The organism is Streptomyces sp. NBC_01508, assembly GCF_045040315.1.
Classification (GTDB): Bacteria; Actinomycetota; Actinomycetes; order Streptomycetales; family Streptomycetaceae; genus Streptomyces.
This window is the reverse complement of sequence record NZ_CP109419.1, coordinates 4,290,030-4,347,457: the sequence shown is the minus strand read 5'-3', so window position 1 is coordinate 4,347,457 and position 57,428 is coordinate 4,290,030. Positions and strand designations below refer to the sequence as shown.

At 70.9% G+C, this 57,428-nt stretch carries 51 protein-coding genes, 4 pseudogenes and 1 riboswitch (1 of these 56 only partly in view); of the genes and pseudogenes, 28 read left to right on the top strand and 27 right to left on the bottom strand.

The annotated features are described in order from the left end of the window. The 5 genes from OG700_RS20105 to OG700_RS20085 all read left to right on the top strand — a co-directional run. Positions 1-1,951 carry the 3' portion of a copper resistance CopC/CopD family protein gene (locus tag OG700_RS20105; RefSeq protein ID WP_405615493.1) on the top strand. 32 nt of this gene lie to the left of the window's left edge, so the window shows 1,951 of its 1,983 coding nt (coding positions 33-1,983); the start codon falls outside the window, past its left edge; its stop codon occupies positions 1,949-1,951. Between the two features lie 4 nt (positions 1,952-1,955). After that, on the top strand, positions 1,956-3,266 hold the full coding sequence (gene efeB / locus OG700_RS20100) for an iron uptake transporter deferrochelatase/peroxidase subunit (RefSeq protein ID WP_405615490.1): 1,311 nt from the start codon (positions 1,956-1,958) through the stop codon (positions 3,264-3,266). A gap of 170 nt (positions 3,267-3,436) precedes the next feature. After that, complete coding sequence (gene pheA, locus OG700_RS20095; RefSeq protein ID WP_405615488.1) at positions 3,437-4,372, top strand: prephenate dehydratase; 936 nt, start codon at positions 3,437-3,439, stop codon at positions 4,370-4,372. A 565-nt stretch (positions 4,373-4,937) separates the two neighbouring features. Next, on the top strand, positions 4,938-6,227 hold the full coding sequence (serS, locus tag OG700_RS20090) for a serine--tRNA ligase (RefSeq protein WP_405615485.1): 1,290 nt from the start codon (positions 4,938-4,940) through the stop codon (positions 6,225-6,227). Beyond that, entirely contained in the window at positions 6,224-7,057 is an 834-nt protein-coding gene (locus OG700_RS20085; RefSeq protein WP_405615483.1) for an HAD family hydrolase, read from the top strand. The genes serS and OG700_RS20085 overlap by 4 nt, the downstream gene beginning before the upstream one ends. Positions 7,058-7,364: 307 nt before the next feature. Here OG700_RS20085 and OG700_RS20080 read toward each other — a convergent pair whose 3' ends face one another. From OG700_RS20080 to OG700_RS20060, 5 genes are all read right to left on the bottom strand, one after another. Beyond that, complete coding sequence (locus tag OG700_RS20080) at positions 7,365-8,060, bottom strand: hypothetical protein (protein ID WP_405615481.1); 696 nt, start codon at positions 8,058-8,060, stop codon at positions 7,365-7,367. Positions 8,061-8,354: 294 nt separating this feature from the next. Next, positions 8,355-9,074 (bottom strand): ABC transporter permease, encoded by a 720-nt coding sequence (locus OG700_RS20075; protein WP_405615479.1) that lies wholly within the window; start codon positions 9,072-9,074, stop codon positions 8,355-8,357. 25 nt (positions 9,075-9,099) lie between these two features. Beyond that, positions 9,100-10,011: an ABC transporter ATP-binding protein gene (locus OG700_RS20070; RefSeq protein ID WP_405615477.1), complete on the bottom strand. Its 912-nt coding sequence runs from the start codon at positions 10,009-10,011 to the stop codon at positions 9,100-9,102. Beyond that, on the bottom strand, positions 10,008-10,889 hold the full coding sequence (locus tag OG700_RS20065) for an ABC transporter permease (protein ID WP_405615475.1): 882 nt from the start codon (positions 10,887-10,889) through the stop codon (positions 10,008-10,010). The genes OG700_RS20070 and OG700_RS20065 overlap by 4 nt, the downstream gene beginning before the upstream one ends. After that, a complete protein-coding gene (locus OG700_RS20060; protein ID WP_405615473.1) occupies positions 10,879-11,946 on the bottom strand; it encodes an ABC transporter ATP-binding protein in 1,068 nt (355 codons plus the stop codon). Before OG700_RS20060 ends, OG700_RS20065 begins: the two co-directional genes overlap by 11 nt. 297 nt (positions 11,947-12,243) lie before the next feature. Between OG700_RS20060 and OG700_RS20055 the strand changes: the two genes are divergently transcribed. The 5 genes from OG700_RS20055 (at position 12,244) to OG700_RS20035 (ending at position 17,644) form a co-directional block, all read left to right on the top strand. Further along, positions 12,244-13,092, top strand: coding sequence for a M24 family metallopeptidase (locus tag OG700_RS20055; protein WP_405615471.1), 849 nt, complete (start codon positions 12,244-12,246; stop codon positions 13,090-13,092). Next, positions 13,092-14,954 carry an SDR family oxidoreductase gene (locus OG700_RS20050; RefSeq protein ID WP_405615469.1) on the top strand — a complete coding sequence of 621 codons (1,863 nt, stop codon included), beginning with the start codon at positions 13,092-13,094 and terminating at the stop codon, positions 14,952-14,954. Before OG700_RS20055 ends, OG700_RS20050 begins: the two co-directional genes overlap by 1 nt. A gap of 68 nt (positions 14,955-15,022) precedes the next feature. Continuing rightward, positions 15,023-15,910: a metal-dependent hydrolase gene (locus OG700_RS20045; protein WP_405621827.1), complete on the top strand. Its 888-nt coding sequence runs from the start codon at positions 15,023-15,025 to the stop codon at positions 15,908-15,910. A 25-nt stretch (positions 15,911-15,935) separates the two neighbouring features. Beyond that, positions 15,936-16,880, top strand: coding sequence for a MerR family transcriptional regulator (locus OG700_RS20040; protein ID WP_405615467.1), 945 nt, complete (start codon positions 15,936-15,938; stop codon positions 16,878-16,880). A 143-nt stretch (positions 16,881-17,023) separates the two neighbouring features. Then, positions 17,024-17,644 (top strand): RNA 2'-phosphotransferase, encoded by a 621-nt coding sequence (locus OG700_RS20035; protein ID WP_405615465.1) that lies wholly within the window; start codon positions 17,024-17,026, stop codon positions 17,642-17,644. Here OG700_RS20035 and OG700_RS20030 read toward each other — a convergent pair. Continuing rightward, a complete protein-coding gene (locus OG700_RS20030; protein ID WP_405615463.1) occupies positions 17,634-18,527 on the bottom strand; it encodes an LLM class flavin-dependent oxidoreductase in 894 nt (297 codons plus the stop codon). The two genes, OG700_RS20035 and OG700_RS20030, sit on opposite strands and share 11 nt — an antisense overlap. Before the next feature lie 146 nt (positions 18,528-18,673). On the opposite strand from OG700_RS20030, the gene OG700_RS20025 reads away from it, so the two are divergent. After that, positions 18,674-19,537, top strand: a complete 864-nt coding sequence (locus tag OG700_RS20025) for an HAD family hydrolase (protein WP_405615462.1) — start codon at positions 18,674-18,676, stop codon at positions 19,535-19,537. On the opposite strand, the gene OG700_RS20020 is transcribed toward OG700_RS20025, so the two are convergent. The 5 genes from OG700_RS20020 to hisC form a co-directional block, all read right to left on the bottom strand. Next, positions 19,534-21,309 (bottom strand): GAF domain-containing sensor histidine kinase, encoded by a 1,776-nt coding sequence (locus tag OG700_RS20020; protein WP_405615460.1) that lies wholly within the window; start codon positions 21,307-21,309, stop codon positions 19,534-19,536. The two genes, OG700_RS20025 and OG700_RS20020, sit on opposite strands and share 4 nt — an antisense overlap. Before the next feature lie 59 nt (positions 21,310-21,368). Further along, a complete protein-coding gene (gene cydD / locus OG700_RS20015) occupies positions 21,369-25,184 on the bottom strand; it encodes a thiol reductant ABC exporter subunit CydD (RefSeq protein WP_405615457.1) in 3,816 nt (1,271 codons plus the stop codon). Between the two features lie 206 nt (positions 25,185-25,390). Then, the gene (cydB, locus tag OG700_RS20010) at positions 25,391-26,392 is read right to left on the bottom strand and encodes a cytochrome d ubiquinol oxidase subunit II (RefSeq protein WP_405615454.1); all 1,002 of its coding nucleotides are present in this window, start codon (positions 26,390-26,392) and stop codon (positions 25,391-25,393) included. A gap of 50 nt (positions 26,393-26,442) precedes the next feature. Then, entirely contained in the window at positions 26,443-27,972 is a 1,530-nt protein-coding gene (locus tag OG700_RS20005) for a cytochrome ubiquinol oxidase subunit I (protein WP_405615452.1), read from the bottom strand. Between the two features lie 272 nt (positions 27,973-28,244). Next, positions 28,245-29,351 (bottom strand): histidinol-phosphate transaminase, encoded by a 1,107-nt coding sequence (gene hisC, locus OG700_RS20000; RefSeq protein ID WP_405615450.1) that lies wholly within the window; start codon positions 29,349-29,351, stop codon positions 28,245-28,247. A 531-nt stretch (positions 29,352-29,882) separates the two neighbouring features. Here hisC and OG700_RS19995 point away from each other — a divergent pair. The 3 genes from OG700_RS19995 (at position 29,883) to OG700_RS19985 (ending at position 33,637) form a co-directional block, all read left to right on the top strand. Then, positions 29,883-30,995, top strand: coding sequence for a LacI family DNA-binding transcriptional regulator (locus tag OG700_RS19995; protein ID WP_363240062.1), 1,113 nt, complete (start codon positions 29,883-29,885; stop codon positions 30,993-30,995). 294 nt (positions 30,996-31,289) lie between these two features. Beyond that, positions 31,290-32,672, top strand: coding sequence for a metallophosphoesterase (locus OG700_RS19990; protein WP_405615446.1), 1,383 nt, complete (start codon positions 31,290-31,292; stop codon positions 32,670-32,672). A gap of 146 nt (positions 32,673-32,818) precedes the next feature. Continuing rightward, complete coding sequence (locus tag OG700_RS19985) at positions 32,819-33,637, top strand: hypothetical protein (protein WP_405615444.1); 819 nt, start codon at positions 32,819-32,821, stop codon at positions 33,635-33,637. A 224-nt stretch (positions 33,638-33,861) separates the two neighbouring features. On the opposite strand, the gene OG700_RS19980 is transcribed toward OG700_RS19985, so the two are convergent. Continuing rightward, a complete protein-coding gene (locus OG700_RS19980) occupies positions 33,862-35,271 on the bottom strand; it encodes a tetratricopeptide repeat protein (protein WP_405615442.1) in 1,410 nt (469 codons plus the stop codon). Between OG700_RS19980 and OG700_RS19975 the strand changes: the two genes are divergently transcribed. After that, positions 35,215-37,074, top strand: a complete 1,860-nt coding sequence (locus OG700_RS19975) for a hypothetical protein (RefSeq protein ID WP_405615440.1) — start codon at positions 35,215-35,217, stop codon at positions 37,072-37,074. The two genes, OG700_RS19980 and OG700_RS19975, sit on opposite strands and share 57 nt — an antisense overlap. Here the strand turns inward: OG700_RS19975 and OG700_RS19970 are convergent. Continuing rightward, positions 36,999-37,166 (bottom strand): annotated as a pseudogene (locus OG700_RS19970) (hypothetical protein); the annotation flags it as partial. The gene OG700_RS19975 and the pseudogene OG700_RS19970 sit on opposite strands and share 76 nt — an antisense overlap. Before the next feature lie 226 nt (positions 37,167-37,392). Between OG700_RS19970 and OG700_RS19965 the strand changes: the two are divergent. Both OG700_RS19965 and OG700_RS19960 read left to right on the top strand, forming a co-directional pair. Beyond that, on the top strand, positions 37,393-37,578 hold the full coding sequence (locus OG700_RS19965; RefSeq protein WP_405615438.1) for a hypothetical protein: 186 nt from the start codon (positions 37,393-37,395) through the stop codon (positions 37,576-37,578). A gap of 404 nt (positions 37,579-37,982) precedes the next feature. Next, positions 37,983-38,369, top strand: a complete 387-nt coding sequence (locus tag OG700_RS19960) for a VOC family protein (RefSeq protein ID WP_405621825.1) — start codon at positions 37,983-37,985, stop codon at positions 38,367-38,369. Positions 38,370-38,450: 81 nt separating this feature from the next. On the opposite strand, the gene thiC is transcribed toward OG700_RS19960, so the two are convergent. Next, positions 38,451-40,205 (bottom strand): phosphomethylpyrimidine synthase ThiC, encoded by a 1,755-nt coding sequence (thiC, locus tag OG700_RS19955; RefSeq protein WP_405615436.1) that lies wholly within the window; start codon positions 40,203-40,205, stop codon positions 38,451-38,453. Next, positions 40,200-40,341, bottom strand: a riboswitch (TPP riboswitch). (Overlaps the previous gene by 6 nt.) Positions 40,342-40,412: 71 nt before the next feature. Between thiC and OG700_RS19950 the strand changes: the two genes are divergently transcribed. Beyond that, positions 40,413-41,807, top strand: a complete 1,395-nt coding sequence (locus OG700_RS19950) for a YibE/F family protein (RefSeq protein WP_405615434.1) — start codon at positions 40,413-40,415, stop codon at positions 41,805-41,807. A gap of 21 nt (positions 41,808-41,828) precedes the next feature. Here OG700_RS19950 and OG700_RS19945 read toward each other — a convergent pair whose 3' ends face one another. The 4 genes from OG700_RS19945 to OG700_RS19930 all read right to left on the bottom strand — a co-directional run bounded on the left by OG700_RS19945 (position 41,829) and on the right by OG700_RS19930 (position 44,227). Then, positions 41,829-42,263 (bottom strand): SsgA family sporulation/cell division regulator, encoded by a 435-nt coding sequence (locus OG700_RS19945; protein ID WP_405615432.1) that lies wholly within the window; start codon positions 42,261-42,263, stop codon positions 41,829-41,831. 152 nt (positions 42,264-42,415) lie between these two features. Beyond that, a complete protein-coding gene (locus tag OG700_RS19940) occupies positions 42,416-43,195 on the bottom strand; it encodes an IclR family transcriptional regulator (RefSeq protein ID WP_405615430.1) in 780 nt (259 codons plus the stop codon). A gap of 320 nt (positions 43,196-43,515) precedes the next feature. After that, a complete protein-coding gene (locus OG700_RS19935; RefSeq protein WP_405615428.1) occupies positions 43,516-43,731 on the bottom strand; it encodes a DUF5326 family protein in 216 nt (71 codons plus the stop codon). 178 nt (positions 43,732-43,909) lie between these two features. Further along, positions 43,910-44,227: a cupin domain-containing protein gene (locus tag OG700_RS19930; protein WP_078076251.1), complete on the bottom strand. Its 318-nt coding sequence runs from the start codon at positions 44,225-44,227 to the stop codon at positions 43,910-43,912. 14 nt (positions 44,228-44,241) lie between these two features. Here OG700_RS19930 and OG700_RS19925 point away from each other — a divergent pair, with 14 nt between their 5' ends. The 4 genes from OG700_RS19925 (at position 44,242) to OG700_RS19910 (ending at position 47,492) form a co-directional block, all read left to right on the top strand. Then, positions 44,242-44,622: a phage holin family protein gene (locus tag OG700_RS19925; RefSeq protein WP_405615426.1), complete on the top strand. Its 381-nt coding sequence runs from the start codon at positions 44,242-44,244 to the stop codon at positions 44,620-44,622. 63 nt (positions 44,623-44,685) lie between these two features. After that, positions 44,686-45,834 carry a cystathionine gamma-lyase gene (locus OG700_RS19920; RefSeq protein WP_405621823.1) on the top strand — a complete coding sequence of 383 codons (1,149 nt, stop codon included), beginning with the start codon at positions 44,686-44,688 and terminating at the stop codon, positions 45,832-45,834. A gap of 232 nt (positions 45,835-46,066) precedes the next feature. After that, positions 46,067-46,960, top strand: coding sequence for a LysR family transcriptional regulator (locus OG700_RS19915; protein ID WP_405615424.1), 894 nt, complete (start codon positions 46,067-46,069; stop codon positions 46,958-46,960). A gap of 52 nt (positions 46,961-47,012) precedes the next feature. Continuing rightward, a complete protein-coding gene (locus OG700_RS19910) occupies positions 47,013-47,492 on the top strand; it encodes an NUDIX domain-containing protein (RefSeq protein ID WP_405615422.1) in 480 nt (159 codons plus the stop codon). 30 nt (positions 47,493-47,522) lie between these two features. Here OG700_RS19910 and OG700_RS19905 read toward each other — a convergent pair. Then, positions 47,523-48,145, bottom strand: a pseudogene (locus OG700_RS19905) (HAD family hydrolase). Between the two features lie 136 nt (positions 48,146-48,281). On the opposite strand from OG700_RS19905, the pseudogene OG700_RS19900 reads away from it, so the two are divergent. Continuing rightward, positions 48,282-48,801 (top strand): annotated as a pseudogene (locus OG700_RS19900) (DUF2269 domain-containing protein). A gap of 10 nt (positions 48,802-48,811) precedes the next feature. Further along, entirely contained in the window at positions 48,812-49,282 is a 471-nt protein-coding gene (locus OG700_RS19895; RefSeq protein WP_405615420.1) for a GNAT family N-acetyltransferase, read from the top strand. 93 nt (positions 49,283-49,375) lie between these two features. Here OG700_RS19895 and OG700_RS19890 read toward each other — a convergent pair whose 3' ends face one another. From OG700_RS19890 to OG700_RS19880, 3 genes are all read right to left on the bottom strand, one after another. After that, positions 49,376-50,761 carry a serine hydrolase domain-containing protein gene (locus OG700_RS19890; RefSeq protein ID WP_405615418.1) on the bottom strand — a complete coding sequence of 462 codons (1,386 nt, stop codon included), beginning with the start codon at positions 50,759-50,761 and terminating at the stop codon, positions 49,376-49,378. A gap of 74 nt (positions 50,762-50,835) precedes the next feature. Next, positions 50,836-51,702, bottom strand: coding sequence for an alpha/beta hydrolase (locus OG700_RS19885; RefSeq protein WP_405615416.1), 867 nt, complete (start codon positions 51,700-51,702; stop codon positions 50,836-50,838). Positions 51,703-51,717: 15 nt separating this feature from the next. Beyond that, the gene (locus OG700_RS19880; protein WP_405615414.1) at positions 51,718-52,416 is read right to left on the bottom strand and encodes a hypothetical protein; all 699 of its coding nucleotides are present in this window, start codon (positions 52,414-52,416) and stop codon (positions 51,718-51,720) included. A gap of 71 nt (positions 52,417-52,487) precedes the next feature. Between OG700_RS19880 and OG700_RS19875 the strand changes: the two genes are divergently transcribed. Continuing rightward, positions 52,488-53,030, top strand: a complete 543-nt coding sequence (locus tag OG700_RS19875; protein WP_405615412.1) for a hypothetical protein — start codon at positions 52,488-52,490, stop codon at positions 53,028-53,030. 37 nt (positions 53,031-53,067) lie between these two features. Next, complete coding sequence (locus OG700_RS19870; protein ID WP_405615410.1) at positions 53,068-53,706, top strand: TIGR04222 domain-containing membrane protein; 639 nt, start codon at positions 53,068-53,070, stop codon at positions 53,704-53,706. A 66-nt stretch (positions 53,707-53,772) separates the two neighbouring features. On the opposite strand, the gene OG700_RS19865 is transcribed toward OG700_RS19870, so the two are convergent. Then, entirely contained in the window at positions 53,773-54,231 is a 459-nt protein-coding gene (locus OG700_RS19865) for an Lrp/AsnC family transcriptional regulator (protein ID WP_405615408.1), read from the bottom strand. 63 nt (positions 54,232-54,294) lie between these two features. Between OG700_RS19865 and OG700_RS19860 the strand changes: the two genes are divergently transcribed. Then, the gene (locus tag OG700_RS19860) at positions 54,295-55,017 is read left to right on the top strand and encodes an AzlC family ABC transporter permease (protein ID WP_405615406.1); all 723 of its coding nucleotides are present in this window, start codon (positions 54,295-54,297) and stop codon (positions 55,015-55,017) included. Next, the gene (locus OG700_RS19855) at positions 55,010-55,357 is read left to right on the top strand and encodes a branched-chain amino acid transporter permease (RefSeq protein ID WP_405615404.1); all 348 of its coding nucleotides are present in this window, start codon (positions 55,010-55,012) and stop codon (positions 55,355-55,357) included. Before OG700_RS19860 ends, OG700_RS19855 begins: the two co-directional genes overlap by 8 nt. Here OG700_RS19855 and OG700_RS19850 read toward each other — a convergent pair. From OG700_RS19850 to OG700_RS19835, 4 genes and pseudogenes are all read right to left on the bottom strand, one after another. Then, entirely contained in the window at positions 55,260-55,676 is a 417-nt protein-coding gene (locus tag OG700_RS19850) for a sensor histidine kinase (RefSeq protein WP_405621821.1), read from the bottom strand. The genes OG700_RS19855 and OG700_RS19850 overlap by 98 nt on opposite strands. Before the next feature lie 438 nt (positions 55,677-56,114). Next, positions 56,115-56,423 (bottom strand): hypothetical protein, encoded by a 309-nt coding sequence (locus tag OG700_RS19845; RefSeq protein ID WP_405615401.1) that lies wholly within the window; start codon positions 56,421-56,423, stop codon positions 56,115-56,117. Between the two features lie 28 nt (positions 56,424-56,451). After that, positions 56,452-56,853 carry a hypothetical protein gene (locus tag OG700_RS19840; protein ID WP_405621819.1) on the bottom strand — a complete coding sequence of 134 codons (402 nt, stop codon included), beginning with the start codon at positions 56,851-56,853 and terminating at the stop codon, positions 56,452-56,454. A gap of 72 nt (positions 56,854-56,925) precedes the next feature. Next, positions 56,926-57,207 (bottom strand): annotated as a pseudogene (locus OG700_RS19835) (LysR family transcriptional regulator); the annotation flags it as partial. Positions 57,208-57,428 lie beyond the last annotated feature (221 nt).

The following is a 57,428-nucleotide window of genomic DNA, read 5'->3' as shown; positions in this document are numbered from 1 at the left end:
GCGGCTCATACGGCCCGTACGGCTGCTGTTCGTCACCGCCGTGCTCATCGCCGGCCTCTTCGGCGCGCTCTCCGGTACGGCGTCGGCGCACGCCGCGCTGACCGGGAGCGATCCGAAGGACGGGGCGGTGGTCGAGGTCGCTCCCAAGGACATCACGCTCACCTTCTCCGAACAGATCGCCATGGGCGACAACTCCATCCGGGTCCTGGACCCGAGCAGCAAGCGCGTCGACGTCGCGAAGACGCGCGACCTGAGCGACGGCGGCACCGTCCGTTACGCCGTCGACCTGAAGCCCGGACTGCCGGACGGCACGTACACCGTCGCCTGGCAGGCGGTCTCCACCGACAGCCACCCCGTGTCCGGCGCGTTCACCTTCTCCGTCGGGGCGCCGTCGAAGACCACGGCCACCGTGTCCGGCCAGGAGGCCGGCGGCGGACTGGTCGGCACGCTGTACGACACGGTGCGCTACCTCTCGTACGGCGGGTTCGTGCTGCTCGTCGGCGGGGCGGCCTTCGTGCTCGCCTGCTGGCAGCGCGGCGCGGCCGTACGGCCGTTGCAACGGCTCGTCGTCGGCGGCTGGGTCACCCTGACCGCGGCGACGCTCGTCCTTCTACTACTGCGGACTCCTTACACCGGGTCCGGCAAGCTGGGCGACGCGTTCGACCTCGGCGGGCTGACGGACGTACTGGACACCAAGACGGGGGCCGCGCTCGTCTCGCGGCTGCTGCTGCTCGGCGCGGCGGCGCTGTTCATAGCGGTGCTGTTCGGCGCGTACGCGAAGCGCGTGACAGAAGCGGAAGCGGGAACGGAAGCCGGAACAGACGGGGGCGACGCGGGGAAGGCGAAGGCCGACCTCACCTTCGGGCTGAGCCTGGGCGGCGCGGTCGTCGCCGCCGGCATCGCCGGGACGTGGGCGCTGTCCGAGCACGCGTCGACCGGGATCCAGACCGGCCTCGCCATGCCGCTCGACGTCCTGCACCTGCTGGCCGTGGCCACCTGGCTCGGCGGCCTCGTGTCGCTGCTGATCGCCCTCTACCGGACGCCGGGCATCGAACGCGCCGCCGTGCGGCGCTTCTCCCGGATCGCCTTCGCCAGCGTCGTCGTCCTCGCCGCGACCGGGCTCTACCAGTCATGGCGGCAGGTCGGCTCCTGGTCGGCGCTGACCGATACGTCCTACGGACAGCTCCTGCTGGTCAAGGTCGGGCTGATCGCCGTACTGCTCTGCGCCGCCTGGTTCTCGCGGCGCTGGACGGGGCTGCTCGGTGAGCGGGCGACGACCGATACGGAAGCCGAACCCGAAGCCGAATCGGAAGTCGCATCGGAGGCGGAGGCCGGGGATTCCGGGGAGGCCAAGGAGGGGGACGAGCCCGATTCCGAACGCGCCGCTCAACTCGCCCGCCAGCGGACCGCGTTGGCCACGGCCCGCAAGAAGCGGACCCGCGACGCCGACCCCGAGCGGTCCGGGCTCCGCCGCTCCGTACTGACCGAGGCGTGCGTCGCCCTCGTGGTGCTCGCCGTCACGACCGCGCTGACGGGCACCGAGCCGGGACGTACGCAGGAGAAGGAGGCCGGCCCGTCCGGCTCCCAGGCCGCCGCGCCGGCGCCCGCCCGCCCCGTCAGCCTCACCGAGCCCTTCGACACCGGCGGCGCGAACGGCAAGGGCACCCTGCGGCTCACCCTCGACCCGGCCCGCTCCGGCACCAACCTCATGCACATCTGGATCGACAGCCCGGCCGGCAAGCCGATGGACGTGCCCGAGGTGAAGGTCGCGTACACCCTGAAGTCCCAGCAGATCGGCCCGCTCCCCGTCGTGCCCGAGCACCTCGCACCGGGACACTGGAGCGCGAGCGACGTACAGATCCCGATGCCCGGCGACTGGCATCTTCAGGTGACCGTGCGGACCTCGGACATCGACCAGACGACCATCGAGAAGAACGTGAAGATCGGCTGACCCCGTGAGTGACACCCGCACGACCGACGACACCGGCAGCGACACCGGCAGTGACACCAGCGCAGACGCGGAAGCGGCCGCACCCGCGATCTCGCGACGGCGGCTGATCGGTACGGCCGGTGCGGCAGGCGCCGCCGGGCTCGTCGCCGGGGCGGCCGGCGGAAGCGCCACGTACGCCGCCACCCGCCCCGGCGCGGCGACCGCGCTCAGCACGGTCGGCTCGGCCACCGTCGCCTTCCACGGCGCCCACCAGGCCGGCATCACCACCCCGATGCAGGCCCGCGGCCATCTGGTCGCCCTCGACCTCGCGCCTGGCGCCGGGCGCCGCGAGGCCGCCGCGCTGCTGCGCCGCTGGTCACAGACCGCGCGACGGCTCATGGCGGGCGAACCGGCCGGGGAGCGCGACACGGGCGTCGCGCTGGACGCGGGGCCTTCCGCGCTGACGGTCACCTTCGGCTTCGGCCGGTCCTTCTTCGACCGTACGAAGCTGGCCGCCCGGCGCCCGTCGGCGCTCGACCCGCTGCCGGCCTTCTCCTCGGACCAGCTCGACGCCCGCCGCAGCGACGGCGATCTGTGGGTGCAGGTCGGCTCGGACGACGCACTCGTCGCCTTCCACGCGCTGCGCGCCCTCCTTAAGGAGGCGGGCGACGCGGCGCACGTGCGGTGGCAGATGAACGGCTTCAACCGTTCGCCCGGCGCCACCGCCCGCCCGATGACGGCGCGCAATCTGATGGGCCAGGTCGACGGCACCAACAACCCCAAGCCGTCGGAGCCCGACTTCGACCGGCGGATCTTCGTCCCGGCGAAGCCGCCGGCCGGGACGCCGGACTGGATGGCGGGCGGCTCGTACGCCGTCGTACGCCGGATCCGGATGCTGCTCGACGACTGGGACGCCCTGCCTGCCGACCGCCAGGAGCTGGTCATCGGCCGCCGCAAGTCCGACGGCGCCCCGCTCACCGGCGGCACCGAGACCACCGCGCTCGACCTCGACAAGACCGGCCCGGACGGCACGCTCGTCATCCCGGACAACGCGCACGCCCGGATCTCGGCGCCGGAGGCGAACGGCGGGGCCGCGATGCTGCGCCGCCCCTTCTCCTTCCACGACGGAATAGCGGCGGACGGCACCCCCGACGCGGGGCTGCTGTTCATCTGCTGGCAGGCCGATCCGCTGAGGGGCTTCGTGCCGGTGCAGCGCAAGCTCGACCGGGGGGACGCGCTGTCGGCGTTCGTCCGGCACGAGGCGAGCGGCCTGTACGCGGTGCCGGGCGGGGCGCGGGAGGGCGAGTACGTGGGCCAGCGGCTGCTGGAGTCCTGAGCGCGGGTCCTGGGGGGCAGTGCCCGAGGGCCGGGCTTGAGGCCGGGCTTGAGGCCGGGCTTGAGGCCGGGCTTGAGGCCGGGCTTGAGGGCGGGTTTGAGGGCGGGGGCTTGGGGAGGGGGCCGGTGCAGGGGTCCTGAGCCGTCCGCCGATCGGACTAAAGTGACCACATGTCGGCCACGCGCTACACATACCTCGGCCCCGAGGGCACCTTCACCGAAGCCGCCCTCCGTACCCTTCCGGAAGCCGCCACTCGGGAGCTGGTCCCGATGGTCTCGGTGCCCGCGGCCCTCGATGCCGTACGGCACGGGGACGCGGCGGCCGCCCTCGTACCGATCGAGAACTCGGTGGAGGGCGGCGTCACCGCGACCCTCGACGAACTCGCCTCGGGCGAGCCCCTGATGATCTACCGCGAGGTGGTACTGCCGATCGCCTTCGCGCTCCTCGTCAGGCCGGGGACGGCGCTGTCGGACATCAAGACGGTGACCGGTCATCCGGTGGCGCAGCCGCAGGTGCGCAACTGGCTGCGGGCCAATCTCCCGAACGCGCTGTGGGAGTCGGCCGCGTCGAACGCGGACGGCGCGCGGCTGGTCCAGGAGGGCCGGTTCGACGCCGCCTTCGCGGGTGAGTTCGCGGCGGTCACGTACGGGCTCGAAGCCCTGGTCACCGAGATCCACGACGCCGAGAACGCGGAGACCCGCTTCGTCCTGGTGGGCAGGCCCGCGCGCCCGTCGGCGCCGACCGGCGCGGACAAGACGTCGGTCGTGGTCTGGCTCGGGGACGACCGTCCCGGCGCGCTGCTCGAACTGCTCCAGGAGTTCGCCGTACGCGGGGTGAACCTGATGCTCATCCAGTCGCGGCCGACCGGCGCGGGCATCGGTAACTACTGCTTCGCCGTGGACGCCGAGGGCCATATCGCGGACCGGCGCGTGGGCGAGGCTCTGATGGGGCTGAAGCGGATCAGCCCGAAGGTGCGGTTCCTGGGGTCGTACCCGAGGGCCGGGGTGGCTCCGGAGGACGTACGGCGGCTGCGCGCGGGGACGTCGGACGCGGAGTTCATGGACGCCGCCGACTGGCTGGCCCGTAGCCAGGACGGCCGGATCTGAGCCGAGGGGCGGTGGTGGGTGCGGCCGTGGCGGTGGGGCGGCCGTTGTCCCCAGAGTTATCCACAGGGCAGTCGGTCGGCCTGGGGACAAGTCGACAGTGTCGGCCGACATGGTCGACAAATCACCCCAGTCGCCACACTTCCGTCCACAGGGCACCAGGTGGCCCGTGTCATCCCAATTCCATTGATCAACTCGTTAGAGGGACCAAGCCCCACCCATATGAGGGCGAGAAGCGGGTTTATGGGGGAATCCTCCTACCCCCACAGGGGCTTTCACCGTGACGTCGCTCTCGATCCACAGATCCCCCACACAGCCTGTGGATAACTTTCCGAACCAACCCGCCTCTGTGGACAACGCCGGCCCAAGTGCCGCACGCCGCAAGGGAAATGAGTCAACGGAACACCACCGATGCCCCTTTCCGGGGAATTGGCCGCCCATTATTGACGGGGACGCCTCTTCCCTTTCACGCATTCCCCACTCTCCCCAATTGCGGCAATTCAGACAAAGCGCTACACGCTGAAATATGGGGTGGGGTGGCGGAAGCGCGCACCGGTAGCCTGGTGGGGTGATTGACCTTCGCCTGCTCCGAGACGACCCCGACCGTGTCCGCGCCTCGCAGCGCGCCCGTGGAGAGGATGTCGCCGTCGTCGACGCCCTGCTCTCCGCCGACGAGCGGCGCAGGGCGTCCGGCGTCCGCTTCGACGAGCTGCGCTCCGAGCAGAAGACGCTCGGCAAGCTCGTACCCAAGGCCACCGGCGACGAGAAGACCGAACTGCTGACCCGCACCCGGGAGCTGTCCGCGGCCGTGAAGAGCGCCGACGCGGCGCAGCACGAGGCCGACGAGGAGGCCAGGCGGCTGCTCCTCCAGCTGGGCAACATCGTGCACCCGGACGTGCCCGTGGGCGGCGAGGAGGACTTCGTCGTCCTGGAGACGGTCGGCACCCCGCGCGACTTCGCCGCCGAGGGCTTCGAGCCCAAGGACCACCTGGAGCTCGGCGAGGCGCTCGGCGCCATCGACATGGAGCGCGGCGCGAAGGTCTCCGGCTCGCGCTTCTACTACCTGACGGGCGTCGGCGCCCTCCTCGAACTCGCCCTGGTCAACGCGGCGATCGCGCAGGCGACGGACGCCGGCTTCGTCCCGATGCTGACCCCCGCGCTGGTGCGCCCGCGTGCGATGGAGGGCACCGGCTTCCTGGGCCAGGCCGCCGAGAACGTGTACCACCTGGAGAAGGACGACTACTACCTGGTCGGTACGTCGGAGGTGCCGCTCGCCGCATACCACATGGACGAGATCATCGACGCCGACAAGCTGCCCCTGCGGTACGCGGGGTTCTCGCCGTGCTTCCGCCGTGAGGCGGGCACGTACGGCAAGGACACCCGGGGCATCTTCCGAGTGCACCAGTTCGACAAGGTCGAGATGTTCTCGTACGTCGACCCGGCGGACGCCGAGGCCGAGCACACGCGGTTGCTGGAGTGGGAGAAGCAGTGGTTGACCGGCCTCGGGCTGCCCTTCCAGGTCATCGACGTGGCCACGGGCGACCTGGGGGCCTCGGCCTCGCGCAAGTTCGACTGCGAGGCGTGGATCCCGGCGCAGGGCAAGTACCGCGAGCTGACGTCCGCCTCCAACTGCGACGGTTTCCAGGCACGTCGGCTCTCCGTACGGATGCGTGAGACCAAGGACGGCAAGCAGAAGGTGAGGCCGCTCGCGACGCTGAACGGCACGCTCTGCGCCGTACCGCGCACGATCGTGGCACTGCTGGAGAACCACCAGCGGGCCGACGGTTCGGTCTGGGTGCCGGAGGTGCTCCGTCCGTATCTGGGCGGGCGCGAGACGCTGGAGCCGATCGCCAAGTGAGCTCCGCCGCCCCTGTCCCCGCTTCCGCCTTCCCGTACAAGCTCGTCGCGACCGACCTCGACGGCACGCTGCTGCGTGAGGACCACGTGGTCTCCGCGCGTACGCGCGACGCGCTCGCCGCCGTCACCGCGGCGGGCGCCGCGCACATCATCGTCACCGGGCGGGCCGTGCCGTGGACGCGGGCCATCCTCGACGATCTCGGGTACGAGGGGCTGGCGGTATGTGGCCAGGGCGCGCAGGTTTACCACGCCGGTGAGCACAGACTGCTGACGTCGGTGACGCTGGACCGGCAGGTGGCCGTCCTCGCGCTGTCGAAGATCGAGGCGGAGGTCGGCCCGCTGGCACTCGCCGCGAGCCGTGACGGTCTCGACGGCGACGTCCTGATCGGGCCCAACTACCAGGTGCAGGAAGGTCCGTTGCCCGCGCTGTTCCTCGACGATCCCGCCGAGATGTGGACCGCGCCGATCAACAAGGTCTACATACAGCATCCGGAGCTGAGCGACGACGCGCTGGCGCGGGTCGCGCAGGAGACGGTCGGCGGCATGGTCGCCGTGGTGATGGCGGGGCCGGGCGTGGTGGAGATCCTGCCGCTGGGTCTGAGCAAGGCGACGGGGCTCTCGCTGGCCGCGCGGCGGCTCGGTGTGACGGCGGCGGACACGATCGCGTTCGGCGACATGCCCAACGACATCCCGATGTTCGGCTGGGCGCGGCACGGCGTGGCGATGGCCAACGCGCACGAGGGCCTGAAGGCCGTGGCGGACGAGATCACCGCGTCGAACGACGACGACGGGATCGCCGTGGTGCTGGAGAGGCTGCTTCAGCGGCAGTGAGAGTGGGAAGGGGGCGGTCCGCGCGTGAACGCGCGCTCGAAGCGACCGCCCCCTCGGGCGGGTCACCGTCGGCCGCACGGAGTGGAAGTGGTTACTCCGGTGCCGGGTCGGGACTGCCCTGTCGGGAACCCGACGGACTCGGATTACCGGTCATCGCCGCGCTCCTCTCCCGGTCCAGTGGTACCTGACCCCACCACTGTGCCCCCGGCGCACCGCGGCACGCCACCGATTATCCGTACGGGTCCACGTCCGTCCCACCGCGTGACGGCGGGACGGACGCGAACCGGCCTGTCGGCCGGGAGACCGATCAGCGGCGCTTACGGCCGCGCCTCAACTCCCCCACCTGCTGGGCGACATGATCCACCTTGGCGTCCACCCGGTCGATACGGTCGGACATCTCGCACAGCCGGTTGCTGATCGCGGCGACCACCTGGTTGGTGGCGTCGAGCCGCCGGTCGAGACTGTCCAGCCGGTACGACATCCGGTTCAGCACCGGCCCCAGCTCCTGGAGCGCCACCCCGACCCGGCCGAGGCAGGACTCCACGTCGGTGACGCGCCGGTCGAGGGAGGCGTACCCCTCACGCCAGCCCTCCTCGGCGTCGAGAAGGTACGTACGGACACACCGCGCGATGTCGCTGTCGCGGAGGAGTATCGCGATGTTGAGGACGGCGCGGCGGGGATAGAGCGTGAGCTGGGTGACCGCCTGTGGATAACTTTCACCCTTGCCCGCGCCCCATAGTGACACCATGTCACTATGAAATCGCCGCAGGTCAGGGCCTCGCAGCACGTGCATGCCGCTCTCCGCGAGTTCGGCGCGGTGCCGTGCGGTCAACTGCCTGATGACGTCTGTGGATACTTCGAAGTACCGGGCCGTGTCCTCGGTACGCACATGCGTACCGTCCGGGAGCATGACCAGAGCCTTCACCTTGTCGAGCGCGTCGACGCGCCCCAGATGCTCGGCACGCATGGTGCGTGACTCAAGCAAGGCGACTTCCGATGGCATGGGTGTGCCTTCCAATCGTGAACCGATGATGGTCGGCCCTCTCCCCGGGCTTCAGGGGCGGAGGTCGGCTCACGGTGGCTACTCACTCAATGACCGGTGCGGCTTTCGATCCGGCACCGGCAATCCCCAGTTTCACGAACGCTCGACGTCACGGAATCCAGTTGCCTCCACGCACGCGGAACAACGAGCCGATAAACGTACAGTTACGCGGCGACCCCCGCCCACCGGGCGGGGGTCGCGGCGCCGCGCGCACTCATGTCCTCATGTCCTCAGGTACACCATGGAGGGACCTCCTCACTCCTCGCCCGCGAGCGTCAGCGTGCGCAGCTTCTGACCCGCGTACCAGGTCGCGACGATCGTCACGCCGGCCAGCAGCACGACCGCCAGCGGCAGTCCGACGTCCGAGGTGATCATGCCGTCACCGGCGGTCCTCTCGGCGACCGCCAGGGACCACTGCTGGACACTGAGCGTGCGTGCGCCCGCGATCAGGCTGCCGAAGAGCGTCTCCCACACCAGCGCGTAGACGAGGCCGATGACGACCGCGTGCCGGCTGACCGTGCCGAGCAGCAGGAACAGCGCGCTGTAGGCGATGGAGGCGACGAGCGCGGCGATCGTGTAGGACACCGCGATCTGCTGGCCGTTGCCGTTGAGGATGTATCCGGCGATGAAGGTGGGGATCGCGGAGAACGCCATGGTCACGGAGATCGCGACGATCAGCTTGGTGAAGATGATGGTCGAGCGTGGCACCGGCTTCGCGAGCAGGTAGACGATCGATCCGTCGTCGATCTCCGGGCCGATGGCGCCCGTTCCGGCGATCACGCCGATCAGCGGGATCATGGTGGCGAGGGCGAAGCCGCCAAGGATGTCCGAGGCGGTCTGGTCGTCCACGCCTTCGAAGGCCCGCACGGCCACGGCGATGAGGATCAGCAGCGCCGGCAGGATGAAGAGGACGGCGGCCCGGCGCCGGCCGAGCAGGGCCCGGTAGGTGAGCCGGGCGACTGTGGGGTGGTACATGGACGTCACAGCTCCTTCAGGCCGCTCAGGCCGTTACGAGGTACGAGAAGACCGATTCGAGGGATTCGTCGGACGGCGAGACGGAGAGCAGCCGGACGGAGTGCTCACGGGCGACCCTCGGCAGCAGCTCGGTGAAGCGCCCGAAGTCGACGGCCTGGATGCGCAGCGCGCCCTCGGTGACGTCGACCTCGATACCGGCCGTCGACGGGTCGGCGATCAGCGCGGCGGCCAGGACGCGGTCGTCGCTGGACCGTACGAGATAGCGGTGCGGCCGGTCGGTCATCAGCCGGCGGATCTTGCGGAAGTCGCCGGACGCGGCGTGCCGGCCGGCGACGATCACCTCGATGTGCGCGGCGAGTTGCTCGACCTCCTCAAGGATGTGCGAGGAGAACAGGACGGTGCGCCCGGAGTCGCCCATCTGCCGCAGCAGGTCCATCAGTTGCATGCGCTGGCGCGGGTCCATGCCGTTGAAGGGCTCGTCGAGCAGGAGCACGGACGGTTCGTGGACGAGCGCGGACGCCATCTTCACGCGCTGCCGCATGCCCTTGCTGTACGTCGCGATCTTGCGGTCCTGCGCGTACTCCATCTCGACGGTGGCGAGCGCCTTGTGGGCCTCCTTCTTACCGAGGCCGTGCAGTTCGGCGTTGGCGACGACGAAGTCGAGCCCGGTGAGGAAGTCGTACATCCCTTCCCGCTCGGGGACGATGCCGATCTTTCGGTAGACGGACTCGTTGCGCCAGATCTTGTCGCCGTCGAGGGTGACGCTTCCGTTGGAGGGGGCCAGGAACCCGGCCATCATGTTGATGAGGGTGGACTTGCCCGCGCCGTTGGGTCCGAGCAGTCCGGTGACGCCGGGGCCGACGGTCATCGTCACGTCGTTGACGGCGACCACGTTGCCGAACCAGCGCGACGCGTGCTCGATGTTGATGGTGGTCACAGCCCGACCTTCCGGTAACGGCGCATGAGGACGGCGTACGAGCCGAGGACGAGCGCGAGGACGACCAGCAGATAGACGACGCCGACACCGGCCGAGGGGCCCACCTCGCCGGGGAACGACGACTTGGCACCGAGGAACGCGGTCTGTACGCCGTCGATGAGCGTGATGGGCGAGAAGAGACCGAGCCACTGGACGGCGCTGTCCGAACCGGTCCCGTAGGCGATCGCCTGGACGGTGGAGACGGCGCCGTAGGTGATGGTCAGCGTGGCGATCACGGCGGCGACGCCGAACCCGCGGCGCGGGGTGAGGGCGGCCGTCACCAGGCCGAGTCCGCCGAAGAGCAGTGACAGCAGGCCGATGGAGACGAGTCCCTGGCCGAAGCCCTTGGTCTGGTCGACGAAGTCCATCTTGGCGAGCAGCGAGCCGATGTAGAGGACCAGGAGTGGCGCGGCGGTCAGGACGAAGAGGGCGGAGGCCATCGCGCCGTACTTGGCGACGACGTAGTCGACGCGCTCGATGGGGCGTGAGAAGTACAGCGGCACCGTCTTGAACCGCAGGTCGCGGGAGACGGACTGGGGCGCCTGGGCGGCCAGGAAGAGCGCGATGACGGCCTGGGTGAAGATCGCGTACTGGGTGTAGGGCACCGGCAGGGTCTTGAGGTTGGTGGAGACGGCGAAGGCGACCATGATCGCCGCGGGCAGGCACATCGCGGCGAAAAGGATCATCGGCAGGATCTTGGACTTGCCGGAGCGGCCGAGGCCGTAGGAGCCGCGCAGGGACTGGGAGTAGAGGGAGCGGCGGGCGTAGGCGCGGCCGAGCCGCGGGCCGTCGTAGTTGCGGTAGCCGATGTTGTGGATCTGGGTGAGGTCAGTGCTCATCGCTGCCGCCTCCCTTCTGAAGTGCGAGATCCGCGCCGGTCGGCGTGGTGCCGGTCTGGGCGGTGCCGGTCGGCGCCGGTACGGTCGGCGCGCCGGTGGCCGCCGACGCGGCGTCCTTCGCGGCGTCCTTCGCGCGGAAGACCTCCGCGATGTGGTGGCGGCGCTGTTCCATCCGTACGAGGCCGAGGCCGAGTTCGGCGACGGTGTCGCGTACGACGTCGTACGTCTCCTCGCCCGTCGCCTCGATCAGCAGGATGTGGCCGGCGCCCGGCAGCCCGTCCTCCTCGCCCACGTGGAGCGCGAGTCCGGCCGCGGTGAGGGCTTCGCGCAGGGCACGGGTGCCGTCCGGGTGGGTGTCGGTGTCGGTGACCTCGACGGCGAGCGTCGCCGTCGTCTGCGTGAAGTCACTCGTGGAGCTGGAGCGCAGCAGCTTGCCGCCGTCGATGACGACGACGTGGTCACAGGTGCGTTCGAGCTCGCCGAGGAGGTGCGAGGTCACGAGGACGGAGATGCCGAACTCCGTGTACACGCGGCGGATCAGATTGAGCATCTCGTCGCGGCCGACGGGGTCGAGACCGTTCGTCGGCTCGTCGAGGAGGACGAGTTTGGGGTCGTGGACCAGCGCCTGCGCGAGTTTGACGCGCTGCTTCATACCGGTCGAGTAGCCGCCGATGGGGCGGTACCGCTCCTCGTACAGGCCGACGTGGCGCAGCGTGTCGGCGGTGCGTTCACGGGCGGCGGTCGGGGGGAGTCCGGACATGCGCGCCATGTGGACGACGAGTTCGGTCGCCGAGACGTCGGGCGGCAGGCAGTCGTGCTCGGGCATGTATCCGACGCTCTCGCGGATGGCGGCGCCGCTGGTGGCGACGTCGAACCCGAGCACGGCGGCCCGGCCTTCCGTGGCGGGGGACAGACCCAGCAGGATCTTGATCATGGTGGACTTGCCGGCTCCGTTGGCACCCACCAGACCGGTCACACCCGGTCCGATGTCCAAGGAGAGCCGGTCAAGCGCGGTTACCCGGGGGAACCGCTTACTCAGGCCTTCAGTAGCGATCACAGTCACGTGAACGACGGTAGTGGCGCACACCACAGCGGACGTCAGCCCTGGCGGCTGTCTCAGGGTCCGTCTTGAGGCGTACGGACCCGTAAGGGCAGCGTCAAAAGTAGCGTCGGGAGCCGGGCCGAAGGTTCAGGGGCGGGCCGGGGACCGGCGGGAATCGGGCCGGGGAACGACCACCGTCGCTGAGGTTGTCCACAGGCTTGACGGGGCCCTTGACGTAGCCGCCGGACATTGTCACATTCATCAGTGTCAAGTTACGAACACGTACCGCACACGGCACGAGGGGTGGGTGGCATGGCTTCAGCGGTGACGGGTGAACAGGCCGCCGAGCTGCGGGGATTCAGATCCGTGCAGCGGCTGGCGTACGAGTGCGCGGAGGCGGTGGCCGCGCGCCTGCGGCCGGGTGTCACGGAGCGCGAGGCGGCGCGGATGCAGCGCGACTGGCTGCGGGCGCGCGGGGTGCGCGACTGGTTCCATCTGCCCTTCGCCTGGTTCGGGGACCGGACGGCCTTCACGGGGTTCCGGATCCCGCTCCAGTTCTTCCCCACCAACCGCAGGCTGGCGGAGGGCATGCCGTTCATCCTCGACATGGCGCCGGTCCACCGGGGTTTCACCGCCGATGTCGGCTACTCGGGCTGTCTCGGCCCCGGCCCCCACCCGCTGCACGACAAGCTGCTCGCCGATCTTCGGGCCCACCGCGACCTGTTGCTGCGCGAGGTGCGCGAGCGGCGTCCGCTGCGGGAGATCTACGAGGACGTGGACCGGCTGATGGTGCGGCAGGGATACGAGAACAGACACCGGGCGTACCCCTTCGGTGTGATCGCCCACAAGATCGGCCGGGTGAAGGACCGGCGCTGGTCGCCTCATGTCCTCGGGTTCGGCACGCAGGCGCTCAAGGGCCTGGCGAGCGACGCGCTGCACGGGCACCGGGACGGCTGGTCGCCGCTGTGGAGCCCGTACGAATTCTCCGACCACCCGCCGAGACCGGGGCTGTGGGCGGTCGAGCCGCACCTCGGATTCCGGGGCACGGGCGCCAAGTTCGAGGAGATCCTGGTGGTCACCGACTCCAAGGATCCGGCTCAGAGCGCGTTCTGGCTGGATAACGATCTGCCGCATGTGCGGCGTTGGGCGGAGGGAGCGTGATGTCGATTCAGTCAGTTCCGGGGCCGGCCGGGGCGCGTGAGCGCCGGGTGCGCACGGGCGGGATCGAGCTGTGCGTGGCCGAGTTGGGTGACCCGGCGCGGCCGACGGTCCTGCTCGTGCACGGCTATCCGGACAGCAAGGAGGTCTGGTCCCAGGTCGCGGAGCGGCTCGCCGACCAGTTCCATGTGGTGCTGTACGACGTGCGGGGGCACGGCGGGTCGACGGCGCCCGAGCCGCTGCGCGGCGGCTTCACCCTGGAGAAGCTGACGGACGACTTCCTGGCGGTCGCCGACGCGATGAGCCCGCACCGGCCGGTCCATCTGGTGGGGCACGACTGGGGGTCCGTGCAGGGCTGGGAGTTCGTGACCGTACGGCGCACGTCGGGCCGCATCGCCTCCTTCACCTCCATGTCGGGGCCGTCGCTGGACCACTTCGGGCACTGGATCAAACGGCGGATGTCGCGGCCCACCCCGCGGGCGGTGGGCCAACTCCTGGGCCAGGGCGCCAAGTCCTGGTATGTGTACATGCTGCACACACCGGTCCTGCCCGAACTCGCGTGGCGCGGGCCGCTCGGTCGGCGGTGGCCGAAGCTCCTTGAGCGGTTCGAGAAGGTGCCGTCGAGAAGCGCGGAAGCGGCCGACGGCTATCCGACCGCCTCGCTGCCGGACGACGCCGCGCACGGCGCCTGGCTCTACCGGGACAACATCCGCGCCCGGCTGCGCCGCCCGCGCGCCGACGCCCACGCGCACGCTCCCGTCCAGCTGATCACCCCGACCGGGGACGCCTTCCTCTCCGAGCGGCTCTACGACGACCTGGAGCAGTGGGTGCCGCGGCTGGTGCGCCGTACGCTCCCCGCCAAACACTGGGTGCCGCGCACGCGACCGGATCAACTGGCCTCCTGGATCACCGAGTTCGTCATGGCCCACGAACCCGGGCCCGGGCCGGAGAGCGGGGCCGACGGCGCGGCGGTGGCCGGCCCGGCCGGCAAGGCGCGCCGGGAGAGCCGGGCGCGGGAGCTGGTGGCGAGCGGCCCCTACGGGGAGCGGTTCGGCGGGCAGCTCGTGCTGGTGACCGGCGCGGCGAGCGGTATCGGGCGGGCCACCGCGTTCGCGTTCGCCGAGTCGGGCGCCCGCGTCGTCGCGGTCGACCTGGACGCCGAAGGGGCCGCCAGGACCGCCGAGATGGCCCGGCTGATCGGCGCGCCGCAGGCGTGGGCCGAGACCGTCGACGTCAGTGACGAGGAGGCGATGGAGAAGCTGGCCGAGAAGGTCGCCACCGAGTACGGCACGGTCGACGTCCTGGTGAACAACGCGGGAATCGGGCTCTCGGGATCGTTCCTGGACACCACGAGCGAGGACTGGAAGAAGGTCCTGGACGTCAATCTCTGGGGCGTCATCCACGGCTGCCGGATCTTCGGCGGGCAGATGGCGGCGCGCGGCCAGGGCGGGCACATCGTCAACACCGCGTCGGCGGCGGCCTATCAGCCGTCGCGGGCGCTGCCCGCCTACAGCACGTCCAAGGCGGCGGTGCTGATGCTCAGCGAGTGCCTGCGCGCGGAGCTGGCCGGACAGGGCATCGGGGTCAGCGCCATCTGCCCCGGCTTCGTGAACACCAACATCACGGCCACCGCGCGGTTCACGGGAGTCTCGGCGCGGGAGGAGATACGGCGGCGGAAGAGAAGCTCCCGGCTGTACGGGCTGCGCAACTACCCGCCGGAGAAGGTAGCCGACGCGATCCTGCGGGCCGTCGTCCGCGACGAGGCCGTCGTGGCGGTCACTCCGGAGGCCCGGGGAGCCCGGCTGCTGTCCCGTTTCGCGCCCAGGACGCTGCGCGCGATCGCCCGTCTGGAGCCGCCGCTGTGAACGTGAACGCCGGACACGAGGAGAGCGGCGAGGGCCGCCCGGAGAAGGCCGGGGCGGACGACGCGTATGTGATCGCCCCCCGGCGGGTGTCGTTCGACTGGCGCGACACCCCGCTGCACTGGATACCGGGCGAGCCCACCGCCACGCACGTCATCAACGTGCTGCATCTGCTGCTCCCCGCGGGCGAGCGCTGGTTCGTCAAGGTCTTCAAGGAAGCCCTGCCGCTGGTCGACGACCCGCTGCTGTTCAAGGACGTCAAGGGCTTCATGGGCCAGGAGGCGACGCACAGCGTGCAGCACGCGTATGTGCTCAACCACCTCGCGGAGCAGCGGCTGGACACGACGGCGTACACCCGGCACGTCGACTATCTCTTCGAGATCCTTCTCGGCGAGAAGCCGCCGTTCGGGGTGCCGTTGCCCCAGCGGGAGTGGCTGCGCGTCCGGCTGGCGATCGTCGCCGCGATCGAGCAGTTCACCGCGGTTCTGGGGGACTGGGTGCTGAGCGCGGAAGCGCTGGACCGGGCGGGGGCGGACGAGGTGATGCTCGACCTGCTGCGCTGGCACGGCGCCGAGGAGGTCGAACACCGGTCGGTGGCCTTCGACATGTACCAGCACTGCGGTGGCCCCGATCCGGTGCGCTACGCCCGCAGGCTGGAGACGATGGCTGTCACCGCTCCGGTGATGCTCTGGCTCTGGGGGTGGGGAGCGGCGTATCTGATCCGGCACGATCCGCGGCTCGCGGGCCGGCTGCGGTACTCGCTGCGCGAGCACAACCGCGCCGTGGCCAAGGGCCTGTTGCCCACCTGGCGGGAGCTGGGCTCGGCGGTGCCCCGGTACTTCCGGCGGTCGTACCATCCCTCTCAGGAGGGTTCGCTGCGCAGGGCCGTCGACTACCTCGCGACCTCGCCCGCGGCCCGCGCGGCGGCCGGGGCGGTCGGCCGCGCCGCCCTGGGGTAGGCCGGGGGCGGTGGGAGGAGTCAGGGTGTCAAAGACCCCGGAGGGTGGGCGGTACCGGATCGAGGACCTGGCGCACGCGAGCGGCGCCACGGTCCGGACCATCCGCGCCTACCAGGACCGCGGGCTGCTGCCCACCCCGGAGCGGCGGGGCAGGGCCAATGTGTACGGGGACGCGCATCTGGTCCGGCTGCGGCAGATCGCGGACCTCCTCGACCGGGGCTACACCCTGGCCTCCATCAAGGAGTTGCTGGAGGCGTGGGACGCCGGGCGCGGTCTCGGCGGGGTGCTCGGCCTGGTCGCCGAGGTGCACGGGCCGTGGACGGACGAGCGGGCCGCCCGGATCACCCGCGCGGAGCTGGACGAGCGGTTCGGCGGCTCCCCCGACGATGCGGCGCTCGCCGAGGCGGTGGAGCTGGGGGTGCTGGAGCGGGTCCCCGGGCGGGCCGACGAATTCCTCGTACCGAGCCCCCAAGAGCTGGCGGTGGCAGCCGAGTTGTACGCGGCGGGGGTGCCGCTGACGGCGATCTCCGCCCATCTGCGGGAACTTCGCGGTCAGGTCGAGCACATCGCCGCGCGTTTCCTGGAGTTCACGACCGAGCACGTCTTCGCGCGGTATCTCGGTCATCGCCCGCCGACGGACGCGGATGCCGCCGAGGCGGCGTCGCTCGTACGACGGCTGCGGCCCCTCGCGCGGCAGACCGTCGACGCCGAACTGGCCCGTGCCATGCGGCTGTTCGCGACCCGGCATCTCCAGCGGCACCTGATGGCCGGGGAGAGGGAGTCGGCGGGCGCGGAGACCCGTTCCGTACGGCTGCCGGCCGAGACGATCGACGCGGTCCAGGGGCTGGTTGGCGAGGAGAACGTCGCGGCGTTCCTCGCGGCGGCGGCCGAACGGGAGCTGGGCGCACGGACGTTGGACGCACTGGCCGCAACCCACAGACAGAACGCCCAACTTGACCAAATGGGGTAATCCAGACGTCAGTTGTCCACAGATTCGCCAAATGACCTGTGGATAACCCGAGTTGACTGTGGATCAAACATTTCAGCACTGATCGTTTTGGATCGGATCGAAATGGGTGGCGACCACCCGACGCCACCGGGCACGCTGTGCGCATGACCGAAAGACGAACACCGGGCGCGGGAGCGCCCGCGCCGGAAACGCCCGCTCAGGGAGCGCCCGCGCCGGGCAGGCCCCACGAGCGACGCACCGTGAAGGTGTCGAAGTACCTGTCGAGGCACCTGCGCCACCAACCCGAGCGGATCGGCCTCACCCTCGACCCGAACGGCTGGGTGGAGGTCGACGCGCTGCTCCGCGCCACGGCCGACCACCGCTTCCCGATCACCCGCACCGAGCTGGACCACGTCGTGGCCGTCAACGACAAGCGGCGCTTCACCATCGAAGGCGGCCGGATCCGCGCCAACCAGGGCCACACCGTCGAGGTCGACCTGGACCTGCCACCGGCCGAGCCGCCCGCGTACCTCTACCACGGCACCGTCGCCCGCGGCCTCGACGCGATCCGCACCGAGGGCCTGCGGCCCATGAACCGCCACCACGTCCATCTCTCCGCCGACCGCGAGACGGCGACCCGGGTCGGCGCACGCCGCGGCCGGCCCGTCGTCCTGCCCGTGGACGCGGGCGCGATGCACCGCGACGGCCACGTCTTCCGGGTGAGCGTCAACGGCGTCTGGCTCGCCGAGTCCGTACCGCCGCGCTACCTCCGCCTCAGCGGCTGAGCTGCGCGATCCCCTCCGTGGCGATCCGCTCGAACAGGGCCGGATCCATCGCGAAGTCCGAGTCCGGGATCGGCGCGTGGACCACGATCTCCGTGATCCCCAGCTCGAAGTGCCGGCCCGCGAAGTCCACGAACGCGTCGAACGAGTCCAGCGGACGCCCCGGCGTGAAGCCGCTGAGCAGGATCTTCTCCACACCGGCCGGCTCACGGCCGATCTCCTCGCACGCCGCGCCGAGCCGGCCGATCTGCCCGCGGACCGCCTCCAGCGACTCCTCGGCCGTGCCCGACTCGAAGAGCTTCGGGTCCCCCGTCGTCACCCACGCCTGGCCGAGCGCCGCGGCCAGGCGCAGCCCGCGCGGCCCGGTCGCGGCGACGGCGAACGGCAGCCGCGGACGCTGCACACACCCCGGAATGTCGCGGGCCTCGACCGCCGAGTAGTACGTCCCCTCGGCCGTCACCGCGTCCTGCGTCAGCAGCCGGTCGAGCAGCGTCACGAACTCCCCGAACCTGTCGGCCCGTTCACGCGGCGACCAGGGCTCCTGCCCGAGCACCACCGCGTCGAAGCCCGTCCCGCCGGCCCCGATCCCGAGGGTGACCCGGCCGCCGGAGATGTCGTCCAGCGAGATCAGCTCCTTGGCCAGCGTCACCGGATGCCGGAAGTTCGGCGACGTCACCAGCGTGCCCAGCCGCAGCCGGGTGGTGGCGCCGGCGGCGGCCGTCAGGGTCGGGATCGCGCCGAACCAGGGAGCGTCCCGGAAGCTGCGCCACGACAGGTGGTCGTACGTGTACGCCGCGTGGAAGCCCAGCTCCTCGGCGCGCGACCACTCGTCGCGACCGCCCTCGTGCCAGCGACGAACGGGAAGAATCACAGTGCTCAGACGCATGGGCCCGACCCTACGGCCCACCTCTGACACCGTGCACGGCAGGAGGTCCGGCCCCATGGCGGCCCCATGGCGGCTCATGGGCGTGAGGGCGCTCACATGTGCGTTCGTCCGCGCTCACGTGCGCATCCGTGCGGGAGAATGGGCGGGTGACCTCAGCTAGCGAGTCCCCGCTTCCCGCCCGCCCCCGGCTGATCGCCACCGATCTTGACGGAACGTTGCTGCGCGACGACAAGACCGTCTCGGAGCGCACCGTCGCCGCGCTCGCCGCCGCCGAGGAAGCCGGGATCGAGGTCTTCTTCGTCACCGGGCGGCCGGTCAAGTGGATGGGGGTCGTCAGCGACCATGTGCACCGGCACGGCCTCGCGATCTGTGCCAACGGAGCCGTCGTCGTCGATCTGCGCGGCGGCGGGAAGCTGCTCAAGGTCCGCGGCCTGGACCGGGCCGCCGCGCTCGACGTCGTGACGGCCTTGCGGGACGCGGCACCCGGCACGGTCTTCGCCGTCGAGGAGACGCTGAGCTTCGGCTACGAGCCGCGGTACCCGCCCTTCCAGGACGACCCGGGCACACTCGTCGCCGCGGCGGAGAAGCTTCTCGAAGAGGCGGGGGACGGCGACGGCGACGCGGTGGTCAAGCTGCTGGCGCACCACCCGAGCCTGACACCCGACGGTTTCCTCACCCTGGCCCGTACGGCCGCCGGGCATCTCGCGTCCTTCACCCGCTCCAGCCCCACCGCGCTGCTCGAAGTCAGCGGCCTCGGGGTGAGCAAGGCGAGCACGCTCGCGCTCTGCTGCGCCGAACGCGGCATCTCCTCCGACGAGGTCGTCGCCTTCGGCGACATGCCGAACGACGTGGAGATGCTGGGATGGGCCGGTACGTCGTACGCCATGGGCAACGCGCACCCGGACGTGGTCGCGGCGGCGTCGGGGCGCACCGTGGCGAACAACGACGACGGGGTCGCGGTGATCATCGAGCAGTTGGTGGCGCGGGCGCGGGCGCAGGGCACAGCCTAGAGCGGGGCCTGCCAGATCACCGTCGTACCTCCGCCGTCCTCGCCCAGCCCCGGCCCGACCTCGCTCGCCCCGCCCAGCGACTCGGCGCGCCGCCGCAGGTTGCGCAGCCCGCTGCGCCGGCCGCCCGCCGGGATGCCCACGCCGTCGTCGGCGACCGACAGCCGTACGGCGGGCGTGCCGTCGGGCAGTGCGGCGCTCGCGTCCACCGTGACCTCGATACGGGAGGCCCGCGCGTGCCGGAAGGTGTTGGAGAGGGCTTCGCGCAGCGCCGCGATGAGGTTCTTGCCGGTGAGTTCGCCGACGGCCGAGTCGACCGCGCCGACAAAGCGGTGGGTGGGCTTGAAGCCGAGCGGCACGGCCGCCATGTTGATCTCCCGCAGTACCCGGGTGCGCAGCCCGGACGGCGCCTCGGCCGGGCCCTGTTGGAGCGCGAAGATGGCCGTGCGGATCTCCTGGATGGTGATGTCGAGTTCGTCGACCGCCCTCCCGACGCCCGTACGCACCTCGGGCACGTCCGACTGCCGCTGCGCGGTCTCCAGCGTCATCCCGGCGGCGTACAGGCGCTGGATGACCAGGTCATGGAGGTCGCGGGCGATCCGGTCGCGGTCCTCGAACACCGCGAGCCGTTCCCGGTCGCGCTGTGCCTCGGCCATCATCAGCGCGAGGGCCGCCTGTGAGGCGAACTGGGTGGCGAGGGTGCGTTCCGACTCGCTGAAGGGGCGGGCGCCGATGGCACGCGGTGTCACGAGCACGCCGAGCACCCGGCCGTCGCTGTGCAGGGGCAGCAGCATGCTCGGGCCGTAGCGGGCGGACAGGGGGGAGAGCAGGCGCGGGTCGGTGCTGGAGTCCGCCACGTACACGGACTCGCCGGCCAGCAGCTTCGCGACGACGGCGCCCTTTCCCGACAGCTTGGTGCCGATGGACGCGTCCGGGGTGTCGGACGAGACGGCGACGATCTCCAGTCCCCCGTCGGAGGTGGGCAGCAGGACGAAGCCGGCGGCCGAATCGGCGAGTTTACGGGCCTGTTCGGCGACGACGGTGAGGGCGTGGTGGGTGTGCGCGGCGTAGTCGGCGTGCGGGGAGGGCGGGGCGTGCGCGGGGGCGGGGGCGTTGCTGTGGTCGGCGTCCTCGCCGGAGAGCAGGGCGGTCGTGACGGCGACCGAGCCGTCGATCCACCGCTCGCGCTGCCGGGCCGCCTCGTACAGCCGCGCGTTGCCGATGGCCAGACCCGCCTCGGTGGCGAGCACCCGCACCATGTGCTGGTCGTGGTCGGTGAATTCACCGCCGTCGTGCTTCTCGGAGAGATAGAGATTGCCGAAGACCTCGCCCTGGACGCGGATGGGGACACCGAGGAACGTCCGCATCTGCGGGTGGTGCGGTGGAAAACCGGCCGCGCGCCGGTCGGTGGTGAGATCGGCGGTACGCAGGGGTTCGGGGTGGCGGATCAGCTCGCCCAGCAGTCCGCTGTGGCCGTCCGGACGGCGGCCGATCAGACGCGCGTCGTCCTCACCGACGCCGTAGGTGACGAACTCGCAGAGGCCGCCGCCCGCCTCGTCGACGACGCCGAGCGCCGCGTATCGGGCGCCGGTGAGCCGGGCCGCCGTCTCGCAGATCCGGTCGAGGGTGGCGTGCAGTTCGAGGCCGGTGCCGACGGAGCGCATGGCTTCGAGCAGCTGCGGGACCCGGGCGGTCAGCTCGGTGGACAGGCCCTGGAGACGGCGCGCGGCGCCGGGATCGTCCTCGGGGCGGTCCTGGGGTTCGGGCACTGTCATGCCCTGACCCTAATTAGTCCTATTTCATATGGAAAGTCGGCCACTGGGCACGGGTTCGCTCACGCCGGTTGGTCGACCAGCGCGACCGGACCCCGCTCGCGCTCCAGCATCGTCCGCAGTGGCCCCGCCACCGCGGCCAGTTCGGCGTACGGACCGCGCTGCGCCACCCGCCCGTCGTCGAGCACGATCACTTCGTCCACCGCGTCGAGCCCCCGCAGCCGATGGGTGATGAGCAGCGTCGTACGCCCTTGGGTCACCGCCAGCAGGTCCGCCGTCAGCGCGTCGGCCGTGGGGAGGTCGAGGTGTTCGGCGGGCTCGTCCAGCACCAGGACGGGGAAGTCGGCGAGGAGCGCGCGGGCCAGCGCCAGGCGTTGCCGCTGGCCCCCGGAGAGCCGCGCGCCGTGCTCGCCGACGAGGGTGTCGAGGCCGGCGGGGAGCGCGTCGACCCAGTCCAGCAGGCGGGCGCGGCGCAGGGCGTCGCGCAGGTCGTCCTCGGTCGCGTCCCTGCGGGCGAGGGCGAGGTTCTCGCGTACGGAACTGTCGAAGAGGTGCGCGTCCTGCGCGCACAGCCCGACGAAGCGCCGCACCGTGTCGCCGTCCAGCGCCGCCGCGTCCGTCCCGCCGAGCCGGACGTCGCCCTCGCTCGCGTCCAGGAAGCGCAGCAGCACCTGGGCGAGCGTCGTCTTGCCGGCGCCGGACGGCCCCACGACGGCCACCCGCTTCCCGGCGGTCAGCGTCAGGTCGACGCCGCTGAGCGCGTCGCGCTCCTGCCCCGCGTACCGGGCCGAGAGCCCCCGTACCTCCAGCGGGAACGGCGTCGCGGGAGTGGCGGCCGGCCGCTCCGGTTCCCGTACGGGAACGGGCGCGTCCAGCACCTCGCACACCCGCTCGGCGCTGCGCGCGGCCCGCTGCCGGTACTGCACGGCCAGCGGCAGACCGGCGACCGCCTCGAACGCGGCGAGCGGGGTCAGTACGACGACGGCCAGCGCGACGCCCGCCAGCCGCCCGTCGTGCACGGCGCCCACACCGGCGTACGCGGCGGCCGACACCGTCAGCCCGCAGATCAGCGCGGACAGGCCGCCGCCGACGGCGGTGGCGGTCGCGCCGCGGGCGGCGATGGCCGTCAGCGCCGCGTCGGCGTCGCGGGCCGCGCGGATACGGCTCCTGAGGGCGCCGGAGACGGTCAGTTCGGCGCAGCCGGCGAGGAGTTCGGTGACACGGGTCGCCAACAGGCCGCGTGCGGGGGCGAGTCGGCGCTCGGCGCGGCGCGCCCGGGCGCCGCTCAGCAGCGGGACTCCGACACCCGCGGCGAGCAGCCCGGCGGCCAGCACCGCGCCCGCCTCGGGCAGCAGCCAGCCGGTGAATCCGACGGCGCCGACGCCGACGAGCACGGCGGAGCCGACCGGCAGCAGCCAGCGCAGCCAGTAGTCCTGGAGCGCGTCGACGTCGGCGACGAGCCGGGAGAGCAGATCACCGCGCCGGGCCTCGCGCAGCCCGGCGGGGGCGACCCGTTCGAGCCGCCGGTAGACGGCGACCCGGAGGTCGGCCAGCATCCGCAGTACCGCGTCGTGGGACACCAGGCGCTCGGCGTAGCGGAAGACGGCTCGCCCGATCCCGAAGGCGCGCGTCGCGGTGACGGCCACCATCAGATACAGCACGGGCGGCTGCTCGGACGCACGCGAGATGAGCCACCCGGACACGGCCATGAGCCCGACGGCGGAGCCGAGGGCCAGGCTCCCCAGCACCAACGCCAGCACGAACCGCCCGCGCAGGGCGCCCACGGCGGCGCGCATACGGGCGAGGGGTCGGGCACCGGCCCCGGCGCCGATGCCTGGGGCTTCGCCCCCGGGCGGAAGCGCGGCGGAGCTGCCGCCGGGCGCCTCCCAGCCGGTGCCGGTGCCGGTGCCGGTAGGGGTCCGCCCGGAGTTCCCGGCATCCGCCGCCGCAGGCTTCGTACCGAACCGCTCGGCGGACACTCCGCCAGGGCCGACAGCAGGCCCCACCCCCGCACCCGACGGCCAGGCCGCGGCGTCGCCATCAGCGGCCGCGCCCGGCCCCCCGCCAGGACCGGCTTCGGCCGCGCCAGCCGTTCCATCCGTGCCGAACGGCACGGCAAGCACCCCATCCGGACCGACAACGGCAGCGGCCCCCGCCCGCCCCGCACCGGACGGCCAAGCGCCGGCGGGCGCTGTCCCGAACCGCTCGGCCGACTGCCCGCCGATACCGCGAACCGCCCCGCCGCCGCCCAGCTCGATCACCCGGTCCGCCACCGACAGCAGCGCCGGGCGGTGGATCACCAGGACGACCGTGCGGCCCACCGCCAGTCGGCGGACCGCGTCCACGATGCCCGCCTCCGTGTCGCCGTCCAGCGCCGCCGTGGGCTCGTCCAGCAGCAGCAGCGGGCGGTCCGCGAGGAACGCCCGTGCCAGGGCGAGGCGTTGGCGCTGGCCGGACGACAGCCCCGCGCCGTCCTCGCCCAGTGGCGTGTCCACGCCCTGGGGGAGCGCGGTCACGAAGTCGTACGCCCCCGCCTCGCGCAGCGCGTCGTGCACGGCGGCGCCGGACGCGTCCGGGCGGGCCAGGCGTACGTTCTCCGCGATCGTCCCCGCGAAGAGGTACGGGTGCTGCGGCACCCAGGCGATCCGTTCGCGCCAGCGGTCGAGGTCCAGGGCGGACAGGTCGGCCCCGCCCACCCGTACCCGGCCCTCCGTGGGCGCGGTGAATCCGAGCAGCACGTTCAGCAGCGTCGTCTTCCCGGATCCGCTCGGGCCGACCAGGGCGACCGTCTCCCCCGGTTCGACCACCAGCGTGGCGGCGTCCAACGACGGCCCCGTGCGGCCTTCGTGGCGGACCGTCACACCGTCCAGCTCCAGCCGGAGCGAGTCCGGCACATCGGCGGTGCCGCCCGAACCCCCGGCGGCGTCGGTCTCCAGCACCGCGAAGATCTCCTCCGCCGCCGCCAGCCCCTCGGCCGCCGCGTGGTACTGCGCGCCCACCTGCCGCAGCGGCAGATACGCCTCGGGCGCCAGGATCAGCACCACCAGCCCCGTGTAGAGGTCCAGGTCCCCGTGGACCAGCCGCATCCCGATCCCCACGGCCACCAGCGCGACCGACAGGGTCGACAGCAGTTCCAGCGCGAAGGACGACAGGAAGGCGATCCGCAGCGTACGGAGCGTGGCCCGCCGGTACTCCGAGGTGATCTCCCGGACCGACTCCGCCTGCGCCTTCGCCCGCCCGAAGACCTTCAGCGTGGGCAGTCCGGCGACCACGTCCAGGAAGTGCCCCGACAGCCGTGACAGCAGTTGCCACTGACGGTCCATCTGGGACTGCGTGGCCCAGCCGATGAGCACCATGAAGAGCGGGATCAGCGGCAGGGTCAGCACGATGACGCCCGCCGACACCCAGTCGTCGGTGACGATCCGCGCGAGCACCGCCACCGGCACCACCACCGCGAGTCCGAGCTGCGGCAGATAGCGCGCGAAGTAGTCGTCCAGCGCGTCCACACCGCGGGTCGCGAGCGCGACGAGCGAGCCGGTGCGCTGGCCGCTCAGCCAGCCCGGCCCCAGTTCGGCCGCCCGCTCCAGCAGCCGCCCCCGCAGCTCGGACTTGACCGCCGCGCTCGCCCGGTGCGCGGCCAGTTCCGTCAGCCACGCGACCAGTCCGCGCCCGACGGCGACCGCGCCCAGCAGGAGCAGCGGCGTACGGAGTCCGGAAGCCCCGAGTCCGCCCTCGAACGCCCCGACCACCACCTCGGCGATGATCATCGCCTGGGCGACCACCAGCCCCGCACCGGCCAGTCCCAGGACCACCACGGCCACCAGGAAGCGCCGGGTGGCCCGTGCGTACCGCAGCAGACGCGGATCAATCGGTTTCACGTGAAACACCCGTCCAATCAGCCCAGGGTCTAGGGCGTGTTGCGAAAGTAGCGCCGTCCGCCCGAAGGGCGGGGCCGACGGCGTCTGGTGCGTGCGATCGCAAGGCGGAGGATCGTTCTCGTACTGGACGTACTTGGATGATTCCGACAACGCGGCGAGTGTGCGTGCCAGGCGTCGTCGGCCAGGCGGGACTTTCGCAACACGCCCTAGTGCGCGTCCGCGATGTGATGCGTGCCGATGCGCTTGCGGAAGACCCAGTACGTCCAGCCCTGGTAGAGCAGCACCACGGGCGTGGCGATGCCCGCGCACCAGGTCATGATCTTCAGGGTGTACGGCGTCGACGACGCGTTGGTCACCGTCAGATTCCACTGCTCGTTCAGCGAGGACGGCATGACGTTCGGGAAGAGCGTCAGGAAGAGCATCGCGACGGCGGCCACGACCGTCAGCCCGGAGAGCGCGAACGACCACCCCTCACGCCCCGCCCTGATCGCCACGATCGCGCCGACCAGTGCCACCACCGCCACGACCATCGCGCCCAGGCTGGCGCCGTCACCGTTGTCGAGCTGGGTCCAGCTCAGGAACCCGAGCGCCAGCACGGCCGTCAGCAGGCCGAGGCCGAACGCCTGCTTCCGCGCCCGCGCCCGGATGTCCCCCACCGTCTTGAGCGCGGCGAACACCGCCCCGTGGAAGGTGAAGAGGGTCAGCGTCACGAGCCCGCCGAGGATCGCGTACGGGTTGAGCAGGTCGGCCAGGTTGCCCACGTACTCCATCTCCGCGTCGATCTTCACGCCGCGCACGATGTTCCCGAAGGCCACGCCCCACAGCACCGCGGGCAGCAGCGAGGTCCAGAAGATCGCGTGTTCCCAGTTGCGCTGCCACCGCTCCTCGGGCCGCTTGGCGCGGTACTCGAAGGCGACACCGCGCACGATCAGGCAGACCAGGATGAGCAACAGCGGCAGGTAGAAGCCGGAGAAGAGGGTGGCGTACCACTCGGGGAACGCCGCGAAGGTCGCGCCGCCGGCCGACAGCAGCCACACCTCGTTGCCGTCCCAGACGGGCCCGATGGTGTTGATGAGGACCCTGCGTTCCTTGCGGTTCCGGGCGAGCAGTTTCGTCAGGACGCCGATCCCGAAATCGAAGCCCTCAAGGAAGAAGTAGCCGATCCACAGAACGGCGATCAGTACGAACCAGACGTCGTGGAGTTCCATGACTCACATCAGCTCCTCAAGTCCTCAAGTCCTCAGTCGTCAGTCACTCGTCAGTAGGAGAAGGCCATCGGGCGGTCGGCGTCATCGTCGTCGTGGCCGCCGATCTTCGTGGGTGGGTTGAGGTCGTCGTCCGTGAGGTCCGGCGGTCCCGCCTTGACGTACTTCACGAGCAGCTTGACCTCGACGACGGCGAGCGCCGCGTAGAGCAGGGTGAAGACGATCATCGACGCCAGCACCTCACCCTGGGACGTGCCGGGGGAGACGGCGTCGGCGGTGCGCAGCACCCCGTAGACCACCCACGGCTGCCGGCCCGTCTCGGTGAAGATCCAGCCCCAGGAGTTGGCGATCAGCGGGAAGAGCATCGTCCACAGGGCGACGAGCCAGTACAGGCGGGCGAATCGCGGGCCGAGCGCCTTGTTGCGGAAGAGCACGAGATTCGGCACCTCGTCCTCGCCGGTCCGCAGCGCCTTCGGCAGCAGGAACTTCCGGCGGGTCAGCCAGAGTCCGAGGAGGCCGATGCCCAGCGACGCCATGCCGAAGCCGATCATCCAGCGGAAGCCCCAGTAGGCGACGGGGATGTTGGGCCGGTAGTCGCCGGGACCGTACTTCTCCTGCTCGGCCTTCTGCACGTCGTTGATGCCGGGGACGAAGGAGTCGAAGTCGCTGTGGGCGAGGAAGGACAGCAGGCCGGGGATCTCTATGGCGACCTTGTTGTGGCCCTCGTCCACGTCCCCGTACGCGAAGAGCGAGAACGGCGCGGGCGCCTCGCCGTCCCACAGGGCCTCGGCGGCGGCCATCTTCATCGGCTGCTGCTCGTACATGATCTTGCCGAGCGTGTCGCCGCTGACGGCGGTGAGCAGGCCGGCCGTCACCAGGGTGACCAGTCCGAGCCGCAGCGAGGTCCGCATCACCGGGACGTTCTGCCGGTGCTTCGCGCTCTTGCGGCGCGCGAGGTGGAAGGCGGAGATGCCGACCATGAACGCGCCGCCGACCATGAAGGCCGCCGTCATGGTGTGGAAGAACTGGGCGAGCGCGGTGTTCTGGGTCAGTACGGTCCAGAAGTCGGTCAGCTCGGCCCGGCCGCGCTCCTCGTTGATCCGGTAGCCGACCGGGTGCTGCATCCAGGAGTTGGCCGCCAGGATGAAGTAGGCGGACAGGATCGTGCCGATCGAGACCATCCACATGCAGGCCAGGTGGATCTTCTTCGGCAGCTTGTCCCAGCCGAAGATCCACAGGCCGATGAAGGTGGACTCGAAGAAGAAGGCGATCAGCGCCTCGAAGGCGAGCGGGGCGCCGAAGACGTCGCCGACGAAGCGGGAGTAGTCCGACCAGTTCATGCCGAACTGGAACTCCTGCACGATGCCGGTGACGACACCCATGGCGATGTTGATCAGGAAGAGCTTGCCCCAGAACTTCGTCGCCTTGAGGTACTTCGGATTCGACGTCCGCACCCAGGCGGTCTCCAGGCCGGCGGTCAGCGCGGCGAGGGAGATCGTGAGCGGGACGAAGAGGAAGTGGTAGACGGTGGTGATGCCGAACTGCCATCGCGCGAGAGTCTCGGGAGCCAGTGCGATGTCCACGTCGTCTCTCTCCTTCTCCTGACGAGCCGGGCCTTGTACGTGCCCTGGTGAACGGCCTTGCGAACGGGGTTTCGAACAGGCTTATAAGGCGGCAGCTTGCCCCATAGATCCCGTTCGGAACGGGAGGAAACGGAAACCAGGGGCGCGCTTGTGAACGCGTTCACATTCACAAGCAAAAGTATGGCGCACGGCCCGACCGGATCTTCAAGGGGGGGGTCCCCTTCGAACATCCAGCCGCGACCGCGCGCCGGAAATCAGCGTGCGAGGGCTCCTCAGATCTGGCTTGAGATCTCCTTGCGGAACGATTCCGCCGTGTGCAGGAACAGGTCGTTCGCCTCGTACTCACCGATCGTGACCCGCACCCCCTCGCCCGCGAACGGCCGGATCGTCACGCCCGCCCGCTCGCACGCCGCCGCGAACTCGGTCGTACGGTCCCCCAGCCGCAGCCACACGAAGTTGGCGTGCGTCGCGGGCACGGTCCAGCCCTGGCCGCGCAGCGCGTCGTACACCCGGGTGCGCTCACCGACCAGCGACCCCACCCGCCCGAGCAGCTCGTCCTCGGCGCGCAGCGAGGCGACGGCCGCGTCCTGCGCGATCTGGCTCACACCGAAGGGCACCGCGGTCTTGCGCAGCGCGGCGGCCACCGGCTCGTGGGCGATCGCGAACCCGACCCGCAGACCCGCGAGGCCGTACGCCTTGGAGAAGGTCCGCAGCACGGCGACGTTGGGGCGCTCCCGGTAGATCTCCACGCCGTCGGGGACATCCCCTCCCCCACCTTCGGCGGCACGGATGAACTCGCGGTACGCCTCGTCCAGCACCACCAGGACGTCGCCGGGCACCCGGTCGAGGAACCGTTCCAGCTCGGCCCGGCGCACGACAGTGCCGGTGGGGTTGTTGGGGTTGCAGACGAAGATCATCCGGGTCCGGTCGGTGATCGCGTCCGCCATCGCGTCCAGGTCGTGGACCTCGTTCGCGTCCAGCGGCACCTTCACCGACGTGGCACCCGAGACCTGGGTGATGATCGGGTACGCCTCGAAGGACCGCCACGCGTAGATCACCTCGTCACCGGGGCCGGAGGTGGCCTGGAGCAGCTGCTGTGCGACGCCCACGGAGCCGGTCCCCGTCGCGAGATGCGAGACGGGCACCCCGAAACGGTCGGCCAGCTCCGCCATCAGCCCGGTGCACGCCATGTCGGGGTAGCGGTTGAACTCACCGGCCGAGGCCAGCACGGTCTCCATCACGCCCGGCAGCGGCGGGTAGGGGTTCTCGTTCGACGACAGCTTGTACGCGACGGGCCCGCCGGTCGCCGCCGGCCTGCCCGGCTTGTAGGTGGGAATGCCGTCCAGCTCGGCGCGCAGCCTGGGGCTCGTCTCACTCACCGCGGGTCCTCCTCGGGCGTTCTGGGGCGTCCCGGGGCGTCCCGGGGGCCGTACACATCATCGGCTCGCCTCATGCGGATGTACGAATGCTGCTCACCTTAAGAGGATTGCCGGTCCCTGCGAATACCGGAGCCCGGACCGGCCGCGCGACCACCGCCGAACCCTCAGCCGAACCCGCCGCGGGACCGGACCCGAACCCGCCCTGGGACCCGCCCCGCGATCGGCTCCAAGATCGGCCCCAGAACCCGCCCCAGGACCGGCCTCCGACGGGGGGAGCGCCCACCCACCTGGCGCGCGCCGGTGGCTCACTCCGTGGCGCGCATCCCCCGTGGGGGTGAGTTGAGACCTCTTCGAGACATCGGACACTCGCCAGGCTCATCCGGCTCCACGCTTGACAGACAACAACCAAATCGCTCAACGACCATGATTTCCAAGCCATTTAAGCGTTGTTGATCATGCAGAAACGTGACTCCTGGGGAGTGAATATGCGACCGGCCTTACCACCTCGATGAGCCCTACTATCGGCTCGCCATGACACCAGCAGGGAAACACCAGGTGAGCCGGACGGACACATCCCGCCGGGGCAGCCGGCAAGGTCGGGCGGGCATCCGGGACGTGGCCGCCGCAGCCGGTGTCTCCATCACGACCGTCTCCGACGCGCTCAACGGCAAGGGACGGTTACCCGACGCCACACGCCGACATGTCCGAGAAGTCGCCGAGCGGCTGGGCTATCGCCCCTCCGCCGCGGCCCGAACCCTCCGTACCGGCAAGTCAGGACTGATCGGCCTGACCGTGACCACGTACGGGGATGAACCTTTCACCTTCACCGAATTCGCCTACTTCGCCGAGATGGCACGGGCCGCGACCTCCGCGGCGCTCGCCCGCGGTTACGCCCTCGTCATCCTCCCCGCCACCTCCCGCCACGACGTCTGGTCGAACGTCGCACTCGACGGCACCGTCGTCGTCGACCCCTCCGACCACGATCCGGTCGTCACCGAACTCGTCCGCCAGGGCCTGCCCGTCGTCTCCGACGGGCGCCCGGCCGGCACCCTCCCCGTCACCGCCTGGGTCGACAACGACCACGAGGCCGCCGTACTCGACCTGCTCGACCATCTCGCCGCGGCCGGCGCCCGCCGGATCGGGCTGCTCACCGGGACCACCACCGACACGTACACCCGGCTCTCCACCACCGCGTATCTGCGCTGGTGCGAGCGCGTCGGGCAGGACCCGGTCTACGAGTCGTACCCCGCGCACGACCCCTGTGCCGGGGCCGTCGCCGCCGACCGGCTGCTCGCCCGGCCCGACCGTCCCGACGCGGTGTACGGGCTCTTCGACCCCAACGGCACCGATCTGCTCGCCGCCGCGCGGCGGTACGGCCTGCGGGTGCCCGAGGACCTGCTGCTCGTCTGCTGCAGCGAGTCCACCGTGTACGCGACCACCGAACCGCCCATCACGACGCTCTCGCTCAAGCCGCGCCGTATCGGCACCGCCGTCGTACAGCTCCTCATCGACGCCATCGAGGGCATCGACACCGGGCGTCCCGTCGAGCAGGTGATACCGACCGAGCTGATCGTGCGGACTTCCTCCCAACGGCGCCCGCCCCGCACGACGGTGAGCGCTCCGAGGTCTCCCGCGAGGGACTGACGCGCGGGGGACGACAGGCGGGGCGCGGGCGGAGCGCGACGGGGTGCGGCGGGGCGCGAACCCCGGCCCCCGGACCGGATGCGGATCGCGCAATTCGGGCGATCCACGCGAAAACAGCGCATGAAACGTGGGTGGAATCGGATTGACCACCCCTGGTGCGTCACACAGGGGTGGCCGCATTCCTATGATGGGCGCACGACACCGCGGACCTTCCCCTACCTCCGGTGGGGATGTCCCGCCCGACCAGGCGGGCCCGAGAGGTGTACGCCAGGCGCGACGGTGGTGGAGGGGTCGATGACGCAGGGGGCCGGGACCGGTCAGGGACCCGTGGTGCGGACGGCGACGTTGCGCGATTTCCGGGTGCCGCCGTACACACAAGTTCCCGTGCAGCCGCCGCCCGGACAGCCGGTGGACCCGGTGGCTTCCGTGGTCGCCGCGGCGTCGGCGTCCGAGCCGTCCGGCGCCCCCGGGGGCCTCGCCGCGGCGCCCCGTACGGATCCGCGCGGCACCCCGCTCCCCGCGCCGACTCCGGTGACCGCGAAGGTGCCTGACGCCCCGTCGCGGCCGGATCCCCGCAGCAGCCTCGTCGCTACGCTGCCCAGCGGCCCGGCCAGGGCCGTCGTACCGCCGCCCCCGACACCCCCCGCACCGGCGCCCGTACCCGCGCCCGTGGCGCCACCCGCGCCCGCCGCCGACGCCACCCCCTCCGACCACCCCGGCAACGCCGTCCCGCGCGACGAGGTCCCCGAGGGCTACACCCCCACCGAACGCGACCTCCCGGTCATCAAGCGCGCCGACAACGCCCGGACGCGCGTCAACCCGGTCGAGAGCCCCGCCGGCACGGACGGCCTCGGCCCGCTCTTCGTCGTCGGCGACGTCCACGGCTATCTCGACGAACTCGTCGCCGCCCTGATCGAACAGGGCCTCGTCGACCACGACGGCAACTGGGCCGCGGGCAACACCCGCCTGTGGTTCCTCGGCGACTTCACCGACCGGGGACCCGACGGCGTCGGCGTCATCGACCTCGTCATGCGGCTCTCCGCCGAGGCCGCCGCCGCCGGCGGCTACTGCAAGGCCCTGATGGGCAATCACGAGCTGCTGCTGCTCGGCGCCAAACGGTTCGGCGACACCCCCGTCAACTCCGGGGCCGGCACCGCCACCTTCCAGGCCGCCTGGCTGCTGAACGGCGGTCAGAAGACGGACATGGAGCGTCTCCAGGACGTCCATCTCCAGTGGATGTCCCGGCTCGACGCCCTCGTCGAGGAGGACGGGCATCTGCTGATGCACTCCGACACGACCGCGTATCTCGACTACGGCGCCACCATCGAGGACGTCAACGACAACGTCCGCTCCATCCTCACCCGCAACGACGCCGACGAGTGCTGGGACATCTTCCGCAAACTCACCAAACGCTTCGCGTTCCGCGACAACGGCGGCCCGGAGGCCGCCCGGGAGCTGATGGCCGCGTACGGCGGGCGGCGTATCGTCCACGGCCACAGCCCGATTCCGTATCTGCTCGGCGACGTCGGCACCGAGGACGCCTCGGACGGCGAGGAGAGCGCCGGGCCCGTGGTCGACGGACCGCATGTGTACGCGGACGGGCTCGCCATCGCCATGGACGGCGGAGTGACCATGGCCGGAAAGCTTCTGGTCGTACGGCTCCCGTTGCATAACTGAACAGAGTGGGGGCAGGTGATTTCCGTGAACCCCCTGTCACCCCGTGCCGTAACCGCTCTACCATCTGCTTATCCGTAGCAGGCTCTCCTCCGTTTTCGCCAACTGTCCGTTCTCCGCGGGCAATCCGGCCTACGGAGCATCGGGGGATGCACATGAACAGCGCACCGCATCTGCTGAACGAGGATCGCGCCGATTTCGAGCGGATTCTCGACAAGACGCTGCGCCATGCGCACGACCGACCGGATCTGGCCGATGTCGGACAGCGGCTCAACACCGAACAACTGCGCACGATGGCTCTCAACGCGACGTCTCTGATAGCCGCCACCGCCGCGGCCGAGTACGAGCACTACGCGAAGGTCCGGGAGGAATACCGCACCCCGGCCACCTCGCCGGTGGGCAACTCCGTACTGACTCCGGCGGTGCACGGGACCACCGAGACCGGCGCGGGACTCGCCGCCGTCGTCGCCGTCCTGGTGCCGGTCCTCGCGGGCGCGGCGGCCGTCGTCTTCCTGCTCGTCGGCTATCTGCTGAGAATGCTCAGCCCGGTGCCCGCCTTCTCCGACACCCTGCTGACCGTCGGCTGGTTCTTCGGCGCCGTCACGGCCGTCGGCCTGGCGGTGGCCGCCGCCGGGCTGCTGATCACGGCCCTGCGCAACGCCGCGACACAGGTCCCGGCCGGCGAGACGGACGGCTCGTGGCCCGACGAGGTGTCACGGGCCCGCGAGGCGTGGCGCGTCGCCCTACTGAACCGCGGCATCCTGCCGTTCCTGCGCGAGGCCCTGGCCGCGCCCGGCGCGGAGCCGGTGCCGAAGGCCCGCCCGGCGCAGCATCTGCCGAAGATGGGCTACAGCCGCCCGAACTTCTCCAGCCCGGACGACGGCGCCACGGCGGGCCAGCGCCCGACGTTCTCCAGCCCGGACTTCTCCAGCCCCGACTTCGGCGGTCCCGAGCACCAGCCGGAGTGAGGCGCCGCGCCGGACGTTCCGGCCCCCGGAGATCCGCCGGACGGACCCTAGGGCGTGTTGCGAAAGTAGCGCCGTCCGCCCGAAGGGCGGGGCCGACGGCGTCTGGTGCGTGCGATCGCAAGGCGGAGGATCGTTCTCGTACTGGACGTACGTGGATGTTTCCGACAACGCGGCGAGTGCGCGTGCCAGTCGTCGTCGGCCAGGCGGGACTTTCGAAACATGCCCTAGGGCGTGTTTGAGGCCCGGTGGGCGGCCAGTGCCTCGTGGATGGCCGCGATCCAGCGATGGCCGGTGTCGAGCTGGGCGGAGAGCGCGGACAGGCTGTGCTCGAAGGCCGCTGTGGCGTCCGCGGGCGTGAGCAGGCCCATGTCAAGGCGGCACTGGTCCCGGCGGAAACCGGTCATCAGGGTCTCGGAATGGTTCACGCCGAGTTCGGCGGCCTCGGCGGCCATGACCTGTTCGTACAACTCCAGCGCCTCGGCCTGGTCCCCGTGCAGGTGCGACATCCGGGCCAGGCAGTAACTCGCGTTCCGTGTCTGCTTGTTGTCGGGACCCAGAATTTGCGCGTACGAGGAGACCACCTGCCGCAGCTCGTCCCGGGCCTCGGCGTGACGCTCCAGCTTCTTCAAGGTGTGGGCCAGGCAGTGCCGCTCGGACAGCACGACCGAGTCCTGCGGGTCCACGGTGGCGAGCCGGTCCGTCAGCACCGCACGGATCTCCCGCTCGGACTCCGCGGCGCGCCCGCTTCGGCGCATCAGATCGCCGCGCCTGTGCCGGAGCCGCAGAGCCTGGGGACGCACGGGCGAGTGCGCGTCGTCGCTGCCGTCGAACCAGGGGAGGGATCTGTCGAGCACACCGATGGCGTCCGGCTCCCGGCCCTGCTGTTCGAGATTTCTGGTCAGACAGCGTGTCAGGTCCCAGTAGAGGTCCACTCCCTGGCTGCCGGCCGCCTCCAGGTCGTCCAGTACGGACTGATACTCCATCTCCCCCTCGGTCCACCGCTCGGCGGCGTCCAACGCGTGTGCCATCTGGTGGCGTTGGTGCACCGGAAGGAAACGGTGGTTCTCCGGGGAGAGGCTCTCCGTGTGCTCGATCATGGCCTGGTACTCGGCGTTACCCCCCGCCTCGTCGTGGCTGCGCGCCATCATCAGCTGGGCGAGCGTCCCGTGGATGAGCAGCGTGTACGGGTCGTTGGGGCCGAGTGTCCGGCGGCTGGCCAGCAGCAGCTCACGCAGTTCGGCCTCCATCTCGGGATCGGACGCCTGCCCGTGCTCGTACCGGGACACGGCGAGGTCGTAGCGGGTGATCAAGGTCTCCGAGTGATCAGGACCCAGCTCCGCCGACTGCTCGGCCAGCAGGTCCGCGCACTCCCGGACCGACTCCTCGCGACGGCTGCGTACCATCATCAGCTGGCTGAGCAGGCTGTGAGTGATCAATGTGTACGGGTCGTTGGGACCGAGTACGTCGCGACGGGCCTTCCGTACCTTCCGCAGCTCGGCCACCGTCTCGGCCTCGGACGCCTGATCGCTCTCGTATCGGGAGGCCACGAGGTCGTGGTGGGTGATCAGGGTCTCGGGGTGGTCCGGGCCCAGCAGGACCGACTGTTCGGCGAGGACGTCCGCGCACTCGCGCACCTGTTCCGCGTCGCGCGGGAACTGGGCGCCGACGAGGAGACCATCAAGGCGGCGTGGTCCGGCGGGCTCAGCGCCACGGATCTGGTCTGGCGGGAGCTGGACGCCGCCGAACACCCCTGGCTGCTGGTGCTCGACAACGCCGACGAGCCCGCGTGGCTGGCGGCGGAGACCGGCGTCCCCGGTGACGGCACCGGTTGGCTGCGGTCCAGCCGGGCCGGGCTGACCGTGGTGACCTCGCGGGTCGGCAGTCCCGGTGTCTGGGGGCACGAGGCGGACACCCACCGGATCGGTGTGCTGAGCCCGGCCGACGGGCGGGACGTGCTCCTGGACCTCGCCGGGGAAGCGGGCGATCCGGCCGAGGCGCAGGTCCTCGCCGAACGGCTGGACGGGCTGCCCCTGGCCCTGAAGCTGGCGGGGTCCTATCTGGCCCGTTCGGCGCGCGGCGCCGGGCTGTTACGGCACCGGGGTCCCCGGTCCGGCGGGCGGCTGCGGAGCTTCGCCACCTACACCGAAGCGCTGGGCGAGGCCGGGGCGGGCTTCCTCGACCAGGGCGAACACCGGCGGCTCGACGAGGCGGGCACGGAGCGGATGCACCGGAGTCTGGTGGGACGCACCTGGGAGCTGTCCCTCGATCTTCTGGAGGAACAGCGGCTTCCGGAAGCCCGCTTCCTCATGCGGCTGCTGTCCTGCTGCGCCCCGGCGCCCTTCCCCGTCGAACTGCTGGACTCCGAAACGCTCCCGTCGGCAGCGGAACCCGACCAGGCGGACCGGGCCCTGGAGGCGCTGATCGATCTCAGCCTGGTCGATGTCGTCGACATCGCCCCGGACGGCGAGGGGGCGCCGGTGCCCTGCCTGGTCAGCCACCGGCTGGTGCTGGAGGCCAACGCGCTGCGGCTGGCCGACAGCGCGGCCGGCGAGCGCCGGGTCATCTGGCGCGCCATCGCCCGGATCCTCGAAGGGGGTACCTCGGTCGTCGCGGAGCAGCCGGCCAACTGGCCCTGGTGGCGGCTGCTGGGCCCGCACATCGCCGCCGCCCTCGCCGCGGCCCCGGATACGGCCCCGGATACGGAGACGGACGAGGAGGTGCTGCTGCCCTTGCTGCGCGCCGGACTCGCCGCGTTCGCCTTCTACGTCTTCGCGGGCTCGGACACGGCCGGTGAGCTGGCCCGGCTGCTGGCCCTGCGCGGCGCCGCGCTCGCCCCGGACCACCCGGTGCGGCTGTCCGTCCGCCACCGCGTGGCCATCACCGCGCTCGACGCGACCTCGCGCATCCCGGTGACCAGCCGGTCGGACGTGGAGGCGGACAGCCAGAAGACGCGGTATCCCCGGTCCCGGGCCTGCCGCGCCAGATTCAGCGCCACGGTGGTCTTGCCGCAGCCGCCCATGCCGAAGAGGATCTGCGCCCTGCTCTCGCCCTGGGCCAGTCGGCTCTCCAGCCGGTCCAGCAGCTCGTCACGGCCGCGGACTCTGGACGGCAGCTCCCCGTACGGCGGACGGATGGAGAAGGTCCCGGGGCCGCCCGTCCGGCCGGACGGCGGGGGTACGGCTTGCGCCTCGGCGCCGGCGTCGATATCGGCGTCGGTATCGGGCCGACCGCCGTCCCTGATCGCCCGCTTCTCCTCGTCCACGGCGTCCCTGGCCGCGTCGTACACCGTGCGCCAGGCCCGGTCGGGGGTGACATCGCAGCCGCGCAACAGGACCGCGAGCGTCTGCCACGTGGGGACGCGCCGACCGGTGAACGCGTCGGAGATCGTCGTACGGCCGATTCCGGTGCCGGCGGCCAGTTCCCGTACCCCGGAGTAGCCGGCTCGCCGCGCCACGGTCCGCAGGCGGTCCGCCAAGTCCCTTACCGCCTGGGGCACCTCGGGAACAACCTGCCCAAATCCCGCTACCACGCGATCCCCTCCCCGTGTCCCCTGCACCGCCTCCGAGCCTATGCCGGTGTCCGGCCGGACGTCCCCCGGACAGCGGACACCGAGTCTCCGCGCAGGTCCACGCCGCGCTGTCCGCCCGCTGTCCGGCGGCCGTTGGGGACAGCGGCACACCCGAATACCAAGGAGGCAGCGGCGGACAACGCCGCGTCACCGGAGGGAAAAGGGGAACGGGGAAATGGAACTGCTCATGGCTGGGGCGGATTTCGTCCAGGCACACGCGACGGAACTGTCGGTGGGGATCGGGGCGCTGCGACTGGCCCTCGACACGGTGCGGGGCGTCCGGTCACTGCTCCGCCGGCGCCGGTCGGGTCACCCGGTGGACGGCGGAGACGGCGGCCCGGCCCCGGGCGTCGGTACCGGCGAGCGGCCCTGAGACCCGCCACACCGGAACACCGCGCGCTGACGCGGCCGGCCGCTCCTCGGCAACGTCCGTAGCGGCCCGTACGAACTCGCGGACGCGTTGCGTGGTGTTCCCCTCCAGCCCGACCGGTCCCCGTCCCGCTCGAACCCCGCCGAGGTCACCTCCGGGTACCGCACCACGGGGTGTTCCGCGACTACTTCGACGGACACGGACTCCTCGTCGGCGAGCGGATGCCCGGCGGCGGGCGACGGCGAGCACCCGTTTCGGAGATCCGGTCCAGCATGATCCCCCAGCGTTGAATCGGACTCAACGATCGTATTCCGATCCTGCCTTGCTGGCGGATCCTCCCCAGAGGATCGTGAAGAGCGTTCATTCGGCCCGCACCATCACATCGTTCTGGAGAAGAAGTGACCTCTCTGCGCGTCAAGGCATTCGACCACGTTGTCCTCAATGTCGGGGATGTCGAACGGGCCCTGCGCTTCTACGTCGGCAGCCTCGGTCTGGAGCCGGTACGCGTCGCCGAGTGGCGCGCCGGAAAGGCCCCGTTCCCCTCCGTGAGAATCACCCCCGAAACCATCATCGACCTGGTCGGTCTTCCTCGGGGAGAATCCAACGTCGACCACATCTGCCTCACCGTGGAACCGCTGGACTGGGACGAGTTCATCAGGTCAGCGACCTTCCCCGTGCTCGAAGGACCCGTCGAGCGCTTCGGCGCACGGGGCACCGCCACGTCGGTCTATGTCCAGGACCCGGACGGCAACACGGTGGAACTGCGCTGGTACCCGCAGGACACCACGGCCTGACCCCCCTCAGGAGCCCGGTCCGGGCGGGGCCGGCCGCCCGGACCGGGCTCCTGGGACGAATTCAGCCACCGACGCGTCGCGTCAGTCCGCGAGCGGCAGGTACACCCTGTTCCCGCTCTCGGCGAACTCCTTCGACTTGGCCGCCATGCCCGCCTCGATCTCGTCCCGCGAACCGCCGTGGTCACGGCGGATGTCATGCGAGATCTTCATCGAACAGAATTTCGGTCCGCACATCGAGCAGAAGTGCGCCGTCTTCGCCGGCTCCGCCGGCAGTGTCTCGTCGTGGAACTCCCGCGCCGTGTCCGGGTCCAGGGCGAGGTTGAACTGGTCCTCCCAGCGGAACTCGAACCGCGCGTCCGACAGCGCGTCGTCCCACTCCTGGGCCCCCGGGTGCCCCTTGGCCAGGTCCGCCGCGTGTGCCGCGATCTTGTAGGTGATGACGCCGGTCTTCACGTCGTCGCGGTTCGGCAGGCCCAGGTGTTCCTTGGGGGTCACATAGCAGAGCATCGCCGTGCCCCACCAGGCGATCATCGCGGCGCCGATGCCGGAGGTGATGTGGTCGTACGCCGGGGCGATGTCCGTCGTCAGCGGGCCGAGGGTGTAGAACGGCGCCTCCTCGCAGATCTCCTGCTGGAGGTCGATGTTCTCCTTGATCTTGTGCATCGGGACATGGCCCGGACCTTCGATCATCGTCTGCACGTGGTGGCGCTTGGCGATGGTGTTCAGCTCGCCCAGCGTGCGCAGTTCGGCGAACTGCGCCTCGTCGTTGGCGTCGGCGATCGAGCCGGGGCGCAGGCCGTCGCCGAGGGAGTACGTGACGTCGTACGCCGCGAGGATGTCGCACAGCTCCTCGAAGTTCTCGTACAGGAACGACTCCTGGTGGTGCGCCAGGCACCACGCCGCCATGATCGAGCCGCCGCGCGAGACGATGCCGGTCTTGCGGCGGGCCGTCAGCGGCACGTAGCGCAGCAGGACGCCGGCGTGGACGGTCATGTAGTCGACGCCCTGCTCCGCCTGCTCGACGACCGTGTCCTTGTAGATCTCCCAGGTCAGCTCCTCGGCCTTGCCGTCGACCTTCTCCAGCGCCTGGTAGAGCGGCACGGTGCCGATGGGGACGGGGGAGTTGCGCAGCACCCACTCGCGGGTGGTGTGGATGTTGCGGCCGGTGGACAGGTCCATGACCGTGTCGGCGCCCCACTTGGTGGCCCAGGTCATCTTGTCCACCTCCTCCTCGATGGAGGAGGTGACCGCGGAGTTGCCGATGTTGGCGTTGACCTTCACCAGGAACCGCTTGCCGATGATCATCGGTTCGATCTCGGGGTGGTTGACGTTGGCCGGCAGTACGGCGCGGCCTGCGGCGATCTCGTCGCGTACGACCTCGGGCGCGACGTTCTCCCTGATGGCGACGTACTCCATCTCCGGGGTGATGTCACCGCGCCGTGCGTACGCGAGTTGGGTGACCGCCTGTCCGTCGCGGCCCCGGCGCGGCTGGCGCGGGCGGCCGGGGAAGACCGCGTCCAGATTGCGGAGGCCACCGCGGGGCGAGGTGTGCTTGAGGCCGTCGTCCTCGGGGCGCACGGGGCGGCCCGCGTACTCCTCGGTGTCGCCGCGGCCGACGATCCAGTTCTCCCGGAGCGGGGCGAGACCGCGCCGTACGTCGGTCTCGACGGTGGGGTCGGTGTACGGCCCCGACGTGTCGTACAGCGTCACGTCGTCGCCGTTGGTGAGGTGCACCTGGCGTACCGGCACCTGGAGGTCGGGGCGGGAGCCCGCCACATATCCCTTGTGCCAGCCGATGGGTCGTGCGGCAGGCGTGCGTGTGTCCTGAACGGTCATTTGAGACCTACTCCCTACGCCGGCATTACCCGGTAACAGGTTCGGCGGTCGACGCAGCTCAGGGGTTCGGGGAAGCCCCGAACTCCACAGTCAGCGTCCTCTCAGCCCGGTGCTCCGAGCTCCCGCGTGTGTAAAGGCAACACCACGCTAGCGCGATGTCGGGCGTGCTGAACAGAGGGCCCCCGTCGTTGTTGCGATGATCGGGCGGTGACCTCACCCCAGCAGACACCCGATACGCACGGCCACTCGCACAGCCACGGGCCGGCCGCGCCGGTCTCCACACACCTGCGCAAGGTCATCGCCGCCGTGCTGATTCCCTTCGCGACGGCCGTAGTTGTCGGGCTCGTCGTCCTCTGGCCCGGTGGCGCCCCGGCGCACGAGCGCACCGGTGTCGGCTTCGACCGGCAGACCGAGCAGGGCGAGGTGGTGAAGATCGAGCGGGTCGACTGCAAGGACGTGAACGCCGCCCAGGTCCCGCCGACGGGTGACACGTCGACGCCGCAGGGGCGTGAGGCGCAGCGTGCGCAGACCGGGGACTGTGTGAAGGCGACGGTCGAGGTGACGAGCGGCACGAACAAGGGGCGTACGTTCGTGGAGGTCGTCCAGCCGGACGCGCCGCGGCAGTTTCACGTGAAACAGGGCGTGGTGGTGGCGTACGCGCCCGACGCGCCGCGTGATCTCCAGTACTCGGTCACGGACGTGGACCGCACGTTCCCGATGGCGCTGCTGGCCGGGATCTTCGCGCTCGCGGTGGTCGTCGTGGGGCGGCTGCGCGGGCTGATGGCGTTGGTCGCGCTCGTCATCTCGTTCGCCGTACTGACGCTGTTCATCCTGCCGGCGATTCTCCAGGGCTCGAATCCGCTGATCGTCGCGGTCGTCGGCGCGAGCGCGATCATGCTGTTCGCGCTGTATCTGTGCCACGGTCTGACGGCCCGTACGTCCGTCGCGGTGCTCGGGACGCTGTTCTCGCTGCTGCTGATCGGGCTGCTGGGCTCGCTGTTCATCGGCTGGGCGAGTCTGACGGGCAACACGGACGACAACACCGGGCTGATCCACGGGCTGTATCCGGAGATCGACATGAGTGGTCTGCTGCTGGCGGGCATCGTCATCGGATCGCTCGGCGTGCTGGACGATGTGACGGTCACCCAGACATCGGCGGTGTGGGAGCTGCGGCAGGCGAATCCGGACATGGGGCCGCGCGCCCTCTACCGGGCGGGTATCCGGATCGGCCGGGACCACATCGCGTCGGTGGTCAACACGCTCGTACTGGCCTACGCGGGCGCGGCGTTGCCGCTGTTGCTGCTCTTCTCGATCGCGGAGTCGGGCGTGGCGACGGTGGCCACCAGCGAGCTGGTGGCCCAGGAGATCGTACGGACCCTGGTGGGATCGATCGGTCTGGTCGCCTCGGTGCCGGTGACCACGGCGCTGGCGGCGCTGGTGGTGTCGGCCGACCGGCCGGGGGCGTCGGGGGGAGCGGTGTCGGAGACCGCGACGGGGGCGCCGTCGGGGGCACCCTCGGGAGCGCCGTCGAAGGCGTCCTCCAGGGGGCCGTTCGGCGGGCTGCGGACGCGTGGCGGAGGCGGGCGGCGCCGTAAGGCGTAGCCCCGCGCCCGCGCCGAGGGCTCAGCCCGCGTTCTCCTCGGCGAGGATGCGGCCGAGCGTCTCCTCCAGGTTGGTCTCGAAGTCCCCGAGCGCCATCTCCTGGCCGAGCGGGACCAGCCGGTCCGTACGGTCGAGGAAGGCCACCAGCGGTGGCGCGCTGACCCGGAACAGGGCGTGCTCGGTGCCGACCTGGAGCCTGATGTGGACGTCGGAGAGCTCTTCGGGCTCGGTCGGTGAGATGTACACGTCGCCGTCGCCGCTGGGTTCGTTGATGCCGTCGACCAGCAGCTCGCGGCCGAAGGCCCAGGTGACCGGGGCGTCGCCGGGCAGATGGAACGTCATCCGCACCGCGTAGGGGTCCGTCGTCTCGTAGCGGAGTTCCACCGGAATTCGGAATGAGAGCTCTTCGGAGACAAGGAAATTCATCAGGACTTCGGCCTGAACCAACTCGCGCATCAAGTACCCCGCAGTGGATGACGGAAAGTTACGGAGAGTAAGAAATTCAGAGGGATTTCGGGGGTTTGGGTGGTGAAACGTCCGGTATTGATGCCCCTTGATCCTCTTCTTAATCGTCCAACACGCAGTAACGGATCACAAGGAGTGATATTTCAGATACTGATAGAGAATTCCAGCGAGCCGATCATGCTTCCGATCTCTTTGCATAACCGTTCGACGGCGGGCAGCAGTCTTTCCTCCTGATGCAGCGGCACGGACGTCGCGAGCGCCGCGACCGTCGCCCCGGCCCTGATCGGTACGGCGGCGCAGACCTGGCCGAGCGCGTACTCCTGGCGCTCCAGCACGGGTCCCGTATGCCCCATGGCACGCAGGCGTGACAGCAGTGCGCCCCGGTCGGCGACGGAATAGGGGGTGAGCGGGCCCACGGGGTGCCGGTCCAGATGGTCCCGGCGGGCGTCCTCGTCGAGCTGGCTCAGCAGGCACTGGCCGATCGCGTGGGCGTGCGCGGTCTCGCGGAAGTCGGCCCATTCGGCGACGGCGGGCGCGGCGGGGCTGTCGGCCACCGCGACGATCTCGATCTCGCCCTCGCGGTAGATCGCGAAATAGACCGGCGCCCCGATCAGGTCGCGGCAGTGCGCCATCGATTCGGCCATCGTGCGCCGGGCCGTCCGGCCCGGCCGCGGGTCGGCGCCGTTCACCAGGCGGTCCACCGCGTCCCCGAGGAAGAACACGCCCTTCTCGCGGCGCAGATAGCCCTCGTGGGTCAGGGTGCGCAGCAGGTGATAGGCGGTGGGGAGGGGGAGGCCGGCCTCCCGGGCGAGCTGTTTCGCCGGGGCCCCGTTCGGATGGGCGCCTGCCGACTCCAGCAGTCGCAGCGCACGCCGCACCGAACCGATCAGGGTAGGGGCCGCTGTCGTGCTCGCTGTGGCCAAAGGTCACCCCCGGGCGTACTGACGGGCGTGCGCCCGCTCGCGGGGGCCGCCCCCGCGCCTGTCACACCCCCGGGGGACCCAAGACAGAGTCTGAGGTCCGGCGCCGAGAACTCGCACAATGCGTTGGTCAAAACGACCGTCGACGCTGTTTTCGCAGGATGTGGCAGAGGCTTGCCACTCTAATGGCAGCTTCTGAGGTGGGAGCGGTTTCGTCTGCGCCTTTCCCCCGCGCGGGCTAACGGCGGGGGCGCGAGGCCGCCCCGGAGCGAGGGGGGCGGGACGGCGCCGTGCGGCGCTTACGGCATGTACGGCGACGGGGGCTACCAGTCGCCGCGCGAGGACGACGACGTGAACTTCCGAACCGCGTAGACGAGCCCGCCGACCAGGGCCACCAGGATCAGCACCTTGAAGAGCAGCCCGATCACAAATCCGACCACGCTCGCGATCAGCCCGCCGAACACCACAAGCGCGACCACGGGCAACGCGATCCACTTCACCCACCAGGGCATTCCCGCGACAATCTCCCGTACCGCCATCGTCCCTACCTCGTTCCGTGAGTACCTGAAGGATGAAGAAGCGTGAATGCGTGACGTACGTTCCCGCTGCCTTCGATGCTAGAGCGGCGCGGGCCGAAGCGGAGGTCCCGGAGCCCTGGAACTCCCCTGATCCCGACCCTGACGGAATCGTGAGGGTCGGGGGCGGGCCTTCCGGGTCTCACCCCTCGGGAGGGGAGAAGACGACCATCACCCGCAGATCCTCGGTGATGTGGTGGAACTTGTGCGGCTCACCGGCCGGTACGTAGACGACGCTGCCGCGCCCGACCTGCGTCGTCTCCATGCCCACGGTGATCGAGGCGCGCCCGCTCACGACGAAGTAGACCTCGTCCTGGCGGTGCGGCTGCTGCGGATCGATGGTGCCGGCGTCCAGCGCGTACAGGCCGACGGACATGTTCCGTTCCCGCACAAACTGCAGATACGCCCCGTCGTTGGCGGCACGTTCCGCCTCCAGCTCGTCCAGTCGGAATGCCTTCATGCCACGATCAGACCATGAAGAATTTCGTAGTCAAGACGATCGCCAACGCCGGTGCGCTGGCAGTGGCGATCTGGTTGATCAATGACATCACCCTCACCGGACACAGCACCGGCAAGAAGGCCCTGGCTCTGGTGGTCGTGGCGCTGATCTTCGGGCTGGTGAACTTCGTCGTCAAGCCGATCGTCCAATTGCTTACGCTGCCGCTTTTCATCGTCACCCTGGGTCTGTTCACCCTGGTCGTGAACGCGCTGATGCTGCTGCTGACCTCCTGGCTCGCCGACAAGCTCGACCTGAGCTTCCATGTCGAGGGCTTCTGGACGGCCGTGCTCGGCGGGCTCATCATCTCGATCGTGTCGTGGGCGCTGAACGTCGTGCTCCCCGACGACAAGGACTGATCGCCCGTGGAGCCCGTGGAACCCGTGGAGCCCGTGGAGCCGGTCGAGCCGGTCGAGCCCGCGGTGAGCGGGGCGGACGCCGCACCCGGTCCCGGCCTCGGCGACGGCACGCGTGCCGTACGGGCCGGGCTGCCCGACCCCGTGAAGTACGAACCGACCATGCCGGGACCGGTGTTCGCCGCCCACTTCCATCTGCCGGGCGAGCCGACCGGCCCGTACACCTACGGCCGCGACACCAACCCCACCTGGACCCATCTGGAACGTGCCATCGGCGAACTGGAGGCACCCGGCCGGGCCGTCGAGACGGTCGCCTTCGCCTCCGGGATGGCCGCGATCTCGGCGGTGCTCTTCTCGCAGCTGCGCACCGGCGACGCGGTCGTGCTGCCGGACGACGGCTACCAGGCGCTGCCGCTGCTGCGCGAGCAGCTCACGGCGTACGGCATCGAGGTACGGACCGCGCCCACCGCCCGCGACGCGCAGCTCGACGTGCTGGCCGGTGCCCGGCTGCTGTGGATCGAGACCCCGTCCAACCCCGGGCTCGACGTCTGCGACATCCGCCGCCTGGTGCGGGCGGCGCACGACCAGGGCACGCTCGTCGCCGTCGACAACACGCTCGCCACCCCGCTCGGCCAGCGCCCCCTGGAGCTCGGCGCGGACTTCTCCGTGGCCAGCGACACCAAGGGCATGACGGGCCACGGCGATATCCTCCTCGGCCATGTGACCTGCGAAGATCCCGAACTGGCCGCGGGCGTGCGGCGCTGGCGCAAGATCGCCGGCGCCATCCCCGGCCCGATGGAGGCCTGGCTCGCCCACCGCTCACTGGCCACCCTCCAACTGCGCCTCGACCGCCAGTGCGCGACCGCGCTGCTGCTGGCGCGGGCACTGGCCGGCCGCGCCGACGTGAGCGGGCTGCGCCATCCGGGACTGCCCGACGACCCCTCGCACGCGGTCGCGTCGACGCAGATGCGGCGCTACGGGTGCGTGGTGTCATTCGTCCTGCCCGACCGCGGCCACGCCGAGCGCTTCCTGGACGGGCTGCGGCTGGTGGACGACGCGACGAGCTTCGGCGGTCTGCGGTCGACCGCGGAACGGCGCGGGAGGTGGGGCGGCGACGCCGTACCGGAGGGCTTCATCCGGTTCTCGGTGGGCGCCGAGGACCCCGACGACCTCGTCGCCGACGTACTGGGCGCGCTGACGCGAGCCGCGCCCTGACGAGTCCCGGTGCGGAACGGACGGTCCGAGCCTCCCCCCTCGTGGCTCGGGCCGCCCACGGGTTCCACACGTGAGGAATCACGCCAAAGAACCACATCCACAAGGCTAGTTGACTGTGCGTCAGTGTCCAATCACAGTAGCGACAGCCGCCTATCGACTTATTTATAGTTGGCTGCTCCGACGACGGGCCACGAACGGGTTCGCGTGGGGCCGGAAGCCGAGGAGGGCTCTCATGGACCTGGCCCTGCTGCGCACCTTCGTCACCGTGCACCGAGCCGGATCCTTCACCCGCGCCGCCGCCCTGCTCGGGCTCTCCCAGCCCGCGGTCACCGGCCAGATACGCACCCTGGAACGCCAGTTGGGCCGCCCGCTGTTCCTGCGCCGGGCCCGTGGCGTCACCCCCACCACCATCGGCGACGAGCTCGCCCACCGCGCCGCACCCCACCTCGACGCCCTGGTCGAGATCACCGAGACCGGACTGGACGAGGAATCGGGCGTCCGGACGCTCCATCTCGCCGGGCCGCCGGAGTTCACCTCCGTACGCGTCCTGCCCGCGCTCACCCCGCTGATCGGCCAGGGCCTCGCGCTCCGCGCCTCCTTCTTCGCCAACGCCGAGGAGACCCTGGACGGCCTCGCCGCCGGGCACCACGACCTCGCCATCGCCACCGCCCGGCCACGCGGCGGGCTGCTCACCGCCACCCCGCTCTGCGACGAGGAGCACGTCCTGGTCGCCTCGCCGCGCTGGGCGGCTCGGCTGGGCCACGACGTGCTGCGCGAGGGCCATGTCGTACTGGAACAGCTGCCGGTGGTGGAGGTCCACGAGTCGCTGCCGCTCGTCTCCCGCTACTGGGCGTCGGTCTTCGACTCGCGGCCGGCCGCCGCGGGCGCCGTCATCGCGCCCGACCTGCGCGCCGTCCTGGAGAGCGCGGCGGCGGGCGCCGGACTGGCCGTACTGCCCCGCTACCTGTGCGAATCCGCCCTGGAACGCGGCGAGGTCGTCGCCCTCTACGACCCGCCGGTGCCCCCGCTGCGCACGTACTTTCTCGTCGTACGCACCGGCACACTCGCCCTGCCGCACATCGCGCGGGCGCATGAATGGCTGCTGCGCGCTTCGGTCGACTGGTGACCGGGCGCCTCGGGGGAGTTTCGACCCGGCCGTATCGGGCCACGCTCTTCCCATGACCGAACGGCCCGTGGTCAAGCGCACCGCACGCGCCATCCTGCTCGACGGCGACCAGCTCGTCCTCATCAAGCGCACGAAGCCCGGTGTGGATCCGTACTGGCTGACCCCCGGCGGCGGGGTCGAGCCGGACGACGCCAGCGTCGTCGCCGCGCTCCACCGCGAGGTGCACGAGGAGCTGGGCGCCAAGATCACCGAGGTCGTGCCGTGTTTCGTGGACACCGTCGAGCACATCGCGGACGGCGGCATCACCGGCGTGAAGGTGCAGCACTTCTTCGTCTGCCGGCTCGAATCGATGGACCCGTCGCTGCGGCACGGGCCGGAGATCGAGGAGCCGTGCGGGGAGTACGAGATCGTCCGGGTGCCGTTCAGCCGGGTCGGGATCGCCGCCGTCCATCTCGTACCGCTGTCGCTGCGGCACTATCTGGACGGCAACATCGAGGGAGTACGGGCGATGCACGCGCCCGACCTGGGCTGACGGGCTTCCAGGGCGCGTTCCGGACAGGCCCTACGGGCGCGGGCGCACGAGAGCGAACGCCTCGCGCAGATCGCCGCCCGTGTAGGTGTGGGTGGCCAGCCCGGCCAGATGGTGGTCCGCGTTCACCGCCACCGCGCGGGGGACGGACGCGAAGAGCGCCGCGTCGGACATGGAGTCACCGAAGGCGACACAGTCGTCGAGCCGGACCCCGAACCGCGCGCACAGCTCGTCGCGATCCGGACCTTGGCCGCCGCGTCGAGGATCCCCGCCCGGTCCACCGGCCGGGTGAACGGCAGGGCGGGCCAGCGCGAGCCGTGCGTGGCGTGCGCGCCCCACGGCAGCAGACGTTCCACGAAGAAGTCCGGCGAGAGCGTGACGACGGCGCAGTAGTCACCCCGGGCGCGGATGTCCGCCCAGACCTCCTGGATCCCGGCCAGCCACGGCGCTGCCTCGAAGGCGGCCTCGGCCCGTGCGACGGTGAGTTCCGCCCACAGCTCCCTGGCCCGTACGGCGAACTCGTCCGGGGCCAGCCCGGCGGTCAGGAACGCGCGCTCCAGCTCCGCGATCTCGGCGCTCACGCCGAGCTGCCGGGAGATCTCGACGGCAGCGGCCGATCCCCGGATCAGCGTGCCGTCGAGGTCGAAGAGATGCAGGGTGCGCGGACGGGTGGCGGGGTGGGGGCGTTCGCCGTTGTGCTTCCCGGGGGTGTCCCTGTACGCCGAGGTTGGTACGGGCGGTCACTCCCGACGTCAGACGCCCTCCGGCGCCATTCACGACACCGTGTTTCACGTGAAACCACTCAAACGGCCCGCCCGCCGGGCACTCCTCGTCGTCCATGTAGCCGTCTCCGTGAGCTGGCTGGGCCTCACCCCTCGGCCTGCTCACGCTTGGTATCACCGCGCACACCACCGGCGACTCCACCCTCACCGAAGCCTCCCACCAGGCGATGAAGGTCTTCGCCGACTGGCTGCTCGCGCCCGTCGTCGTGATCACGCTCGTCAGCGGTCCGGTGCTCTCCCTGGGGACGCCTTGGGGACGCCCTGGGGACTGGCCCGGCACCACTGGGTCTGGATCAAGTTCTGGCTCACGCTGGTCACGGGTGTGGTCACGGGTGCGGCGACGGTCTTCGCGCTGCGGCCGGGGATCGGGCAGGCGGCGGACAGCGGGTGTGCCCGCCAGCAGCCTGGTCGCCGCGCCGGCGGTGGCGACCAGTGTGTATCTCTTCATGACCGTCATCTCGGTGCTGAAGCCGTGGGGGCGGACGCGGCGGGGGCAGCGGCGCCGGGCCGCTTCGGCGGCCTCGGCGTAATCTGCGGTCCATGGACGATCCGCACATACGGCCGGCCGTCGCCGGCGACCTCCCGGAGATCGTGGCGATGCTCGCCGACGACCCGCTGGGCGCGGCGCGCGAGTCGCCGGACGACCTCACCCCGTACCTCAAGGCGTTCGCGCGGCTCGACGGCGACCCGAATCAGTACCAGGCCGTCGCCGAGCGCGACGGGCGCGTCGTCGGCACGCTGCAACTGACGATCGTCGCGGGCATCTCCCGCCGGGGCGCGACACGTTCGATCATCGAGGGCGTGCGCGTGCACGCCGACGAGCGGGGCTCCGGCCTCGGCACCCGGCTGATCCAGTGGGCCATCGACGAATCCGGGCGCCAGGGCTGCCAGTTGGTCCAGCTGACGTCGGACGCGACGCGGACGGATGCCCAACGCTTCTACGAGCGGCTGGGGTTCACCGCGTCCCACGTCGGATTCAAGATGACGCTGGCGGCCGGGGCCGGGACCTGAGCTGGACCGGGGCCTGAGCGGCGGGCGGGACCGGGGCCTGAGCGGGTGGGCCGACGCGGGCTCGGTCCTTCGCGTCCGGTTTCACGTGGAACATCACAGTCCGCGCCAGCCCTGCTCGTCCACCCCGCCCGGGACCGCGTCCCCCGGCTCGTACGGCTCGCGGGTGTAGACGAACGAGCCCAGGTCGAGATGGCTCACCCGGCCGTCCGGGCGGCGGACGACCTTCAGCGTCTCCCCCACGTAGTAGCCGTCGAGGCCCTGCCACGTACCGTCCGGCCGGGCCACGAACCGGGAACCGCGGCCCGTCTCACACAGCGGCCGGAAATCCAGACCGCGGTCCGCCGTCAGCCGCAGGACGAACGGCGTCGCGCCCCAGTACCAGGGGCCGGTCAGCTCCAGCAGCGCCTGGTCGACCTCCGGAAGTGGCCGCCACGGCTCGGGAATACGGGGCTCCGCCTCCGCCACGATGCCGATGAGTTCGGCGGCGACGACAGCGACGGACGGGCCCGAGGTGGCGTTGGCGAGCGCGACGGCGACCAGCCCGTCCTCGACACTCACCCAGAGCGCGGCGACGAAGCCCGGCAGGGAGCCCGTATGCCCGGCGAACGTGCGGCCACCCCCGTGGACGAGCTGCACGCCGAGCCCGTAGCCCCCACCCCACTCACCCTCGCCGGGAGGCGTGGCGGGCGTCCGGGCCTCGCGTACGGACGCGGCGCTCAGCACCCGGTCGTCGCCCTCGGCGAGGAACGCGCCGAAGCGGCACAGGTCGTTCGCCGTCGACCAGAGCTGGCCGGCCGGGGCCATCAGGCCCAGATCCTCGGCCGGTTCGGGCAGGATCGCGTCGGCCCAGGGATGCACGGCCCAGCCGCCGGCCGCCGGGGCGACGGGCTGTGCGCTCGTACGGTGCATCGACAGCGGCTCCAGGATCTCCCGCCGCAGCACCTCCTCCCAGGACGCGCCGCGCACCGCCTCGATCAGCGAACCGAGCAGGGTGTAGCCGGGGTTGGAGTAGTGGTGCAGCCGGCCGGCGGGGTGCAGCACGGGGTGCTCGCCGAGCACGTCGGCCAGTTCGGGGCGCGTCGTACCCGGTGTGCGCTCCCACCACGGGGCCGGTGCCTCGGCCGCCAGACCGGCCCCGTGGCCGAGGAGTTGGGCGATGGTGACCTCGCCGACCCCGGTGCCGGGAAGGTGCTTCTCCAGCGGGTCCGCCAGATCGAGCAGGCCCTCGTCACGCAGCCGCAGCACCAGGACGGCGGTGAAACACTTGGTGATCGAGCCGATCCGGTACTGAGTGTCCGCGTCCGGCTCGGAGCCGTCCGCACAACTGCGCCCGCCCGACCAGACGGTGCGCCCGTCGCGGGCGACCGCGCCGACGAGCGACGGGGCGCGGCCTGCGGACTGCGCGGTGGCGATGCGGTGCAGGAGGGCTCGTCGCGTACCCGGGAGAAGGTCTTCAAAGGATTCCAACGGTGAGGTCATGGTCCACATCTACCGGTCGCGCCCGGCCCCGTCGACCGAGTATTCGGGGTTCGGAGCGCCAGTCCTTCCGGGGTTCACAGCGCCAGTCCGTCGAGGATGCCGGCCACCTTCGGGGCCTGGAGCACGAACCCCGCGTGGCTGCTCTCCAGGGTGTGCACGTCGTAGGGGTTGTCCGGGGTCAGCTCGTCCGCCTCGGCGATCAGCAGGTCCTGCAGGGCAAGCGGGATCGACCGGTCGTTGGTGAGGCGTATGTAGGAGCGGGGGATCGTGCCCCACGTATCGGCGTGCCCGCGCCCGTCGCCGCCGATCACCGCCATCGACTCGTCGGGCTGGAGAATGTTGACAAGGGCCATGAACTGCGCGTCGGTCGCCTCCGCCATCGTCGCCGCCTTGAGGGTGGCGAGCAGATCCGAATCAGCGGTCCGGTAGTTGGACCGGCCGACGCCGAGCACGGACGGGTCCCCCACGTTGAACGCGACGAGACCGGCGAACAGACTGTCGGCGCACTCGGGCACCGCCATGTACTCGATCGGATTGCCGCGCCGCACGCACGACCACGCGGAGATGGACACGGTCCGGTCGATCAGACCGGGAATCTCGTTGCCGACGACGGTGGTCGTCATCCCGCCGAGACTGGTGCCCACGAGCACCACCGGCCCGTGCTCGGCCACGCGCCGGACGGTGTCGGCCACCATGTCGGCGTTGTCCCGCAGGGTGACACCGGCCAGTGTCGACGGCTCGACGGCCAGCGCGTCGAGATCCTGCGGTGCCTGGTAGGCGAGGGGGTACTGCGCGTCGGGTCCGTGGCCCGGCAGATCGACGGCGAGGCTGCGGTGGCCGAGCAGCGCGAGTTCGCGCTGGACGGGGGCCCACATGTACGAGCTGCCGCCCGAGCCGTGGACCAGTACGAACGTGGGGCGGGCGGCGGTGGCGGAGGTCATAATGATCAGTCCTGTTCAACGGATTCGGAGGGATCGGGGATCGGGGGATTGGCGGATGGGTGGGGGTGAGGCCGACGGCCGCGGTGAAGACGTTGCGCGGATGCCGCTCGCTGACACCGATCCGCCGGGCCACCTCGGCGACGCGTACAGGCCGCTCCGGGCCGGTGGGCGCGGCGAGTTGGACGGCCGCGGCTCGTGCGAGGCGCTGATGCGCCCGGTACGTAGGACGTGCTGGGGATACGCGGGACGCGCGGGATGTACGAGGGGCGGGGAGCGCCCCGCGAAGTGCTCGGCGGTCACCGCCGGTCCGGGGCCGAGGGACGCCGGCTCGTCGGCGAGCCGGTCGGCGCGCGGACGCCCCCACAGCTCTTCGAGCGGCAGGACCCGGTCGACGAGTTCACCGGCCGGTACGCCCAGCAGGTCCGTCGCGGAGCCCGTAGGAAGGCGGAGCCGTACGCATAAGGGGACGTCCTTGCCTTCGTAGTACGACGCCCGCGTACGCGGCCCCAGGACGACCACCCCACCCCCGCCCCCACCGGTCCTGCGGCTGTCGCCCGTCGTGCGCCACAGCACCTCGGTGGCCGGGTCGGGCGGGTGGATCAGCGGACGGCCCTCGGCCGCCGCGTACACCGCGACGGAGATCCGCTCGATCCACGGACGGAGGGCGACCGGCACCGGCAGTCGTATCTCCCCCGGTATCTCCCCCACACCCATGAGGCCGAGCGTACCGACGCGGCGTGCCGAAACTTCCTATGGGGGTGACGGTCCGTTGGCAGGCTTCGCGCATGATCCCGGCAACCGGTGCCACGGGCCCCATCGGCAGTGCGGTCCTGAGTCTCCTGACGGCCCGTGGCGTACCACTGCGGGCCATGACCCGCGACCTGGCGATGATCCGCGCGGCCGACGCCTCCCGCGTACGCAAGACCGTCGACGTGCCGCCCGAGGCGGCCCGCCGGCAACTGCTCGCCGCCGGGCTGGATCCGTCCGTGGTCGAAGTCGCCGTCAGGGGCTCGGCGTTCGTACGAAGCGGGGGCAACGCCGTCGTGACGGATGACGCACCGCGGATCCTCGGCCGCCCGGCACGCGACTTCCGTACCTGGGCACGGGACCACCGCGACGCCTTCGGCAAGGGACGAGGACGAAGACGACGAGAACGACGAGGACGGGCAGGAGCGCCCGGCCGACCGCTGACCGGTCGAGGCGCTGCTACGACGGCTGATGTACCGGACCTGAGCGGGGGACCGTACAGCATGCGGCCGTACCTCAAGTCCTGCTCTGAACTGCCGTCGCCCCAGGAGCCGTTCCGGGCATCGCCGCCATACTGGTGAAAGGCGACATCGGGGACAGGGGGCTCCTGTGCGATCCATGATCCGGCGACGCGGCCCGGCGGCCGAACGACGACTTGAAGCGTATGAACTGGCCTGTCTGGCCGGTGGACCCCAACGGGTCCTGGAAGCCGCGCTGTTCGCGCTGCGCGACCGTGGGGCCATCACGGTGGTCGGCCCCCGCGTGCGGGCCGTCGAGAACGACGCCGGGCTCGCCGAGCACCCCGTCGAACACCCCGTCGAGCGGGCGGTCCTCGCGAATTGCCCACGGGGAAGAAGCCTGGCGGCCGTCGCGAACGCCGTACGCGGCGGACCGGAAGTCGCGGAGATCGAGCGTGGCCTGGTCGCCCTCGGGCTGCTCACCCGCCCACGGCACCGGCTCACCCGGGCGGGCCGGAGTCGGCTGGAGGCGGCCCGGAAGGAGGGCGCGTTCCCCGCGTACATCCTCGACGGCCCGGCAGCCCACCGGGACCGGCGGCTGCGCCGCATCGTCGCGGATACGGCGATCCCGGCCGGCCTGGGGCGGTCGCTGATACGTATGGGCAGGGCCGCCGATCCGGACTACGGCCACGACTACTCCGACTACGACTCCGAACACGGCCCGGACTCAAGCCCGGGCTCTCTGCCCGGCGGCTTCAGTTGTGGAAGCGGGGGCGGCGGGGGCGGGGGCAGCGATTAGGGCCAGTCCGACGGCCGGTCAGCAGGTCGCCCAGCCAGTCGGTCGGCCGGCCAGTCGGTCAGTCGGTCAGTCGGTGACCTTGATCTTCTTCATCGTGGGCTGGGAGATGACGCGGGCGACGCCGGGAATTCCGATGATCTTGCCCGTCTGGAACGCCTCGTACGCGGCGTAGTCGGCGACCAGGACACGCAGGTAGTAGTCCGGGGTGCCGAACACCCGCCGGAGCTCCACGACTTCCTCGTAGGCGGCGATCGTCGTCTCCAGCCCCTCCAGGGTCCTCAGGTCACTCACGGACACCTCGATGGAGACGATGACCTCCAGTCCCCGGCCGGCCGCCTCGGGGTTGATCCGGGCGCGGTAGCCGGTGATGACCCCGGCCTCCTCCAGCCGTTTCACCCGGCGAAGGCACGGCGGGGGTGTCAGGCCGACCCGGTTGGCCAGTTCGACGTTGGTCAGCCGCCCGTCCCGCTGGAGATGGAACAAAATGTCACGGTCGATCTGATCAAGTGTGCGTTCATTGCCCATCAGGCCATTCTAGCGACACATTTCGAAACCATATAAGCCGCATTTCTCCCTAGAATGTCCCTCATGGCAACTCCACCGGCCAGCTCCCGCACCCCATCCGCGTGGTCCGGCCTCGTCCCGGCGCTCAAGGACTCGGGGTCGGTCGGGCTCGGCGCCTTCCCGATGGGCGTCGCCTTCGGCGTCCTGGTCGCCCACTCCGGCCTCGCCTGGTGGTGGGCGAGTGTCTTCTCCGGCCTCATCTACGCCGGTTCGCTGGAATTCCTCTTCCTCGGCCTGGTCCTGACCACCGCACCGCTGACACAGATCGCACTGACCGCGTTCCTGGTGAACTTCCGGCACGTCTTCTACGCCCTGTCCTTCCCCCTGCACCGCGTACGGGGCCGGGCCGCGAAGGCGTACAGCACCTTCGCCCTCTCCGACGAGGCGTACGTGGTCACGGCCGGCGAGGCCGCCCAGACCTTCGCCGGCCGCCGCGTCCTGTGGCTCCAGGCGCTCATCCACCTCTACTGGGCCGGTGGCGCGACGGCCGGCGCGCTGCTCGGCTCGTTCGTCCCCGCCCACATCACCGGCCTGGAGTTCGCGGTCACGGCGCTCTTCACGGTCCTGGCCATCGACGCCTTCCGGGCCCGCCGCGACATCCCCACCCCACTGCTGGCCCTCGTCTGCGCACTCGTGGCCCGCTCCGTCCTCCCCGGTCACATGCTGTTGGCCGCGTTCGTGCTCTTCGCCGCCGGTCTGCTGACCCGCCACGCCCTCGTACGGAAGAAGGCCGGTCCCCATGCCTGACAAGGCCGTCGACGCCGACACCGGCTATCTGATCACCGCGGTCGCCACCGCCGTCGCGGTCACGTGGGCCCTGCGCGCCCTGCCGTTCGCCGCCCTCGCGCCGCTGCGGTCCAGCCCGTTGACCGCCTACCTCAACGCGGCGATGCCGGTCGGCGTGATGGTCATCCTCACCGTCTACACGCTGCGCGGGTTCGACCCGCGGCTGCCGGACGAGGCCTGGCCGACCGCCCTGGCACTGGCCGTCACCGTGGCGCTGCACCTGTGGCGGCGCAACGTCCTGCTCTCCATCGCGGCCGGCACCACCGCACACACCGTCCTGGCCGGCGCCGTCTTCGTCTGAGCCCAACGGCGCGCTTGGTCCGGGCTGTTCGGACGCCGCCGGCGGCAGCGTCGCGGTCACCGTCAGTCCCCCCGCCCTCGCGTGGCTCCGCGCGTACGTCGCCGCCGTGCGCCCGCGCCACCGCCCGTACGATCGACAGCCCCGGTCCGGCCCCGTGCGAGGCGGTCGCCAGCCGTTGCCCGCCCAGGCGCCGGAACGACTCGAAGAGCGTGGGGACTTCGTACGGCGGCACCACCGGCCCGGAGTTCGCCACCTCGACGACCGCCGAACCGCCGGGTCCGGTACGACTGCCGACCCGTACCCGGCCGCCGTCGGCCACGTTGTGCCGGATCCCGTTCTCCAGCAGGTTCTGCACCAGCCGTTCCAGCAACGCCGGATTCCGCCTGCCACCGACGGAAGCACTCGCCACACCGGCCCCTGGATCCCGGACAGGATCGGAGCAGGGCGAACCCCGCAACTGGGCATGGTCCTCAACCGGGAACTGTCCCCGTCGGAAGTACGGAAGATGACGTCCCTGAAGGACAGTTCCGCCGCGTTCTCCTATCTGACCGGGCCTGGGCGGGCGCCCGCTCGCGTACGCCGCCTGGCTGGAGAACGCCCCGAAGAACTACCAGAAGTGGCAGGCCTCCGAGAAGGAGTACACGGACAGCTCCGGGGCGAATAGGACCGGCTCCCGATTTCCGGGTCGTCCCCACCACCCCCAAAGGCAACCCCACGCGGCCCACACACCACGTCCCCGAGCACGGCACGGTCTTCCTCACCTGGCTGTGATCTGCCTGCGGGCGGATTCCCAGACGGCTTCGAATTCCTCGAACGTCAACTGCTCCGGGTCGTGGCCCTCCCACTCGGAGACCGGCGGCTCTGCCGTGATCCCGAACCTGTGGTCGTACTCCGCGAGGCGGCCCACATCGCGGGCCTGCCGCCATTCATCGAGGGAGGCCGCCACGATCGGGGTCAGCCCAGGCCCTTCGAGCTCGACCTGCCGGGCCACCCAACCGTCGGCGCCCACCTCGAAGTAGAACCAGACATCGTCCTCGTCCCAGTAGCAGCGCATCCATGTCGTCACCGGCACATGACCCGCCGGGGCGGCAGCACTACGCGTTCCGTTCGTCGGCGTACTTGTCCAGTTTGCGCAGCGCATCGGCGTGGGCACTCATCCGAACGCTCACACTGCCGCTCGTGAAGAGCGCCACACCAACGACCGACACCGGCACGGACAGCCCAAGCACAGCCAGGACTTCAGGCCAGTCGCGTTCGTTCTGACACCAATCCCCCCTCTGCAGACCGTCGTTGGCCGTACCACTTTCGGTCAGCAACCGTGACTCGCACTCCGCGGGGTGACGGTCGTCGGGCTCCTCGTCGACCGTGTACGGCGTGAGCAGCAACAAGGCACACCACGCCCACTGGAGCGTCGCCACGGCCAACAGGCCGATACCCCAGGCGCGTATTCGCCCGGCCCTGTCGCGGAAGTCGAGGTCGTAATCGCGTGATCGCATGGCGGACGAATGTAGCAGCGCGACGGCGCCCGCCTGCTTGTGCTCTCGTGCCCATGTCCCGCCGCGTTCGGCTCGTTCGAAGAGCGGCTTTCCGAGGTCCGCTTCGAGGCGGTTGATCTGGATCACCAGGGCGGACAGATGGATGCCGAGACCTCGGGCTGCCTCGGTGAGGGTGGGGTAGGACCAAGCTTCCAGGAAGCGTGAAAGCCGCTGCCTTCCGTAGGGACTGGCCAGGGCCTTGCGGAGGATGGCGGGGAAAGCGTCGGCCTCTTCGGCGGTGCGGAGAGCGGTGTGGTGGCTGGCTCCGCCGCGAGAGCGGAGGGGGATGTTGTGGGTGTGGGCCCAGCGGGCCATGTTCGCTGGGCTCATGCCGGCCTCGCGGGCGAGGTCGGGCAGGGTTCGCCGGCGGATGACGTACTGCTCGATGAGCCAGGCCCGTTCGATAGTTCCGCGGCGCTTGTAGTCGTGGGTGTAGGTTCCGGGTCCACTTGTCATTGGACAGTGCCCTGAGCTGGGGGTATGGAGTGGTGTCTGGGTAATCTGTCGGTGCTTTGTCCGGGCGATCTGTCGTGTTC

Coding starts and splice junctions, on each gene's coding strand:
- OG700_RS19930 (WP_078076251.1), bottom strand. CDS start 44,227: ATGAAGGCATTCCGACTGGACGAGCTGGAGGCGGAACGTGCCGCCAAC.
- thiC (WP_405615436.1), bottom strand. CDS start 40,205: ATGACCGTTCAGGACACACGCACGCCTGCCGCACGACCCATCGGCTGG.
- OG700_RS19890 (WP_405615418.1), bottom strand. CDS start 50,761: ATGACCTCACCGTTGGAATCCTTTGAAGACCTTCTCCCGGGTACGCGA.
- OG700_RS19860 (WP_405615406.1), top strand. CDS start 54,295: ATGGCAACTCCACCGGCCAGCTCCCGCACCCCATCCGCGTGGTCCGGC.
- OG700_RS20055 (WP_405615471.1), top strand. CDS start 12,244: ATGGCTTCAGCGGTGACGGGTGAACAGGCCGCCGAGCTGCGGGGATTC.
- OG700_RS20080 (WP_405615481.1), bottom strand. CDS start 8,060: ATGCCATCGGAAGTCGCCTTGCTTGAGTCACGCACCATGCGTGCCGAG.
- OG700_RS19915 (WP_405615424.1), top strand. CDS start 46,067: ATGGACCTGGCCCTGCTGCGCACCTTCGTCACCGTGCACCGAGCCGGA.
- OG700_RS19985 (WP_405615444.1), top strand. CDS start 32,819: ATGCACATGAACAGCGCACCGCATCTGCTGAACGAGGATCGCGCCGAT.
- OG700_RS20065 (WP_405615475.1), bottom strand. CDS start 10,889: ATGAGCACTGACCTCACCCAGATCCACAACATCGGCTACCGCAACTAC.
- OG700_RS19895 (WP_405615420.1), top strand. CDS start 48,812: ATGGACGATCCGCACATACGGCCGGCCGTCGCCGGCGACCTCCCGGAG.
- OG700_RS19855 (WP_405615404.1), top strand. CDS start 55,010: ATGCCTGACAAGGCCGTCGACGCCGACACCGGCTATCTGATCACCGCG.
- pheA (WP_405615488.1), top strand. CDS start 3,437: ATGTCGGCCACGCGCTACACATACCTCGGCCCCGAGGGCACCTTCACC.
- OG700_RS19925 (WP_405615426.1), top strand. CDS start 44,242: ATGAAGAATTTCGTAGTCAAGACGATCGCCAACGCCGGTGCGCTGGCA.
- cydB (WP_405615454.1), bottom strand. CDS start 26,392: ATGGAACTCCACGACGTCTGGTTCGTACTGATCGCCGTTCTGTGGATC.
- OG700_RS19840 (WP_405621819.1), bottom strand. CDS start 56,853: ATGCGATCACGCGATTACGACCTCGACTTCCGCGACAGGGCCGGGCGA.
- OG700_RS19865 (WP_405615408.1), bottom strand. CDS start 54,231: ATGGGCAATGAACGCACACTTGATCAGATCGACCGTGACATTTTGTTC.
- OG700_RS19935 (WP_405615428.1), bottom strand. CDS start 43,731: ATGGCGGTACGGGAGATTGTCGCGGGAATGCCCTGGTGGGTGAAGTGG.
- OG700_RS19945 (WP_405615432.1), bottom strand. CDS start 42,263: ATGCGCGAGTTGGTTCAGGCCGAAGTCCTGATGAATTTCCTTGTCTCC.
- OG700_RS20020 (WP_405615460.1), bottom strand. CDS start 21,309: ATGACAGTGCCCGAACCCCAGGACCGCCCCGAGGACGATCCCGGCGCC.
- OG700_RS19995 (WP_363240062.1), top strand. CDS start 29,883: ATGACACCAGCAGGGAAACACCAGGTGAGCCGGACGGACACATCCCGC.
- OG700_RS19875 (WP_405615412.1), top strand. CDS start 52,488: ATGATCCCGGCAACCGGTGCCACGGGCCCCATCGGCAGTGCGGTCCTG.
- OG700_RS19885 (WP_405615416.1), bottom strand. CDS start 51,702: ATGACCTCCGCCACCGCCGCCCGCCCCACGTTCGTACTGGTCCACGGC.
- OG700_RS20030 (WP_405615463.1), bottom strand. CDS start 18,527: ATGCGTCTGAGCACTGTGATTCTTCCCGTTCGTCGCTGGCACGAGGGC.
- OG700_RS20050 (WP_405615469.1), top strand. CDS start 13,092: ATGTCGATTCAGTCAGTTCCGGGGCCGGCCGGGGCGCGTGAGCGCCGG.
- OG700_RS19870 (WP_405615410.1), top strand. CDS start 53,068: ATGATCCGGCGACGCGGCCCGGCGGCCGAACGACGACTTGAAGCGTAT.
- OG700_RS19990 (WP_405615446.1), top strand. CDS start 31,290: ATGACGCAGGGGGCCGGGACCGGTCAGGGACCCGTGGTGCGGACGGCG.
- OG700_RS20035 (WP_405615465.1), top strand. CDS start 17,024: ATGACCGAAAGACGAACACCGGGCGCGGGAGCGCCCGCGCCGGAAACG.
- OG700_RS19910 (WP_405615422.1), top strand. CDS start 47,013: ATGACCGAACGGCCCGTGGTCAAGCGCACCGCACGCGCCATCCTGCTC.
- OG700_RS19880 (WP_405615414.1), bottom strand. CDS start 52,416: ATGGGTGTGGGGGAGATACCGGGGGAGATACGACTGCCGGTGCCGGTC.
- OG700_RS19965 (WP_405615438.1), top strand. CDS start 37,393: ATGGCTGGGGCGGATTTCGTCCAGGCACACGCGACGGAACTGTCGGTG.
- OG700_RS20075 (WP_405615479.1), bottom strand. CDS start 9,074: ATGTACCACCCCACAGTCGCCCGGCTCACCTACCGGGCCCTGCTCGGC.